The following is a 57671-nucleotide window of genomic DNA, read 5'->3' on the forward strand; positions in this document are numbered from 1 at the left end:
CAATGGATGACCGGACTCACCGTGGATATCCCACAACGTCACCGGATACGCCTGCGGCGCGTAATTGAGCCACGGCATCCCGGCAATACGCTCCGCCACTTTGCCCTGCGGGTTGCCGGCGGCACCGAGACCACACAGATCGCCCTTGATGTCGGCAGCGAAAACCGCAACGCCCGCATCACTGAAGGCTTCGGCCAGGCGCTGCAAAGTGACGGTCTTGCCGGTGCCGGTGGCGCCGGCGACCAGCCCGTGGCGGTTCGCCAGGCGCATGGCCTGAGCGACCTGTTGCCCCGCGAGATCGGCGCCGATTACGAGTTGCGATGAGTCAGGCATTTTGTCACCCAATGGTTAATCTTTGATTACACATGGCCGATACACATTGATGTAGGACCCGACCAAAAGTCAGGACGGACATTTCCCTAAGGAGAGACGGAAATATCAGCTTACTTTCACCGTTGCCCATTTTGCGCGCTTCTATAAAAGCACGCCCTGGACATTAAGACCTTAGCGGAACCCCAAGCCATGAACAAAAATCTGCGCTTCAGCCATAAAATCTTGCTTGCCGCCGCTCTCATCGTCATCGCCGCTTTCGCCTCGTTTACGCTGTACAACGACTGGTTGCAGCGCAACGCGATCCGCGATGACCTGAACAACTATCTCAACGAGATGGGTGAGGTCACTGCCGGCAATATCCAGACCTGGCTCACCGGTCGCATCCTGCTGATCGAAAACGCCGCCCAGAACATCGCCATCAATCCGGAGCCAACCACCGTCGCCAGCCTGCTGGAACAGAAGGCCCTGACCTCGACGTTTATGGCCACCTATCTGGGCGATGCCACCGGCCATTTCACCATCCGCCCGGACACCAAGATGCCGGACGGTTTCGATCCGCGCGTGCGCCCTTGGTATAAAGGTGCCGAAGGCAGCAGCGCGTCGACCCTGACCGAACCCTACATCGACGCGGCCACCGGTCAGTTGATCATCTCGATTGCCACAGCCTCGAAAAAGGCCGGCCAGAGCGTCGGTGTGGTTGGCGGCGACCTGAGCCTGCAATCGCTGGTCGACACCCTTGCTGCGCGGGATTTCGACGGCATGGGTTATGTGTTCCTGGTCAGCGCCGACGGCAAGATCCTCGTGCACCCGGACAAAGCGCTGTTGATGAAGTCGCTCAAAGAGGCTTATCCACAGGACACCCCACGCATCAGCGGCGATTTCAGCGAAGTCACCGTCGATGGCAAGACCCGCATTGTGACCTTCGCGCCGATCAAAGGCCTGCCGTCAGTGAACTGGTACATCGGTTTGTCGGTGGACAAGGATCAGGCGTTCGCGATGCTCAGCGAATTCCGCACCTCAGCGGTGATTGCCACAGTGATTGCCGTAGCGATCATCATTGCCCTGCTCGGCATGCTGATACGCCTGCTGATCCAACCGTTGCACGTCATGACCCGCGCCATGGAAGACATTGCCGACGGCGAAGGTGACCTGACCAAACGCCTGACCATCGTCAACAACGATGAGTTCGGCGTGCTGGGCACCGCGTTCAACCGCTTCGTCGAACGTATTCACGGTTCGATCCGTGAAGTCTCGTCGGCCACCGGCCAGGTCAATGAAGTGGCGCTGCGCGTGGTCGCTGCGTCGAACTCGTCGATGTACAACTCCGATCAGCAAGCCTCGCGCACCAGCAGCGTCGCTGCGGCGATCAACCAGCTCGGCGCCGCCGCACAGGAAATCGCCCGCAACGCCGCGCAAGCATCGAATCAGGCCAGTGACGCGCGCGGCCTCGCCGAAGACGGCCAGCAAGTGGTCGATCGCAGCATCAAGGCGATGAATCAACTGTCGAGCATGCTCAGCGCCTCGAGCAGCAATATCGAATCGCTGAACAGCAAAACCGTGAACATCGGCCAGATTCTCGAAGTGATCACCAGCATTTCCCAGCAGACCAACCTGTTGGCGCTCAACGCCGCGATCGAAGCGGCGCGCGCCGGTGAAGCTGGCCGTGGTTTTGCCGTGGTGGCGGACGAAGTGCGCAATCTGGCGCACCGCACGCAAGAATCGGCGCAACAGGTGCAGACCATGATCGAGGAGCTGCAAGTCGGCGCCCGGGAGTCGGTGAGCACCATGAGCGACAGCCAGCGTCACAGTCAGGACAGCGTCGAAATCGCCAATCTCGCCGGTGAGCGCTTGAACAGCGTGACCCAGCGCATCGGCGAAATCGATGGGATGAACCAGTCGGTGGCCACCGCGACCGAGGAGCAGACCGCTGTGGTCGAGTCGATCAACGTCGACATCACCGAGATCAACACGCTGAACCAGGAAGGCGTGGAAAACCTGCAGGCGACATTGCGGGCTTGCTCGGATCTGGAGCAGCAGGCTTCGCGTCTGAAGCAACTGGTGGGCAGTTTCCGCATCTAGTGTCTGATCTATCGCCAGCAGGGCTGGCTCCCACATTGGATCTGTGTCCTATGCAAATCCCCTGTGGGAGCTAGCCCTGCTAGCGATAGCGGACTATAAAAACCACGAAAACCCTCACTGACACCCCACCGCGCAATCCCGACCGAACATCCATTCTGGATAAAGGTCAACCAAGGGAGAACACAGCAGCGGAGGGTTGATCACCGTGCACATCGCCGACATCACCATGTTCTACGCCCCGGCCAGCGGTGGCGTGCGCACTTATCTGGATGCCAAGCACCGCCGGTTGGGCGTCAGACCCGGTATTCGCCACAGCCTGCTGATCCCCGGCGCCGACTTCGGCGAACACGACGGCCTCTACACGGTGCCTGCCCCGGCCCTGCCCTTCGGCAAGGGTTACCGTTTTCCGCTGCGTCTGGCTCCCTGGCGAAATGTCCTGGAGGATTTGCAGCCGGATCTGATCGAGGTCGGCGATCCCTACCTCACCGCTTGGGCGGCGCTGGACGCTCGGCGGACGCTGGACGTGCCGGTCATCGGCTTCTACCACTCGGACCTGCCGTTGCTGGTCAGCAATCGCATGGGCCATTGGGTCACGCCGAATGTCGAGGCTTATGTCACCAGGCTTTACGGCAACTTCGACCGCGTGCTCGCGCCAAGCCAGGTCATGGCTGACAAACTGATTGGCTTGGGCGTGCGCAATGTTTACGTGCAACCACTGGGTGTGGATCTGCAAACCTTCCACCCCGAGGCTCGTGACCCGAGTCTGCGCGCAGAACTGGGTCTGGCCGAAGACACGCGCCTGCTGATTTTCGCCGGGCGTGGTTCGAAGGAGAAAAACCTGCCGGTGCTGCTCAAGTGCATGCAGCGCCTCGGCCCGCGCTATCACCTGCTGCTGGTCGGTTCATCGATGCCGGCGCTGGTGCCGGACAACGTGACGGTGATCGACGAATTCTGCCCGGCGCCGAAGGTTGCGCGATTGATGGCCAGTGCCGATGCGCTGCTGCATGCCGGTGATCAGGAAACCTTTGGTCTGGTGATCCTCGAAGCCATGGCGTGCGGCATTCCGGTGGTTGCCGTCGCTGCCGGCGCGTTCGAAGAGATTGTCGACGAATCCTGCGGTCTGCTGTGCGCGCCAAACAATCCGCAGGCGATGGCCAATGCCGTGCGCGAGTTGTACAGCCGCGGCTGCGCGAAACTCGGTCAACAAGCACGGCAGCACGTCGAGCGCCATTACGCTTGGGACACCGTGGTCGACAGCCTGCTCAGTCATTATCACGCCGTCCTCGGCCACACCTTGCCACGGGTGGCCAATGCTTGAGTCATCGCGTGCGCCCGCCGTATTGCTGGTGCTGCATGACGTGGCGCCGTCGACGTGGGCGGATTATCAGCCCTTCGTCGAGGCGGCCGATGCATTGGGCAAGGTGCCGATGACTTGGCTGGTGGTGCCGGATTTTCACCGCCGTGATGCGCTCGACGGTCATCCGGCGTTCTGTCGAATGCTCGATGAGCGCGTCGCCCGTGGCGATGAGTTGGCGTTGCACGGGTATTTCCACGACGACCAGGAGCCCGCCCCATCCACGCCGCGCGATTGGTTTATGCGCCGCGTTTACACCCATGAAGGCGAGTTCTATGGTTTGTCCCGTGAAGCCGCCCTCGCCCGTTTGCGCGCCGGCATCGACGTGTTCCAGCGCCATGAGTGGCCGCTGCACGGTTTTGTCGCCCCGGCGTGGTTGATGAGCGATGGCACCCGTCAGGCTCTGCGCGAATTGCCGCTGAGCTACACCAGTGATCCGCAGCATCTGTATCGTTTACCGGATTTTACCGCCATCGATGCGCCGGGGCTGGTCTGGAGCGCCCGCAGCGCCTGGCGTCGGGGTTTGTCGAAACTGGTCAGCGAGCAGCGTGAGCAGCGCTGGCGTCAGGCGCCGGTGATTCGGCTAGGCTTGCACCCCGTGGACATGCGCCACGGTTTTTCCCGTGATTACTGGCTACACACCCTTGAACGTTTGCTCGCCGAAGGACGCGAACCGATGACCAAAATCAACTGGCTCGCCCGACAGCGCGGTCAACTGGAACGCGCCGCATGAGCCGCAGTATTTTGTTGCTGATCGGCCTGCTCGCGGCCGTGCTGATCCCGGTCGTGCTCGGCGGTGGTGACACCTGGACGCGTCTGCAAAGTTTTCCGCTGCAGTGGTTGCTGATCATGTTCGGCATGATTGTGCTCTGCTGGGGCATCAACACCCTGCGCTTGCGTCTGTTGCTCGGCGATCAGCGCGACCGGGTCACGCCGCTGAAAAGTCTCGGCGTGGTCATGGCCGCCGAATTCGCCTACTGCGCCACACCCGGCGGCAGTGGCGGGCCGTTGACGATCATGGCCCTGCTTGCCCGCAACGGCGTGCGCCCGGCGCGGGGCAGCGCAGTGTTCGCCATGGATCAACTGAGCGATCTGCTGTTCTTTCTTTGTGCGCTGAGCGGGATTCTGATTTACGCGCTGTTTCAGCACCTCAGCGATCGCCTGGAATGGTTGCTGATGGTCAGTGCGGTGTCGTTGTTTGGCGGGTTGTTCAGTTGCGTATTGGTGGCGCGTTATCACCGCGCCTTGATTCGCCTGAGCGGGCGCTTGTTGGCCAGGATGAACGTCAGCGCCATTACTCGACGGCGCTGGGCGCGCAAGTTGCTGCACTTTCTCGCGGCATTTACCGACACCTTGAAGTTGCCTTGGCAAACACTGGTCAAGGTCTTTGCCCTGACGTGCGTGCATTGGTTGCTGCGCTACAGCGTGTTGTATCTGGCGTTGCGCGGGCTTGGCGCAGACTTGCAATGGGCCTGGAGTTTCCTGGTACAGATGCTGTCGCTGGGGGCCGGGCAGTTCAGTCTGTTGCCGGGCGGTGCCGGAGCGGCGGAATTGACTTCGGCGGCACTGCTGGCGCCGATGGTGGGTAAATCCACCGCAGCGGCGGCGATCCTGATCTGGCGAGTGGTGACGTATTACTTCTATCTGTTAGTCGGTGGCCCGGTGTTTCTGCTGATGCTCGGGCGGCCGTTGTTGAAGAAGTTGATGAACGTCAGACAGACTTCTTAGTCTCGTCCTGTTGTTCCTTGAGTTGTTCCCACAATTGCGCGGCGTCCGGAAACTCGGTGCCGTCTTCAGGACTCAGGTCATCCGGGTCATAACGACTCAGACATCCCTCGCCCAACGTCGCGGGCGCTTTGGAAGTGGCTTTGACCAGTGGATCACTCATGAGCATGTCCTCGGATATCAAAAAACAAAGGGCTTGAGCGATTGAACGCCCAAGCCCTTGGTTTATCAAGTCTGCGTGAGTCCGATCAGAACACTACAGTCTTGTTGCCGTGCACCAGCACGCGATCTTCGAGGTGATAACGCAGGCCACGGGCCAACACCATCTTCTCGACGTCACGGCCGAAACGCACCATGTCTTCGATGCTGTCGCTGTGGCTGACACGCACCACGTCCTGCTCGATGATCGGGCCGGCGTCCAGCTCTTCGGTCACGTAGTGGCAGGTCGCGCCGATCAGTTTCACGCCACGCAGGGAAGCCTGGTGGTACGGCTTGGCGCCGACGAACGATGGCAGGAAGCTGTGGTGGATGTTGATCACCTTGTGCGCGTATTCACGGCACATGTCCGGCGGCAGGATCTGCATGTAGCGCGCCAGCACGACCACTTCGGCGTCGTGCTGTTTGACCAGACGCGACACTTCGTCGAAGGCCGGTTGCTTGTCCTGCGGATTGACCGGGACATGGTAATAAGGAATGCCGTGCCACTCGACCATGCTGCGCAGGTCATCATGGTTGGAAATCACGCAGGAAATTTCGCAGTCCAGTTCATCGCTGTGCCAGCGGTGCAGCAAGTCCGCGAGGCAATGCGATTCGCGGCTGGCCATCAACACCACACGTTTTTTCTGCTCGGTGTCGGTGATACGCCAGTCCATCGAGAACTCTTCGGCGATTGGCGCGAACTTCTCGCGCAACACTTCGATTCCAAACGGCAACGAATCGGCACGAATTTCGTGACGCATGAAGAACCAGCCGACCTGATTATCCGAGTGGTGGCTCGCTTCGGTGATCCAGCCATTGTGGGCTGCCAGAAAGTTACTGACTTTGGCAACGATGCCAACGCGGTCCGGGCAAGAAATCACCAGGCGATAGGTGCGCATGAGGGGGAAACTCCAGAACTTCGCAAAGGCCGCCATTCTAGCGACTGCGCAGGAAAACTGCAGTATTGATGACCATTGACGCCGGCAGAAGCCCTTCCTACGGCTTTTTGACGGAAGCAATCGTCAGGATGATGGCGCTGTAATGGCATTGTTTGATCCGGCAACTGTGAATATCTGTGATGACTGGATCACACTATTTAACTGAATATTCAAAGGGCGGCTGTTTCTCGTAACTAATTTAAATAAAAAGCCCGGTTAAATGTTTACTTGATGAAACAGCCTGACTATTATTGCGGCACTGTCCCCCTGCCATTCAGCATTCTACATAAGGTAGTAATCATGTCCTTGATCAACGAATATCGCGCCACCGAAGAAGCTATCAAAGAGCTGCAGGCCCGTTTGAAGAACCTGTCGCAAGACGACAAACTGCAAGCCGAGCTGGAATTCGAAGGCAAACTGCGCACCCTGATGGGCGAATACTCCAAGTCCCTGCGTGACATCATCGCGCTGCTGGACCCGGAAGCAAAAACCAAAGCAGTACGTGGCGGCGCAGTAAAAACTACCGGCACCAAGCGTGCTCGCAAAGTTAAACAATACAAAAACCCGCACAACGGCGAAGTCATCGAAACCAAAGGTGGCAACCACAAAACTCTGAAAGAGTGGAAAGCCAAGTGGGGCGGTGACGTGGTTGAAGGCTGGGCTACCCTGCTGGGTTAAGCCGCAACCGCATCGCAGACCGGTCTGCGATAAAAAAGAAACGCCAGCGAATGCTGGCGTTTTTTTATGCGCGGAAATTAACCCCGGCCATGTTCGATTTCAAAGATTCAAACGCTTGCGTAATGCCTCGACATATTTCTGCCATTCGTTGAGCACCTCTCTCTGCATCGGCGTTGCACTTATCAGCCATTGCTCCGCTGCCTCTGCAAATGATTTCAAGGTATTCGGTGCGCCCCATTGTGGGTCGGACAAACGCTGCTGACAAAATATCCGCCAGCGTTCTTGCTCTTCAGAATTCAACGTATCGGCAAAGTTGCGCGCTCGATATCGAAAGAGTAATTCGGGTAAACGTTCATCATCGAAAGGCCATTGCTCTTGCGCTAATTGCGCAGGGTCAGCCGTTCTCACTTGCTCGCATAGACGCCGATCGCGATCACCGATAAATCCGTCGTACAACTGTTGTTCCGGATCCTCGCTCGGGGTGAAGTCTTCGCTGGCATAAATGGCCGCTATTTTATCTTTCCAAAGTTGTTGTGCGTCAGTTAGTCGCAGCGCGCGCTGCTGATACAGCGCCATGTCCAGACCCAGCCGTTGCTGATCCTGCGTACGCAATACCGAGAGTGGCGCCACGACCGGACAGCGGTTGATATGAATCAGCTTGAGCGGCACCGGCAATTCGCCTTCGAGCAAATCATCGCGGCGGGTGTACAGACGCTGACGCAGGGTCTGGGCATCAAGGTCGAGCAAACCCTGAGGGTCCAGATGCAGATCGCAGACGATCAGGGCATTGCGGTTTTTTGGGTGCCAGGCCAATGGCAGCACGACGCCGACATAACTGCGCGCCGCCGAAAAGCGCCCCGAGATGTGCACCAGTGGCTGCAACAGACGGATCTGATCCATGACTTTCTGTTTGCTGCGCAACTGAAACAGCCAGTCATAGAGTTTCGGCTGTTTCTCGCGAATCAATTTAGCCAGCGCGATGGTGGCGCGCACGTCCGACAAGGCTTCGTGAGCGTGCCCGTGATCGATGTTGTTGGCCGCGGTCAGGCGCTCGAGCTTGAGGCTTACCCGGCCCTCGTCATCGGTCGGCCAGACCAGGCCATCGGGGCGCAACGCGTAGGCGGCGCGCACCACATCGATCAAATCCCAGCGACTGTTGCCGCCCTGCCACTCACGCGCGTAGGGATCGAAGAAATTGCGATACAGGCTGTAACGGGTCATCTCGTCGTCGAAACGCAAGGTGTTGTAACCCGCGCCGCAGGTGCCCGGTGCGGCCAGTTGCGCGTGCACCCGGGTCATGAAATCGGCTTCGCTCAGGCCCTTTTCGGCGAGCTGGCCGGGGGTGATACCGGTGATGGCGCACGCGGCCGGGTGCGGCAGGATGTCTTCGCTGGGCTGGCAATAGAGATTGACCGGCTCGTCGATTTCGTTGAGCGCGTGGTCGGTGCGAATCCCGGCCACCTGCAGGGGGCGGTCGCTACGGGGGATGATGCCGGTGGTCTCGTAGTCGTACCAGAAGATGGAAGTCACGGGCGGTTCCTGAACTGAAGATCGGCGAAGTCTAGGCGCTCAACCGCTGTCGCGGCCAGCCTCGCGTCATTCAAGCAGCTTGCCTCACATGATGTGCAATACATAGTTATGTCGTTTTCCCCCGAGAGGCTGCTAGCATCGGACTCACTTGCATCCCGAACAGGCCAACATCAGGAAGCCCATGCTCGAGCCGACAGCACTGCCAAGGAAAGCACCGCTGGCCCCGCCGCTGGACACGCGGCATCAGGTCGAAACGCCGGAAGGCATCGACCTGCCATTGCGTCCGGCCGGGTTGATGGTCCGGGCCGTGGCGTTCACCATCGATCTCGGCCTGCGCGGGCTGATTCTCGGCGCCCTGTTCATTGCCCTCGCCTTCCTCGGCAAACTCGGCATGGGGCTGGGCTCGCTGCTGCTGTTTGCGGTGAGCTGGTGGTACATGGTGCTGTTCGAAGTGCTGCGCCAGGGCCGCTCACCGGGCAAACAATGGATGGGTCTGCGGGTGGTGCACGATGACGGCACGCCGGTCGGCTGGTCCGCTTCACTGCTGCGCAATCTGCTGCGCTTTGTCGATCTGCTGCCCTTCGGCTATTTCTTCGGCGCCATCAGTTGCCTGCAACATCCGACCTTTAAACGTCTCGGCGACATCGCCGCCGGCACCCTGGTGGTCTACAGCGAAAAGCCTCTGCAGCGCCCGCAATTGCCTGATGCCGAATCCCGTCGATCTCCGGTTGCCCTCACCCTCAGCGAACAACGCGCCGTGCTCGGTTTCGCCGAGCGCCAGAACGAGTTGTCAGCGGAGCGGGTCAACGAGCTGGCAGCGCTGCTGGCCCAGCCGCTGCATATCGCCGCACCCAAAGCGGTCACGGAACTCAACGGCATCGCCCGCGGCTTGCTGGGGCCGACATGAAGCAGAGTCTTTTCGAAAGTCGCCACAAGGCCGAATGGGAGCGTTTCAGCCTGGCTCTGGAACGTCTCGAACATGGCAAAGACACCTCACAAGTTTCCGGCTTCCCCAAGGCCTATCGGCGCCTTTGCCAGCAACTGGCACTGGCACAGGAACGTGGTTACAGCAGTTTTCTGATCGACTCGCTGCAACAGCAAGTCTTGCGCGGCCATCAACAGCTTTATCGTCATCGCAGTCGACTCGCCGCCAACTTCCTTGGCTTCATCCTGGCCGACTTCCCGCGACTGGTGCGGGCCGAATGGAGGTTTGTACTCAGCGCCGGTCTGCTGTTTTTCGGCAGCCTGATCGGCGTCGGAGTGCTGGTCTATCTGTTTCCCGAGCTGATCTTCAACCTGATTCCCGCTGATCAGGTACGCGAGATGCAAGGCATGTATGACCCCGTTGCCGGGCATCTTGGCAGACCCGTCGAACGTGCGGCCAGTGAAGACTGGGTGATGTTCGGCTACTACGTGATGCACAACATCGGCATTGCCTTCCAGACCTTTGCCAGTGGTTTGCTGCTGGGCGTGGGCAGCGCGTTCTTTCTGTTCTACAACGGCATGGTCATTGGTGCGGTGGCCGGGTATCTGAGCGAAATCGGTTTCGGCCAGACCTTCTGGTCGTTCGTCATCGGTCACGGGGCTTTCGAGCTGACGGCAATTGCCCTGGCCGGCGCGGCGGGGTTGAAACTCGGCTGGGCATTGATTGCGCCGGGACGCCTGACTCGCGGTGAATCATTGCGCGGGGCGGCACGCAAAAGCGTGCTGTTGGTCTGCGGGGTGATGTTGTTCCTGTTGATTGCCGCGTTTATCGAAGCCTACTGGTCATCGAAAACCAGCGTCACACCGCAGATCAAATACGCAGTCGGCGTCGCCCTGTGGCTGATCGTCGCCATTTATCTGCTGTTCGCCGGAAGGACCCGCCATGCGCCTGAGTGACGCCACCGTGGTGATCCGCCCGCGCACGACCTGGGAAGCCATGGACCTGGGTGTACTGATGAGCCAGCAACATCGGCGTCTGCTGATGATCAGTTGGGCCATCGTCACCCTGCCGCTGTTCGCCTTGCTCAGCCTGCTGTTGTGGGATTCGCCGTCGCTGGCAATATTCATTTTCTGGTGGCTGAAACCCGCCTACGAACGCCTGCCGCTGTACATTCTGTCCAAGGCACTGTTCGGTGAAACGCCAACACTGAAACAGGCTCTGCGGCATTTCCCCAGACTGCTCAAACCGCAATTGCTCGCCAGCCTGACGTGGCGTCGCCTAAGTTTGAGTCGCAGCTTTCTGTTGCCAGTGATGCAACTCGAAGGCCTTGACGGCAGCGCTCGACAACAACGCCTGCAAGTGTTGCTGCAACGCAATGCCGGCGCCGCGCAATGGCTGACCATCATCGGCGTGCACCTGGAAACGGCGCTGTGGATCGGCTTGATGGTGTTGTTCTACATGCTCCTGCCCCAACAGATCGAGACCGATTGGGACTGGCAGTCGCTGGTCTTCGGCCCGGAGCATCAGTGGCGTTGGCTGGAACATCTGACCAACGCTTTTTATGCCTTGATCCTGGTGGTGTGGGAGCCGATCTATGTCGCCTGCGGGTTCAGCCTGTACCTGAATCGCCGCACGCAACTGGAAGCCTGGGACATTGAACTGGTGTTCCGACGCCTGCGCCAACGCCTGAACAACGGGGTAATCGGTTTGTTGCTGGCAGTGTGTCTGTTGTTGCCGACCCTGCAACCCGTGTGGGCTGCCGAAGCGGACACCGCCGCCGATGCACCGAACGCCCCTCGGCTGTTGAATCAGCCGCTGACCAGCCAGGCCTCGCGCAACAGCATCAAGGGCCTGCTGGAACAGGCACCGTTCAAGAACAAGGAATCCGTCACGCGTTACCGCTTTGGTGACGACCCGGCCACGCCGCCGGCCAAGGACAAGCCATCGAGCGAAGCCCCACAGTGGTTGAAAACCCTGTTGGGCTGGCTCGATGGTCAGCACCTCAATGCCTTGGCCAAAGTCATTGAGGTGCTGTTGTGGGGCGCACTGATTGCGGCGATCGGCTGGCTGATCTGGCGCTATCGTGAGTTCTTCCGAACCTTCGTCAGTCGCCGGCCGACATTACCCAAGCCAAACAAACGTCCGCTGCCGCAACAAGCCTTTGGCCTGGACCTGAGCCGCGAAACCCTGCCCGACGATATCGCCGGCAGCGCCGAACAACTCTGGCTGTCAGAGCCCCGCGCCGCACTGGGGCTGCTTTATCGAGGGCTGCTCAGCCATCTGCTGCAAGAGTTCGACCTGACGCTCAAACCCGCTGATACCGAAAATCAGGTGCTGACCCGCATCGAACAATTGCAGCGTCCGCAACTGCTCGCCTACAGCCGCCACTTGACCACTCACTGGCAAAACATGGCCTACGGGCACCGGATTCCGGCGGCGCATCTGCAACAGGAACTGTGCGATGGCTGGCGTGCGCTGTTCGACAGAGGCGTCGCCCGTTGAACCGGCGCACGCTATGGCTGCTCGGCGCCTTGCTGATCGCCTTGCTCGGCGCGTTGAGCGTTTATCTGTACCTCAAGGCCACGCCGTATCAGGAAGTGGTCGATCACGGCCCGTCTCCCGCTGCACAGGCCAACCCGTATCTGGCCGCAGAAATGTTCCTGCGTGAACGCGGCCTCACCGTCAATCATGCCGAGACGCTGGCCGGGCTGGCGGATATAGATCCACACGGGCACACCTTGCTGTTGTTCGGCGAGCGCGCACGGATGACCCCACGACAGGTCGATCAGGTCCTGAACTGGGCCCGCGCCGGTGGGCGGTTGGTGTTTGTCGCCGAATCCCTGTGGGATGAAAAGGCCCAACAAAGCAATGACCTGTTGCTCGACCGGGTGCAATTGCATCAATCCCTGAGTAATGACCTGAAAGACCCGCCAAAGGATCTGGAAAAAGACCGCTACCCGAATCTGACCAAGCTCTATCTGGAAGACGAAGACGCACCGGCCTATGCCGGTTTCGACACCGACTTTCATCTCGATGACCCGAAAAATCTTGCTCAGGCCTGGGCCAACAGCGCGAAGGCCACGCACATGATGCAAATGGCCTACGGCCTCGGCACGGTCACTGTCGTCACCGATGCCGAGCTGTGGAAAACCCCCGACATCGGTCAACACGACAACGCCTGGCTGCTCTGGTATTTGACGGCAGACACTGACATCACCCTGATCTTCAACACCGAACATGACGGGTTATGGACGTTGCTCTGGCGCTACTTCCCCCAGGCCATCGTTGCCCTGTTCGCCCTGATCGGCCTGTGGCTGTGGCGAGTCGCCGTGCGTCATGGGCCGTTGCAGGCACCGGCGCCCAGCGGCCGCCGGCAATTGCAGGAACACCTGCGGGCCAGCGCTGATTTCCTGCTGCGCCACAATGGTCAACACGCGCTGTTGCAGGCCTTGCAACAGGACGTGTTGCGCCGCGCCCGCCGCCGTCATCCCGGTTTCGACCAATTGAACGTTGCCGAACAATGGCTGGTGCTATCGCGCCTGAGTCGGCAACCCACCCGCGCCATCAGCCAGGCCCTGAGCCCGCGAGCGAATCAGCGTCTGTCCAGCGCTGAATTCACCCGTCAGGTTGCCCACCTGCAAACCTTGAGGAATGCGTTATGAGTGAACAGATCGAGCCCGGCAGCGCCAGTCATGCTGCCCAGCAACGCCAGCGCGCCAGCCAGTTGGCGCAAGCGCTGCGCAGCGAATTGCACAAGGCGCTGATCGGCCAGGACGCGGTGATCGATGACGTGTTGACCGCGCTGATTGCTGGCGGTCACGTTCTGCTCGAAGGCGTGCCGGGGTTGGGCAAGACCTTGCTGGTGCGGGCATTGGCTCGTTGCTTCGGCGGCGAGTTTGCGCGCATTCAATTCACCCCGGATTTGATGCCCAGCGACGTCACCGGCCACGCCGTGTACGACCTGCAGACTGAGCAGTTCAAACTGCGCAAAGGCCCGCTGTTCACCAACCTGCTGCTGGCCGACGAGATCAACCGCGCGCCGGCGAAAACCCAGGCCGCGCTGCTCGAAGCGATGCAGGAACGTCAGGTCACACTCGAGGGTCGCGCGCTGCCGATTCAACAGCCGTTCATGGTGTTGGCCACGCAGAATCCGATCGAACAGGAAGGCACTTATCCATTACCGGAAGCCGAGCTCGACCGGTTCATGCTCAAGGTGCGCATGGATTATCCCGAGGCCGATCAGGAGCTGGACATGGTGCGTCAGGTCAGCCGTTCGACCCGTGCTGACATGCTCGACGTACAACCCTTGCGCACGCTCTTGCAGGCCAAGGATGTACAGGCGCTGCAGCGCATCGCCAGTGATTTGCCGCTGGACGATCAGGTGCTTGACTACGCCGTCAGACTGGCGCGCAGCACTCGCACGTGGCCGGGGCTGACGCTGGGTGCCGGGCCTCGCGCTTCCATCGCACTGGTGCGTTGCGCCCGCGCCCGCGCCTTGCTGCGCGGTGGCGAATTCGTGATTCCGGATGACATCAAGGGTTGCGCGCTCGCGGTGCTGCGCCATCGTGTACGCATTGCCCCAGAGCTGGATATCGAAGGCCTGCAAGTCGATCAGGTGCTCCAGCAATTGCTCGATCAAGTGCCGGCGCCGCGCCTGTGAAACCTGCGCGTTTGCTGTTGATCTGGCTGGCGATTCTGCTCGCTGTCAGCGTGGTGCTGGGCATCTTGCAGGCGCTGCGAATCGACGTGCCTGCCAGTCTGCTGCCGATCAACTGGGGCTTGCTGCTGGCCTTGCTCGCCCTGGCGATTATCGATGGCCTGCGCCTCAGGCGCCTGCCTTCGCCCGAGGTCAAACGACAACTGCCCGGCAGTCTGCCGCTGGGACGTTGGGGCGACGTGCGGCTGGACGTTCAACACGGCTTTGTCGAACCGGTGCACGTACAGATTTTCGATCATGTGCCGGACGGTCTGAGTTTTGAAAACCTGCCGTTGACCGTCGAATTGCAACCCGGACACATCAGCCAGATCGGCTATCGACTGCGGCCATTACGGCGCGGTCATTTCAGCTTCGAACAGTGCGAAATCAACCTGCCGAGCCCGCTGGGATTGTGGTCAGGCAAGCGCCTGCTCAATGTCGTGGACAGCACGCGGGTCTATCCCGATTTTGCTCGTGTGTATGGCGGCGAATTGCTTGCGGTAGACAACTGGCTCAGCCAGCTCGGTGTGCGTCAGCGCCAACGTCGCGGTCAGGGGCTGGAGTTTCATCAACTGCGCGAATTTCGCGAAGGCGACAGCCTGCGCCAGATCGACTGGAAAGCCACTGCCCGCCAGCGCACGCCCATTGCCCGCGAGTATCAGGATGATCGCGACCAGCAGATTCTGTTCATGCTTGATTGTGGCCGGCGCATGCGTAGCCAGGACGGCGAGCTGTCGCACTTCGATCACGCGCTCAATGCCTGTTTGCTGCTGAGTTACGTGGCCCTGCGCCAGGGCGATGCGGTGGGCATCAGCACCTTCGCCAGCGATCAGCCGCGCTACCTCGCACCGGTCAAAGGCAGCGGACAGTTGAACGTGCTGCTCAACAGCGTCTACGACCTCGACAGCAGCAAGCACAGCGCCGATTACCAGGGTGCTGTCACCCAACTGCTCGCCCGCCAGAAGCGCCGGGCGCTGGTGCTGCTGATCACCAATCTGCGCGATGAAGACGATGACGAGCTGTTGAGCGCGGTCAAGCGACTGAGCCAGCAGCACCGAGTGCTACTGGTCAGTCTTCGCGAAGACCTGCTCGATGCACAGCGACAGGCAACGGTGCAGACCTTGCCGGAGGCGTTGACCTATTGCGGCACGCTCGCTTATTTGAATGACCGCGCCGAACTCCATGAGCGTTTGAGTGCCCATGGCGTGCCTGTGGCGGAGGCACGCCCGGAGGAACTGGGCGCAGAACTGGTGACGCGCTATCTGGCATTGAAAAAGGCCGGTGCCGCCTGATGCTCACGTGACTTCAACCGAGGCCGAGTTCGTTGACGTGGTTCCGCCAGGGTTAGTGACCAGGAACTTGAAGTGAAGTGTCCCTGTTTCCATCGGTCGCCAGACTATTTCGACTTTACCTTCCTCGTCTGTTTTTACCGTTACAGCACTCATGAAACTGGTGGTCACCTGAACATCCCGACCCTCCATGGGAAGACCCGAGAGGGTGTGCACAACGAAGGCTTTCACATTCGCATAGTCGTCCGGTCCGATGGGGCTTCTCTCCACAACCACACGGTTGATCAGGGCATACTCCGGAGAACTCAACGGATCAAGCACGGTAATCGTCTGTTCTTTAAAGGTCTCGCTGCTCTCCACCCGCGCCCTCAGGTCAAATTTTCCGATCTGGCCAGGTATGAACTTGATGTGCGCCTGCCCGGTTTCATCCGTGACTGAAGGCAAGAGACTCATCTGTGGAAAGTGCCAGCTCACCTGCAAGCCCTTTGCGGCATAAGCATTTCGGCTGTACACCACCTTCGCCATCGCCGAGACGCCTTCGCCTTGATAAAGGGTGGTTTTATCGGTGATAAGCGCTTCCAGCAGGACGTCATCTTCCAGTACCAGGACAGGAGCTGAAAACGCATCCCAGCCTGCCAGGCCGCCCGTCACAATAGCGGTCAAAACCCCTTCGCCCGGCACGCCAACTGTGAACTCCACCGTGGTGTTGCCATTGATGTCGGTCAGGGTCGGATCCAGACGAATACCGTCGAAATCCCACATGACCTCCGTCTGCGGCAAAGGCAGCCCACTGATTGCCGAGACGACGGTGGCCTGCGCCGAATGTTGCTGGCCCGGGTACGCTGGGGCTTGCGAAATGTTCAGCGCCAGTATTTGGCGCGGCTCGTTCAGGGTGAATTCCAACCCCACCGATTCCGAATACGCATTGTCCCCCACGCTCGCTCTCAGCACCGAAGTGCCCGGCGTACGAGGCGTGAAGCGAAGCTTCGCGACGCCATAAAAATCCGTCAACGTGGTCTGTGTACCGAAATCCGCGTGAGTCCACGTCACTTCGATGCCGACCATCGGCTTGCCGGAAATGGACGAAACCAAGGTCACCTGTTCGACCAGTTGCTGATTCCAGTCCAGCACCTGGTGAATTCGTGCGCCATTGGCAAATTTCAACACCTGAGTGCCAGGCCCCACCGACATTGCATTGGCCGGCGACAGGCTGACAAGGCGCTCGGCCGCCAGTTGCAGATTGAAGCTGCCATCGCGCACGTCGCCCACTGCAAACGCCAGGGCCAACCCATCGCTACTGAAAGTCTGCGGCGTGCCCAGCCCTTTTCCGGATTCGAAACGGATATCCAGTTCGGCCGGGCCGGTGCCTGTCATGCCCAGCGTCAGGTGACGACCGATCAAGGCATTACCGTCCGGTGCCAGCAGTTCAATACGGTGCTGGCCCTTGCGCCGTGGAAAGGCGACCTTCTGGCCCCATGGATAGGTCGTTCCCCCGTCAAATCTGACGTTCAAACCTGCCCATGGGTCTTCGGCCAGCGCCATGACCTGCATCGACAGGTGTTCTTCATAGCCGTTGTAAGGGCTGACGACAGACGCGTTCACCGTTTGGCCGCCGGCCTCCTGCGGTGCAAAGGCAAAACCGCTCCAGCCGTGCACATCGGTGCTGCTGGACTGCGTCGCGTGCCAATGCACCGGCACACCTTCAACCGGCGCGGCGGTGTAGTGCGATACCACCCGAGCCCACAACCACGCAGGCGCCTGGCCGACGACAGGGTCTACGGGCAACTCGCGTGACGATTCGAGCTTGAGTCGATGATGCCCCAGACTCATGTGGTTGCTTGCGATGGGTGCAAAGCCATATACACCAAACGCCACAAAGAATTGCCCAGGATTCTCGCTGCCGGAAAAATTAAACGTCCAGGTTACTCCACTGTCGGTAATGATTTGATGGCCCGACCGATCAGGCTCGACCGCCCCACCCAAATCCTCCGGGCTTGTCCCTCCCCATCCTATCAACGCATCGAGCCCAACCAAGGGGCTTAGCGCCGGGACTCTCAAGTTGTAACGATGCACCGCGCCGAGGCAGGGGAAAAGTGTCTGATTTTTCAACGCCGGCATCTGGTCCAATACGACGAACATTTCCTCGGTCAGGTCCAGGGAAACCAGCCGCCCGAACAGCTCTCGCTCGGGAACGCCTGGCGACACCAGCTTCAGCTCGAACAGGCGGCTGAGACTGTCATCAACCCCTGCGCTGAACGTCCAGGTCAGCCCGATTTCAGTCAACGGTCTGGCTACATCAAGATCACTGATGCGAAGCCCGATGGCGGGATCGTCATGCCGCCAGTGCAGCGAAACGTCTTTGTTTATCCAGGCGCTGCCAGGCACGGCGGCCACTTTCAAAGTGTGAAACTGCCCTCGCCGACACAACAGGCCTCGCACTTTGCGATCGACCAGGACATCGTCCAGCCACATGACCACCTGATCGCGCCACGGGCTGGAGGCCAAGGCCTTCACTGAAAATTGCCGTTGCACCGAGACTGCATCCGCATGCGCCTTGACTCTGGCAACGATCACCATGTCACCGGCTACTGTCGGGGTATAAAGCAAACTCGCCCAGCCCCCCGAGCCGGTGCTTGCCTGACGAGACTCACCGTCGGGGAGCAGCCATTCAACCAGTGCATTGATAACCGGATCGCCATCGCCCGACGCGACGTCATGCAGTACCTGCACCCGCAGCAGAACACTTTCCTCTTCATCGATAACCGGGAATTTGTTGGCCTCGCGCACCTCGCCGATCTTCACCACATTGCGTGCCAGTGACATGCGCTTGAATGGCGAAGGCAGTTTCAGTTTCGAGCAGGACAACTGCAAACTGAAAAGGCCGTCGAGGCGATCTTCGCTGGTCAATGTCCAATGCAAATCGCCGCCATCGACGGGGATCGCCTCGCCCAGCGCCGGACTGACCGTCACGCCCAGCTGCTCCGGCGAATCACCGCTCCAGCCCAGCGACAACGATGTTCCCCGCAAAACGACAGGCACCTTGATTTGCAGCGGGTAGCTGGCGCCGCGATTGGGGTAGCCGGTCTTTTCCTGCCACGGCGCTTCGCCCGTTTCTGACACCGCCAGCACGTCGTTCCATGGATCCGTGGCCAGCACCTTCACCGCAAATGTCGCGGATACGCTACCCGACTGGTAATACGGGCTGTCCACCGACGCTTCGAGGGTGAAATCGCCGTCACTCGCAGGCAAGTAGTCGAAATAGGCCCAACCGTTGTCATCGGTGTTGCTGGCCGCTTTGAGTCCCTGGCCCTGCACCGTCCAGTTCACCGTACGCCCTCCGAGTGCCTGCGAGGTGTACCAGGAAGTCACCTTGACCCCAACGCGCACGGATTGCTCATGCTCCAGCACCGGGTAATACGCGGCCTCCAGTACTTCGGCAACAGCCACGCGGTGATGCCCCAATGACACTGCCTGCGTATAGGGCTGGGCGGTGTATTGGTTGAGCAGTTGCAAGGTGAACAGGTAAGGCTCGTCGCTATCGATCATCGGGCAACTGAGCCGCCACTCGTTTTCCAGCGGCTGATCGATCTCCCAATCAGGTCGGACAAGGATGGCACCCTGCGGATTGTTCTGGATCGTCAGTGCCGCATGCGTGCCCAGCCAATCGCTGTCCTCCTGTGGAACAAAGCGCAACAGGTGTCCATCGCTGCGCGAGTCGAATTCCGCTCCCAGGCACAAGTACAGGGGCGCATTCGCCGGTAACGATTGGTCATCCAATTGCAGCGCTTGTAGCTGCAATGGCTGATCCAGGTGCAAAAGCAGCTCGATTCGGGCCACGCGAATGTGTTCAGCTATCTGATCCGCGTCATTCTGCGGACCAATGATCTCGACGCGCAGGACACTGCCGGACACCAGTTCAAGATCCAGCACTTCGGTCAAAGGACTCAGGTCCAAATCGAGTGGCTGCCTTTGGGCAAGCAGGCGCCGGTCTCGCTCTTGGGCTTGCACTGGTTTCACCGGGAGCAGAATGTTCTGCTGCTGCCCGGTTTCTTCGACTGTGACCCGCAACGTACCGGCGCGGGTATGCACGTTTTCGTAGAGGAAACTCAAGGAGTAGCGCACGCGAGCGCTGATCGCCTTGGGAACCGGGAACTTTTGATAAAGCGAAGCACCTCTGGCAGTCCGCAAGTAGTTGATGAACTCACCGTCGTAAAAGTCCTGCATGACCGCAGTCGAGGCGGGACTGACCGGGCCTTTCGTCCAGCCTTGCAGCGCTTTGTTGAAGTCGCCGTTGACCACCAGATTCTGGTCAGCCTGAATAATCGGTTCACGCATGATCGCCCGCCCCTTTGAGTTTGCCCCGTTGACCAGCCTCGGCTGCGGCCACCCGGTCCTGCACAATCCGCAAGAATGTCGGATCGCCTACTTTGGCTGTGTATCGAATGCGCACGACGATGTCAGTCAGCGACTCCAGCATGGCTTTTTGCAGTTCTTTCTCTGGCCACGGAAAGTTCAGCATCCAGCGCGAAACCGCCCCGGTGCATTCAAAGGGATTGAGCAGACCTTCGTCAGGCTTGAAGGTGGTCATGCCGTTGTCGGCGAAGCCACTCGACAGCGCAATCTGCTGACCGCTGCGCAGATTGATCTGCACATCCGCCGGCCCCACAGCCCCTTGCGGCGCGTACAGATACTCGATGGATTGAAGCGTGGCCTTGGTCGCGGTCATGCTGCCGACCTGCCGTAACGTAGCGCGCACATCTTCATAGGGGCCGGTCAGCACGGGCAGATCGACTTCCACCGTACTGATCTGCCGGCAGTAATGGCCCGGGTGATCACGGTCGAACAACAGTTGCGAAAGGTTGAATTCCAGGGTGCCGCTGGCCAGCAATCGGCTCAGCGCCTCCGCCCAATCCCGGGCGCCTGTCTGCGGATCCATCAGGTCTTCGAACAAGCGACGCAACGACACGGTTTTCACTAGTTCGAGCCGGCGTTCGAAGCGTTGCAGATATTCGCGTTCCATGCGCAACAGATACTCGCGCAGGTGCTCGCCGGCAGTCAGGCCATGACGGCTGTCGAGCCAGATTTGCGGCAACGGAATCTGCGCGTCGTAATCCGCAGTTTCCGCACTCAGCGAGGCCTGGGCGCTGATGCACAAACTGACCACGGCGTCGTAGGCTTGATAGTGCAAGGCCTTGAGCTGGCCCAACAGCCATCCCAGCAGCTCGGCGTTGCAGGCGCGTTTTTTCAGAAAATTGTAAAACGTCAACGCTTGCGCATTGGCACGCAAGGTTTGTTCGAGGCCGGCGCGGGCCGAGGCCACCGCATGCCCCTGCGCGGTAATCTGCTCATCCAGTGCGCGGATCTCCGCCAGCGCCTGATTGCGTTGCAGGTTCCATTCGTTGCGGCGACGCCGATAGGCCTCGGTGGTTGCCTGCTTGTCGGCATCCAGTTGCAACGCTTGCGCAGCGACCCCCAGACCGAAGCTGACCGCTTTGAGCGCATCATCTATTCGAAAGCCGCCGCTGGCCAGACCGAAAACATTCGGCAAGGACGCCAGTGCCGCCGCCGCTGGCTGGATCGACGAAGAGGTCAGGGCCAGTTTTTTCGAGCGCTGAATGTTTTCCATCACCTCGTATTCAACCGTCGAGATATTTTCGTCGTACACCCGCGCATAGGCCTCGGCGCGTTCCTGGGCCATCGCTTTGCTCATCTGCAACGCCGTCACGCTCGCTTGCAGCTGCGCAATGACTTGCTCCTGAACGGTCTGCGCGTAGGCGCCCAGTTCCACCAGATAGTTCTGCTGCAGTTCTTCCTGTTCGGCGCGATCGCGCTGTTCCAGCAGACGCAGCACCTGATTGCCGTAGTCCTGCAAGGTTTGCACGGCACGCAGGGCGGCTTCGTAGGAAACCCGCCAGCGGAACGCGCCGACTTCCAGGCGTCCGCCCATGGCCCGCGGCGAACCGACATTGCCCGCCGCCAGATCCCGTAGCAATTGATTGGGATCCGTCGGCGGACTGAACAGCGGAATCAGCATCGGCCGACCATCGAGCGTGAGGTTATTGCGCAGGTTGTGCAGTCGTTGAGAGGGCAAGGCGTACAGGTCGAGCAATTGCTGATTGAGCGGTAGCTTGAACGGCGCGACCGCCAGTAGTCCCATCGGCGGCGCGCGATCGGCGGCCATGGGGAATTGCGTCAGGTTGAAATCCAGCGTTTGTTCAAACTGTTCCAGCCTGGAGCGCGAGCTGCCCATTTCCAGCAACTGTGCAACGGTTTTGGTTTCCCACTGATTGACCGTTTGCGCCGACGGCGCCCTGCCCATGAAAAATTCGGCCTGGATGTAGCAGAGCTTGGCGGCCACCAGACTGTCGCGGGTCAGTTGCCGGTAATACCAATCGCCCCAGGTCAGGAGGTTTTGCACGTACTCGGTAAACATCAGAATGCGCAGGTGTTTGGGGGCCGCATAACCGATCGCGTCGGGATCGGTCGGCGCCCAGGCTTCGCAGCCCGGATTGCCCTTCCCCACTAACGGTCGGCAGCGCCAGTATTGGGGGCGTGGATCGTTCTGCGAGACCGGATCTGCAGCCCCTCGGGGATCAAACACATAGTGCAGCCAGTCTTGCGCCTCCTGGAACCGGTCCTCTTCGCGCAGACGGGTCGCAATCAAGTGCGGCAGGTGGAAAAACAGCTCCCAGAAAAACAGGCCGTTGGCACCATCGAATGCACCGTTCGGCTCCTTGAAATCCGCAATCCCCTCTGGATCGGGCTCCGGGAGAAATTGCGTTTGCCAGTCCAGCACCGCGCCGACGGAAATACTGGCGCGCTGCACCAGTTCCGGACCGAATGCTGAACTCAGACGGACACATTTGAGGGCGGGGTCTTCGGGGTCAGGGTTTTGCTTCCTGAAGTGCAGAAACTGCGCGGCGTCTGCGGTGTTTTTAAGCAGCGCCGAAGGAATCCACTCGGCGAGGTTGACGGCGGTCAACGTAAACCTGTTGACCCCCTCGGTCGCCGAACCCAACGTGAAGACAGGGCTACCCACAGCGCCGCTGTCGCGCTCAAACCGGTACCAGTCAGTGAGTCCGCCCTGCTTCAGGTTCAGGATTTTTGTGCTCGGACCAGGGTCACCACCGGCGGGTGTGTCGAGGGCCAGAGTGACAGGGACGTCCCCCTCCAGTGGCGTCGGCAGCAAAACGCCCTGAACCAGCACTACATCTTTGCTGCCCACGCGAAAAGCCATGGCCCGCAGCTTCAGATAAGGATTCAAAAGACCTGACGACATCTCCTGCTGGGTCATGGTCAATTGACTCAGCAACGGATGCTGAACAATGTCCGGGGAGGTGAAACGCTCCTTGACCATTTGATCGAGCCAACCGCCATCGTCTTCCACCGGACGAAGCAGCACGTCCCTGAAAATACTGACCTTGAGTTTGACTTCGGTCGGCGTTGCGTTGAGGAACTGGACGCCCAATTTACCTTTGGGACTCAACTGATCGGCCCACAGGGTCGCAATCAATCGCCCCCCTGCGGAGTAATCGATGTCATAGGTTTCTTCGAACAGCCGCAACGGCGCCAGCCACTGACCGCTCTGAGTCATGAACGCGAGGTTGATCGTGAGTTTGTGCGCAAGGTATTCCACCTCCCCTTTGCGCCCCATGCTGTCCCGCCACTCGGCCCATACCAGAAAAAAGCGTCCATTCCAGAGCACGGGGCGCATGTCGACAATGCGCCCTTCGACAGCAATGTCCACCGCTTGCCATTCACTCCAGGCAGCGGGGTTGATCGCGGTGCAAGTCGGTGAGAGTTCGACCTGCGCCTTGCGCCAGAAATACTGAAAGGGCTGCTCGCGCTGCCGACCGACAAAGTAATAATCAGCCTTTGTCGGCGACTCGCCGTCCATGTACGCACTGATCACGTCCAGGTTGCAGGTCTGCTCGAAGGTCTGCAGGTAATCACGCAACGCCAACTGCACGGAATCGCTGTTCAGGCGTGTCTGGTTCAGGCTGTTTTCAAGGCTTTTGAACAGGCTGCTCTTGCGCTGGCGCACAAACGGATTGATGAAGTTTTCCGGGTAGACCGCGATCATCTGCAGGGCGGCCCAGTCCGGATAATTGTTGTACAGCGCCCAATCGGCCAAATCCTGTTTAACGAAATCAGTGTCGACAAATCCCGGTTCCATCTTGCGATACACCGCGTGAATGTATTGCTGGGCACTGCTGACCGCCTCTGCAACCCAGGAGCTCTGCACCTGATAATTGTCCAGCGGATCCAGGCGTAGCAGCTCGGCCAGGTCGCTCGGTGTCTTGACGAAGCTGTAATCCTTGCCGGGACTTTTCCGGGTGCCACCGATGCAATACTCGACCAGCGCCGAGCGACGTTTTTCCAGCAGTTCGCCGAGAATGTTCAATGCCATGGTGCTTGCTCCTGAAGCCGTGCCACGCGGGGACTCTGACGCCAGAACAGGGTTCAGGCGTCAGGCTCATCAGACTGAAAAGTGATCGGGACGAACTTGATCGAGTTCGCGCTGGCCTCGCTGCGAGCGATGAGCGTGAAGCTCCCGGCCCCTGTGCTGGAAACAAAAACCCGCGCGAGTCCGTCCTGGTTGGTGTAGGACTGCTGAGGGCGGATGTTCAGGGCCGCCGTTGCGTTTGACTCTTCATTCTCGTACTCCCATCTCACCAGACTGTTCGGCCCAAGATTTGAGTATTGGTCGAACAACGTGGCATACACCTCGACTTCCTGACCAAGCCCGACGGGGCCCGCTGGCAACGGCGAGCGAAAATCCGGTATGAAAGCCAATGACAAGGCGTCGTAGGAAACGCTGACGGCCGGGGCAAACTGCGGATCCATCAGATTCAGCCAGAACATCGGCGTTTCCGTACCCTGAATTCTGCCGGGGGTGTATTGCGCGTTGAGGACACCGTTGGTGTCGGTCGTACCGCTAATGATCGTTCCCAGCGTGGATTGCCAGTAAACGGGGATACCGCTCAAAGGTTGGTTCGAGGCGTCCCGCAGGGTCACGGTGAAGATGGCTTTCTCGCCAGGTTTGCGTGCCACCACAACCTGCGGTTCAACTACGCAGTGGACGGTGACCAGTTTCTTCAGGTCGTTATCGAGCTGGGCTGGCGGGATCGCTGTCTCGGTCACGCTCAACAACGCATGCTCGGCAGCAGCGGCGTAGTCAGCCCGATTGATCCCTTCCGGCAATTTGCCAATCAGAAACAGTGTCAGTGCATCCATGTTGGTACGGGTCGAGAGCACCCGAATGCGCGTCAGCAGATCCAGTTGCTTCAAGTCTGTGAGGATCATGTGTTCAGGCGGACTCACCTCTGGTTTCATCCGCTCGATGCACTCGCGTACTTCCTGAACGCTCCAGCCGAAGAAATCGGCCAGCCGGATCGCTGCAGCTTTCTGCACCAATGCCTTTGCATTGCTGCCAAGATCGTCTGGCAGGTGATTGACCTGACGCAGGTAGTCCAGCAACTTCTGTTGCGGCAGCTCGCTGAGACCAAAGGCGCGAACCAGCACGCTCAAGTAGTACAGCGTGCTCATCGAAAAGGCGTGTTTGTCCGCTTGGCCCAACCAGGCTTTATGGCCGTAATCGAGATAGTCCTGCAGCAGTGCCGCACTCAGATCCAGCTTCGCCACCACTGCACTGCGCCGACGAACATCAGCGAGCAGGATGAGCAGCGGGTCTTGCTTCAGAATGGGCCCGACGACCGTACCGTCGTCGAGGTCATCGGCTTCCAGCACCTGCCTCAACAGTTGATAAACGTCCGAGTTGGCCCAGTGCAACACCGCGAGTGCCGGCTCGGCAGCCACCCCGGCATACACCGCCAGGGACTCCTTGACGACCGAGGTCTGTGCCTGACGGACCTGCAACAGCACGCGGAGCATTTTTTCGACGACGGTGGCGCGCAACTCGGGATCAATGTCGCCCAAGCCTTCATTGACGGCTTTCTCAAGCCGATTGATCGCGAACGCCCGGTACTGCTCCTCAGATCCGTTGAACGCCAGCACCAGGCCGAGAGAATCGACCAGCGGAGCCTCCGCGCCGTATTGCCCGCTCAACAAATCCAGCCAACTGGCGGAAGGCAACATGGGTACGCCCGCCATCTGCAAGCGGGCGTCACTGAACAACGCGGCCTCGATCAGGTTGCCGATTTTCTCGAGCAACTGTTGATCCTGCTCCGACAGTACATTGGCAGCCTCGGGTGTCGCGACGTGCTGCAAGACCCAAAGCACCGGCAGATCACGTTCGCGACACCACTCGATGCAGGTTTCCAAAGCATCCATCAGGCACAACACGTCCAGTGCCTGACTGGACTCATCAATCACGGGGTCACCGGCCAGGCCCTTGAGCCAGTCTTCCCCGCCCAGCAACGTCAACATCAACACACCTTCCACCGGCGTGATGCCCAACAGTCGAGGCAGTTTCACCAAGCGGTAAAAGCTGGAAATCACCGACGCGTTGCGCGGCAGTTGATCGATAACGGCGTCGCCAACGCGTCGCGCCTCGGCAATTGCCACCGCCAGGTACTGATAAGTCTGCAGGTCAATGCCCAGACCGCTGCACAGTTGATTGACGGTCAGGTCGGTGACACCCGCCTGCGGCAATACGGGAAACAAGCCGTTGTCGAGTTTCAGCGGTTCGCTGTAATTGCCCTGGTTGTTGAAGACCCTGTCGAAATGCGATGCCCTGTCGCCACGTCCATACACCGAGACCGTATCGATAAACGCCGCGAAATCTTCCGCCGTGCACTGATGATGCTCGCGCAGTGCCTGAAACAATCCCAGCGCGTGGATCACGTTGTTGCTGATCTGCCAGTCAGCGGTTTTGGTGGTGCCCCGCGCCTCGGCATTGATCGCGGCGACCAGCAAGGCGTCGGTCTGCTCGCTGGGCAACTGCAGCCAGTTGTCCAGACGGATCTTGCGGTTGATGCGGTCGAAACGGGGAACGTCTTTTACTGCATTGGAGTCCAGGCTCAAACGATTGACCAGCCTTGTGAAGGTGATACTCACTCCCGGGCTTTCATTGGCATTCAGGTAGACCGAGCCGGAGCGCCAGTTTTCGGGCAGCTCAGGCGCAATTGCCGGATCGAAGTCGACATTGGGCGAGCGTACGGGGGCGTAACCGCGTACCGAAAACAGCGCTTCGATCTGTTCACTGTCGAGCTTTGTTCGTTCACCGAAAAACGGCACCTGGTTGAGGTTCACAGATTGCGTGTTTTCGGTGCCAAAGTTCTTCTCATAAAATTCGATCCTTGCCGCATGCTCAACCAGCGCCTCGCTCAACATGGTGCGCTGATAAGGTCCTAGCCGCGACGCATGCGCCAGGGCCCGTGCAAGGTCCGCGTCCCATGCCTGGGTTTGCAGAAAATAGGGAAACTGCAGATCGGTTCTCTGCACCAGATGCCCCACCGACAGGCTGTTGTGGCGGGTAATGCCGTCGAGCGTCACCCAATGCTGGTAGTACGGCAGACCGTTGGGGTAGCGTGCCTCCAGCAACTTGTCGTCCAGCACAATGCCCGGATCGCCGTCGCGGATGAACGCCTCCAGCACCGGAACAATGATGTCCACCGCTGACACCGAACTGTGCACCGCGCTGTCATCGACGGACAGTTGTTTGATGTCTGTGCGACGCTCGTGATAGGGGTACTTTTCCTCGGCCACCCCTTCAGGATCGATGCGCTGCTCGATCCAGCGCAACAGCTCCATCAGATAGGCCACCGGCGACGTAATGGCCTCCAGCGACTGAGGCGGTGTCAGCTGTTCAAACGATGGATCGAACAACCCTTGATAACTTGGCCCCGGGACGATGGATAACAGCCCGCTGAATGGCTGTCGGGCAACGTCATCCTCATCCTCGTTTGCGCGCTCACCGGCCAACGTATGCTCAATGAATTGCCGGCGCAGATAAGTCGCCATGCTGTTGGCCCGCCGCAGCAATTGCCTGGCTTGCACAGGGTCGAGGTTGTATTCCCGGACCAGCCCCGAGACGCCCTTTTCAATCAAGGGAAAGATGGAGCCTCCCTCCTCGAAATACGTCGCCAGGGCAGCGTGTTTTTTCAGCTCTTCTGGAGCAAACGCCTGATTGAGCATCTGTACCGCGGGGCGATCGTGTGCGTCGGCCATCGTCGGAATCCTTGCGTCGGAGACCCACCTGAGCAGCCGCGGAAGCGACCTTCGGGTCTGTTTGAGTCCATGCTATTGGGCGCGGGATACAGGCCTGCGTCTACTGTCAGAACTGACAGTAGACGCGACCGTTCATCGGAATGACCTAGCGCGATGGTGGTAAAGGAAGCACGTCGAAGCGTTCGCTCGCAGCCCAGTCGGAAGCGCTGGCCGGGTCGGCGCCCGCCGCAAAACTCTGACGAAAGCGACACCAGTTGCCCCCCGGCGCCAGCGCTTGCGTTGCTTCGCCCTGCCACTGGCCGTTGCTCACCGTCAGATTCGCGGCCCAGACCACGTCCGGGTTGAACCAGCTCACCACCTGACCGACGCCGGCCTTGCCAGTGCCGGCGAACGTGACCGGCGCCGCGACCCAGCGGCCATCCGCCGGCTCGTTGATGGAAGGTAACCACGTGTTGATTTGCACGGGATGGGGCGCGGAAGGTGCAGAGACGAAATCCGCCCACGAAGCCTTGGCGATAAGGCTCCCCGGGCCGCCATCATGATCAAGGGTTGCCAGCAACGACCATGTCCGATCTTCAAGCACTGGGGCCACGCCCAATAGCAAACCGTCCGACAGGTTCACGGTGATCGTGTCCCCTGGATATCCAAACCCGGACACCACCACTGCCGAACCGATGGCTGCGTCTCTGACCGGCGATTCGATGAGCGGCGCCGACGGCACCACCCGCACCTCACTCAGTAAATCCTGCGAGACCTGGGTGCCGAAGACTTGCCGTGTGCGCAAGACAGCGTTACCGACCTGATCCAGCGCAACCTGCCCGCTCCATTCACCGTTGGTGCTGACCGGTACATCAAGCAGCAGTGGTTCGTCACGTCCCTCGAGCCACACCGTCACTTTCGCGCCCGGCCAACCGCTGCCGGACACGGTCGATTGCCGAGGTAGATCGCCGCCCTCGACGGGCACGCGCACAACCGGTGGCAGCAGCACCACACTGCATGTTCGAATGTCGCTGCGCTCGGAGTACTCAGGAACGATGAATTGCTGGGCGGTCAGCGAGTACTGGCGATAATTCAGGCCTGTCAGCTCAATCGACCAGTCGCCATCGCTGGTCAGCAAACGGTAGTTCAGCACGTCTCCCATTTGCTGATCCCAGATCCGCATCGTGGCGCCGCTCATGCCGTTCTTGCCGCTGACCGTCATGTTGCTGCTGACTTCCGCGCCTTCGGTGGGCACGCTGATCTCAGGTTTGAACATGGCCTGGCGAACGGTAAAGCTGCCGGTGGCAGGTTCAGAAGTCTGCGAGGCGAAGGTCTGGGTCACGCTGAAGGTGTGTGTCACGCCCGCTGCAAACGGCGCTTCACGGCGAAACGTCCAGGTGCCACCGGTGACGGCGGGTCGGTGTTTGACGCCGTCGTTGTTGTACTCGAGGATGACCACCGCGCCCGGCCAACAGTTGCCGCTGAGACGCGGTGATTGGCCGTCCTCGACCGGCGTTTGCAGAGCGGGTGCCAGTGGAGGGATTGTTACTTGAAACTGGACCCATTCCGACGTCTGACTTCCGACGGACTGATTGACGTAGATTATCCGTTCGTATGTCGGCCCCCATTCAGCGAGTGCCCGGCTGGACCATGCCTCAGCGCTTAGCAGCACATCCGCAGCGATGCGCGTTTGTTTATCGGCGTCGTAAAGCCGCACCGTGGCGCCGATCAAACCCGTTCCATTGAACATGGGCCGGTATTCTTTGCTCGCCGCCAATACAGTCGGCTTTGGAAACGTATGTTCGAAGGAAAAAACGTACGGCAGCGAATCGATCCAGCCGTTCGCGTTGTCGGCCACACGCTGCTTGGCCGTCATCGAAAAACGGCCGAAGGGCACGCGCCCGGTGGTTTCCCACGTACCGTCGGGGCTGACAACAGCGTGGGGAGGCGGCTCAACACCACCGTCCACGTCAATGATCTGGACTCTGGTTTCAAGCTTCGGGTCATAGTGACCGATGCCCGAAAAATTGACAGTCGTGGAACTGATACGCGTGACCACTATCTGCGACAGACGGTCAGCGCGGATCTTGAATCCCCGCGCGGGGCCGCGCCCTGAGCTTTCGTCATTGCGTATCTGCTCGGCCACGACGGAAATCGGGCCTGGGGGGAGCTCAGAGACATTCACTGTCCAGCGCTCCCCTGGGGCTGTTGCAGTCCCCAAGTGTGTGTCGTCGCCCAGGTCTTTGAGAATCACCACCGTAGAGTTGGCAAGGGTACCTGAGCCAGCCAGCATGAAGGAGCGGTCTTGCACGCTGCCGGCGTCTGGAACGTCAATGATCGGAGCTACAAAAGGTGGCGATACCACAAAGTCCACGGCGTCAGACTTCGCTTCCTCAGTACCGACAACCGCTATCGCCATCACCTTGAGCGGACCCGGCAACAGAGGGAAGTTCGGTTTAATCTGCCAGTTTTCAATGCTCACTGTGGCGGTTCCGAGCGCTGGCATCTGCGGCGAGCCATCGGCAGCCACCGAATAAAGGCTCACCGTTGAATCGTTCAACCCTCGGCCCGAGAACGTGTGCGTACTCTCAATGGGGGGATTGCCGTCCTGTGCCTCGACTGTGGGGGTTAGAAATCGCAATGTGATGATGTTGGATGGCCCACTCTCCTCTGCATGGGTCTGCCATTTTGCATAGAGACGAACTGTGTATGTTCCGGGAAATACATAAAATCGGACACTGAACGGATTATTGAACATTGCGCCCTTGCCCAAAAAATCGTTGCTACCCGCCTCATACAGATAAATAAACGAATTTTGCGCTCCACCATCTCCTCGCACGTCGAAGTAACGCGTACTGACGATTTTTTGGTCTTGATCAATAAAAAGGTTGGGGGCTGCCGTGCTGTCTTCCTTGCTCATGGCGATCCTTCCAGAAAGGGAGAGATGGGACGAGCAGCTTTAGTACTTCTTTTGGCTTGGGCGGCACACCTGTAAAACCTGACAGTCCCGACGAATGGTAATCGCTGGGCCTTACGCGGGATTTCTACGGCTTAGCGGTTGTAGAGGGCGTCAGACATGACACTTTCGCGGGCAAACCCGCGATGGCTCTGGAGGGAACAGCGTCAGGTCAGGCCGAGGCAGGCAGCGGCTGAAAGCTGAAATACCGCTTCAACGCTTGCACCAGTTGCGCGAACTCAGGCGGCGGTCGACGCAGGATGAACCCGGCGTCGAAGTGCTGTGGCGTGGCGTCTTCGTGACACCACAGGCAACACGCGGTCAGGTCGATGACTTGCTGACAGCCATCGCCCATGGGGATTTTCACACGCAGATTGAAATCGACGCCGACCATCATCGGCAACTGGCTGATGAGCATCAGCCCGTCTTCGGAGACGTTACCCAGAAAGCCGATAGGTTTGTCGGTGATGCTGTTGAACACTCTGAGAAAGTACGGCAGCTGATGCCGTTCGATCCGCCGGTCGGTAAACATGCGCAATTCGCCATGCAGGGCTCCATCACAGAGCCGCACCTTTGCTTCGGAACAGGCCCGTGCCGCCGGCCTGCTCTCCCCGCTTCCGGTGTGACGGTCGCTAATTCGCCGTCACGTAACCACTTGCCAGTCGCAGGTGTTGCGTCGGTGCTGGGCCTTCACGTCCAGCAACCGAGTCATTCGACTATAGCTCAGCTTGTACACCCGGCCAGAATTTGTATGACAACTGTCATCAGAAGCGGGTCGGGCGCACCACGGCAGCGGCGCTGCGCGTCGGGTAATGGCCCAGGCTTTCCAGGGTTTCCAGACGGGCGCGGGCGCGGTAGGCGTATTCGCTGTTCGGATAGGAGGCCATGATGAACTGGTAGGTCTGCGCGGCATCGACGAACATTTTCTGCCGTTCGAGGCACTGGCCGCGCATCATCGACACTTCCGGCCACACGTACGGGCGGGCACGGCTGGCGCGTTCGACCTTGGACAGTTCGAGCATGACCTGCTCGCAATTGCCGCGATCGTAGGCGCTGTAGGCGTTGTTCAAATGGTGGTTCATCGACCAACGGGTGCAGCCCGTGACGGCGAGGACGCTGAGGGCAAGGGCGGCAATGGGTACGAATCGCATGAGGGTTCTCCTGTCTTGAGCAATGTATCGACCCAGGGTCGGAAATCTTCAGGCGCGTTTGTCCCAAAGTTGTCGTGTTCAATAAAGAAAGTATTAAGTAGTGCATTCGAACAATGACTACACCCCAAGAGCATAGTAGCCTTCGCTAGCGCTTGAACTCAGGAGTCTTTGCATGTCCGTCCGTCGTACCAAAATCGTCGCTACCCTTGGCCCGGCCAGTAACTCGCCGGAAGTTCTCGAACAGCTGATTCTGGCTGGCCTGGACGTTGCCCGTCTGAACTTCTCCCACGGCACCCCCGACGAGCACAAGGCTCGCGCGAAGCTGGTGCGTGACCTGGCAGCCAAGCACGGCCGCTTCGTCGCCCTGCTGGGTGACCTGCAAGGCCCGAAAATCCGTATCGCCAAATTCGCCAACAAGAAGATCGAGCTGAAGATCGGTGACAAGTTCACCTTCTCCACCAGCCATCCGTTGACCGAAGGCAACCAGCAAGTGGTCGGCATCGACTACCCGGATCTGGTTAAAGACTGCGGCGTGGGCGACGAGCTGCTGCTCGACGACGGTCGTGTGGTGATGCGCGTTGATACCCAAACTGACGATGCGTTGCATTGCACCGTGACCATCGGCGGCCCGCTGTCCGACCACAAAGGCATCAACCGTCGCGGTGGCGGCCTGACTGCTCCGGCCCTGACTGAAAAAGACAAGGCCGACATCAAGCTCGCCGCTGAAATGGAAGTCGACTACCTCGCGGTATCCTTCCCTCGTGACGCAGCCGACATGGAATACGCCCGTCAACTGCGCGACGAAGCCGGCGGCACCGCTTGGCTGGTGGCGAAGATCGAACGTGCTGAAGCCGTAGCGGACGACGAAACCCTCGACGGCCTGATCAAGGCTTCCGACGCGGTAATGGTTGCCCGTGGTGACTTGGGTGTGGAAATCGGCGACGCCGAGCTGGTGGGCATTCAGAAGAAAATCATTCTGCACGCACGCCGCCACAACAAGGCTGTGATCGTTGCGACCCAGATGATGGAGTCGATGATCCAGAATCCGATGCCGACTCGCGCCGAAGTGTCCGACGTGGCCAACGCCGTGCTCGACTACACCGACGCCGTGATGTTGTCTGCCGAATCCGCTGCCGGTCTATACCCGCTGGAAGCCGTGCAAGCGATGGCGCGCATCTGCGTCGGCGCTGAGAAGCACCCAACGGGCAAGACTTCCAGCCACCGTATCGGCAAGGAATTCACCCGCTGCGACGAAAGCATCGCGCTGGCGACCATGTACACCGCCAACCACTTCCCGGGCGTCAAAGCGATCATCGCCCTGACCGAAAGTGGTTACACCCCGCTGATCATGTCGCGCATCCGTTCCTCGGTGCCGATCTATGCGTTCTCGCCGCACCGTGAAACTCAGGCGCGTGCAGCAATGTTCCGTGGCGTGTACACCGTACCGTTCGATCCGGCTTCGCTGGAACCGCACGAAGTCAGCCAGAAGGCGATCGACGAACTGGTCAAGCGCGGCGTTGTGGAAAAAGGCGACTGGGTCATCCTGACCAAGGGCGACAGCTACCACACCACCGGCGGCACCAACGGCATGAAGATCCTGCACGTGGGCGACCCGCAGGTCTGAGTGACGCGCTGAAAAACAAAAGCCCCGCCATGTGAATGGCGGGGCTTTTTTATTCGTGTAATCCGCGCAATGCCCACTTGGAAATATCCTGCACTAGCAAACGACCAGACGTCATGTTGATGTGGCGATTTAAAGTTATTTAAAACCTTCACTTCATTACAAACAACTCTAACAAACCTGTCAGAACTATCAGTTGGCGGAGTGAGTACTTCTGCATTCTTATGGGGATGCGCTTACTTTGAAAAAACCTTCATGCGCACGCGTCCTTCGCTTTCAATCGAGGCATGACAGATGATTTCTGAATATCAGCAGGGAAGCACCGATACTGGACTCGATCCGAGCTTCGCCGATCAGGGAATTGCCAGCCTTCAATCACCGGCCCCTCTCTACCCTGAATATTCGACCCAGGTCGTGGCCGTCGGGCCTGACCATAAGGTATATATCGCGGGAAAAGCCTCCGCAGGCTTGAATAACTCAGTTCACACGTTGACGCGTCTTACAGATGCCGGTCTCCTTGACACGACTTTTGGTGACAACGGTCACTTTAGCGGCTATTTCTACAAATCAGACCGTTCAACCTTCTTCGCTGAGCAGATAGCGTTTACCGGCGCAAAGATTCTCGTAACCGGCCAACTTGCCCATGCTGAAAATGGTGCATTCCGGCGGGACCCTGCCGCTGTTCGCTTTCTTGAAAACGGAACAATCGATGAAACTTTCGGGGAGCAGGGAAAGTTCGTTTTTTATACTCCTGATCTGGATGAGGACACGTCGCTGACCACGGGCTACCATGAGAAGCTTTTGGATGACGCTTCATTGCGAAGTGGATCTCGACACCCAAGAACTATCGACGCTGGTAATGCTTATCAAAATACCCCGGTGACAGAGGAACACATTTTTCTTCTCCATCACTCGGGAAATTTCGTCAATCAACACAGTTGGATTATTCGTATCACCCAGCATGGGCTATTGGATACCACGTTTAATGAAAGTGGATTTGTACGTGTAAGACACCCCATCTATCCTCGTCTGCGTCTTTCCAGTCTGACAATTGATGATGATGGGAACTACATCTGTAGCGGTGAGGTTCGTGTTAATCACTCTAGCCTCCCTGATGCAATCGTAATGGTGAAGCATGATAAAAACGGGAGCCTGGATACTTCCTTCCAACAAAACGGTTTTCTGCTGATAACGCACGAAACCCCCGGTCATTTTTTCTTGCTCGAAAAAACTGTAAAGCAACCCAACAATCGATTGCTCTGCCTGGGTCTGACAGTCAACAACGACGAGAGCGAGATATCCGCTGTATTAATCAGCCGTGAGGCTGATGGTTCCAGCAACATACAATTCAATAGCGGAAAACCCGTATTTACCACCATCAATTCATCCAGTGCTGCATGGACCAACGCTCAATTCCAGCCCAATGGCAGTCTCCTGACTGCGGGACTTGTCAATATCGAGGGTTCATCAAAAACTCATTACGTGGTGTCACGTTTTTTGTATAACGGCACGCTTGATAAAGATTTCGGCAATGGTACTGGCTCTCTAAGCTTTGAGCAGGCAACGAATTTTCTTTATCACTCGTCAGCCTTTACCGAGAGCAAAGTGCTGTTCGACATTCAGAGTTACGAACCGGGCGCGCCGTTTTACGACTATGCCGTTGGTCGAGCGCTGATTCCTTAGGCAATCAGAAGCCCCGCCAAGTGAGTGGCGGGGCTTTTGGTTTTCTGCTCTGGAAGATGTTTTGACTGATCCAATGTCATCGCGAGGAGGCTCACTCCTACAGGGGTACGCATTTCAAATGCAGGAGTGAGCCTGCTCGCGATGGCGTCAATCCATACAACAAAGATCTCAATGCCGTTTGATAAACCCGGTCAACGCCGCCAGTGCTTCCGGCGAACGCAGCCGCTGGGTAAACAGCGCGCCCTCCTCCTCGATGACCTGGCGAATCAACGCGCGATCCGGCGCGCGCATCAACTGCTTGCTGATGCGCACCGCTTCCACCGGCAGTTCGTCAAACCGCAGGGCCATTTCCCTCGCCTTGCTAAGCGCCGCATCGCCGCTGCCCAATGCCTCGGTGGCAACCCCCCACGCGGCGGCCTGTTCGCCGCTGAAGCCTTCGCCGAGCAGCAACAATTCGGCCGCTTTGGCCTGCCCGAGCAGGCGCGGCAGGATCAGGCTGGAGCCGAATTCCGGGCACAAGCCGAGGTTGACGAACGGCATGCGCAAGCGCGCGTCACGGGCGACGTAAACCAGATCGCAGTGCAGCAACAACGTGGTGCCAATGCCCACCGCTGCGCCCGCCACGGCGGCAATCACCGGTTTGCGGCAGTCGAGCAAACCGAGCATGAAGTGAAATACCGGGCTGTCGAGGTCGCTGGGCGGCTGCTGGACGAAGTCGGCGATGTCGTTGCCAGCGGTGAAGCACTCGGCGCTGCCAGTGATCAGGATGGCGTTGATCTCAGGATCGCTGTCGGCCTGTTGCAGCGCTTCGGCGAGACGGCTGTACATCGCCCGAGTCAGGGCGTTTTTCTTGTCCGGGCGGTTGAGGCGCAGGGTCAGCAGACCGCGTTCGCGTTCGAGCAGGATGGCGTCAGTCATGGTGTGTCTCGCGTCTGAATGTTCAGCGCTCAACCACGGCTGAGGAAGACGTCGGCCAGCAGTTGATTACGCGGTAATCCGGCCAGGTACAAACGCCGGGCGAAGGCATCGACGCTGGCTGTCGAGCCGCAGACTAAGGCCAGGGTCTGCCGGGAAACAAGGCGCAGTTGCGCCAAAGCGGCGGCTGACTCTGCCGTTGTCCACCGCTCGACGCTGAGGTTTTCGCGCTGCGCGGCCAGCGCGGCAAGGGGTTTGGCCAGATAGTGCTCGCGCTCGTCATGGGCCAGGTGAATGACGCGGATCGCGCCTTGGTGATCTTGCCGCAATGCCTCGCGCAGCACGCCGAACAATGGGCCGAGCCCGGTGCCGGCGGCCAGCAGCCACAGCGGTCGCGTGTGCCAGTCGGGGTCGTAATGCAGCGCACCGCCACGCAGTTCGCCGAGGCGGATCGAGTCGCCAATCTGCAAGCGCCGCGCGGCATCGCTGAATTGGCCGGGCAGTCGGCAATCGAGGTGGAACTCGAGAAAGCGGTCTTCTTCCGGCAGGCTCGCCAGCGAATACGGCCGGGCGATGTGATCGATCCACAGCACCAGATGTTGCCCGGCGCTGTAGCGCAATGGCCGTTGCGGGGTCAGGCGCAAGCGCAGAACGTTGTCGCTGAGCCAGTCCAGCGCTTCGACGGTTGCCGGGCGACCATCGGTGAGCGGGTCGAAGGTGTGCACCTGCAGGTCTTCGATGACCTGACACTGGCACGCCAGGCGCCAACCGTCCTGACGCTGCTCGGCGCTCAGCGCATCCGGGCGACTGTCGGCAGGCGAACCTTGCACGCATTGCACCAGGCAGGCATGGCAACTGCCGGCGCGGCAACTGTAGGGGACGGCGACACCGTTCTGATTCAGCGTATCGAGCAGATTGCTGCCCGATACCACCGACCAGTGCCGTTCACCGACACGAACTTCAGGCATCGATGTTCTCCCACGCCGCCGCACAGCGATTGCGCCCATCACGCTTGGCCCGGTACAACGCCTGATCGGCGCGCTGCAAGGCGTCGTCGAGGTCATCGCCCAGTTCCAACAGGGTCATGCCGGCGGACAGACTGAGGTTGCGCACATCCAGACCCACCAGTTCGACATCGGTGAAGGCGATGCGCAGACGCTCGCAACACGCGGTCAAGCGGTCGGCATCGCAATCGGGCAGCAGCACCACGAATTCCTCGCCCCCATAACGCGCCAGCACATCGCCGTCGCGCAGGCAGGCACCGGCGACACCGGCGAAGGCCTGCAACACTTGGTCGCCAGCGGCATGCCCGTGCAAATCGTTGATGCGTTTGAAGTGGTCGAGGTCGATCAGCGCCAGACCATGGGCCACACCGGTGTCCATCGCGTTCAGTTCGCGCGAGGCCAGACGCAGGAAATGCCGACGGTTGAACAGCCCGGTCAGCTCGTCGGTGGCCACCAGGTCTTCGAGCTGGCGCATCATCCCGCGCAGGGTGTCCTGATGCGCCTGCAAGGCAAACCGCCGCTGGCGCATGCGCTGTCGCGAAACCTGGACGAAGCGCGCGTACAAAACCAGCCACGCCAGCACCATCGCCAGCACACAGACCTGCAACGCCGCGAGCGCGGGCTCCGGCAACAGGAAGTGGTAGCCGTCCCACAAGGTGATCGCGCAGAAGCTGAAGAACACCAGCAACGCACAGCGAATGAATGCACGCCGCGTGAGATGGAACAGGCCGAACAGCAAAATCATCACATAGAAGACCAGAAACGCCCCGCGCGCCTCATCCAGATGGGCGATCAGCCAGGTCTGCCAGCCGAGCCCGAGGAGAACTTGCACTTCGGTCAGGCTGGGGTCGGCGAAGCGCTGGTTGCGCCCGCTCCAGAACAGCACGAACAGGGTCGCCTGGCTGATCACCACGAGGGCGCTGCCAATGGCCACCGAGCCGAGGGTCTGGTCGTAATGCCCGGTAAAAAACGCCAGCCACAGCAGCAGCAAAGCCAATCCATAAGTGGCGGTGGCCAGGGCGAAGCGTTTGAGCAAAAGACGTTGAATGGCGTTATGGGTCAATCGTTGACTCACCGTGCGATAGGAGGCTGACCGAGTGTCCTACTCTACAGACCGGCTGCCACTTTAGAGGCCCGGTCGATAAATGACCACCGATTTTCGGGCCCGAAATTTGACGTCAAAAACACGCATATTCTCGGCAGGAGCTGCCGCAGGCTGCGATCTTTTGGTCTTGCTGTTAAAACAGAATCAAAAGATCGCAGCCTGCGGCAGCTCCTACCGGGTTATGCAAAAGACATGCGACCAACGAATGACTGCCGGCGCGTGTACGGCCCACCGAGGCGCGGTATACTGCCGCGCCTTTTTAGCGTCGCGCCAGCAGCCCCGGCGTGCCCGGCCCAAAGGGTCAGCTTCAAGTTGCAGGCTTCAAGCCGCAAGCTCAGACAGTCCGCGTACTGCTCCAACTTGCCGCTCGAAGCTGGAAGCTCAAAGCTGCCCTATTAAAATGTTCCCGTCTTTTAGAGGAGCGCGACTCATGACCGTGATCAAGCAAGACGACCTGATTCAGAGCGTTGCCGACGCCCTGCAGTTCATTTCCTATTACCACCCCGTGGATTTCATCCAGGCGATGCACGAAGCCTACCTGCGCGAAGAATCGCCAGCGGCCCGTGACTCGATGGCGCAGATCCTGATCAACTCGCGCATGTGCGCCACCGGCCACCGCCCGATCTGCCAGGACACCGGTATCGTCACCGTGTTCGTGCGCGTCGGCATGGACGTGCGTTGGGATGGCGCCACCATGGGCCTGGACGACATGATCAACGAAGGCGTGCGCCGCGCCTACAACCTGCCGGAAAACGTCCTGCGTGCCTCGATCCTCGCCGACCCGGCGGGCGCTCGCAAGAACACCAAGGACAACACCCCGGCCGTGATTCACTACTCCATCGTCCCGGGCAACACCGTGGAAGTGGACGTGGCGGCCAAGGGCGGCGGTTCCGAGAACAAGTCGAAAATGGCCATGCTCAACCCGTCCGACTCGATCGTTGACTGGGTGCTCAAGACCGTTCCGACCATGGGCGCCGGCTGGTGCCCACCGGGCATGCTGGGTATCGGCATCGGCGGCACCGCCGAGAAAGCCGCGGTCATGGCCAAGGAAGTGTTGATGGAATCCATCGACATCCACGAACTGAAGGCCCGTGGCCCACAGAACCGCATCGAAGAAATGCGTCTGGAGCTGTTCGAGAAGGTCAACCAGTTGGGCATCGGCGCCCAGGGCCTCGGTGGCCTGACCACCGTGCTCGACGTGAAGATCATGGACTATCCGACCCACGCAGCCTCGCTGCCGGTGTGCATGATTCCGAACTGCGCCGCCACTCGTCACGCACACTTCGTGCTCGACGGTTCCGGCCCGGCCTCGCTGGAAGCGCCACCGCTGGACGCCTACCCGGAAATCGTCTGGGAAGCCGGCCCTTCGGCTCGTCGCGTCAACCTCGACACCCTGACCCCGGAAGACGTGCAGAGCTGGAAGCCGGGCGAAACCGTCCTGCTCAACGGCAAAATGCTCACCGGTCGCGACGCGGCGCACAAGCGCATGGTCGAGATGCTCAACAAGGGTGAAACGCTGCCGGTCGATCTCAAAGGTCGCTTCATCTACTACGTTGGCCCGGTTGATCCGGTCGGTGACGAAGTGGTTGGCCCGGCTGGCCCGACCACCGCGACGCGGATGGACAAGTTCACCCGTCAGATCCTCGAGCAAACCGGCCTGTTGGGCATGATCGGTAAATCCGAGCGCGGCCCGACCGCAATCGAAGCGATCAAGGACAACAAAGCCGTGTACCTGATGGCTGTCGGCGGCGCGGCTTACCTGGTTGCTCAGGCGATCAAGAAGTCGAAAGTGCTGGCGTTTGCCGAACTGGGCATGGAAGCGATCTACGAGTTCGAGGTCAAGGACATGCCGGTCACCGTAGCGGTGGACAGCAAAGGTGAATCGGTACACATCACCGGTCCTGCGATCTGGCAACAGAAGATCAGCGAAAGCCTGGCGGTCGAAGTGCAATAAGCGCTTCGCCCCATTGAAACGGCCGGCTCATCCGCAAAGGTGAGCCGGCCGTTTTGTTTTGGCGATAAAAAAGCTGTTCGTCCGAACTATTCGATCTTGCTGCCCTGTCAGATCTGACAGGTTACGCCCCGCTCCAGTCTTGTTAGCGTCAATCCACGTTCGCCCTCCCCGTGCAATGGACGCAATCATGGCCGAGCAAGACCTGAGCATCGTTACTCCATCCATCGCCAAAAGCTCGACCATCGCCACCATCGGCAAAAGCTGGGGCGCGGTCGGCCCGACTGGCGCGGCGTCGTTTCAACTGCCGCTGCCGCTGTCCGCCGGACGAGGCTGGGACCCGCAACTGTCGCTCGGTTACAGCAACCAGGCCGGCAATGGCCCGTTCGGCATCGGCTGGAGCCTGGGCATCAGCCAGATCAGCCGTCGTACCCACAAAGGCGTGCCGCGTTACACGGATAACGACGAGATCGTCGGCCATGACGGCGAAGTTTGGCTGCCGGAACGCGATGACGACGGCGAACTCAAATCACGCCTCGAAAGTACTTACAACGGCATCGCCATCGGCCAGCATCGGGTGGTGCGTTATTGGCCACGGGTCGAAAGCGATTTCGCCCTGCGCGAACGCTGGCAGAGCACCGAGCCGGCATCGACGGCGTTCTGGCTGGTGCATGGCAGCGATGGCTCGTTGCACATTTACGGCAAAACCGCCGACTCACGCCGAGCCGATCCCGACGATGCGCAACGAACCGGCGCGTGGTTGCTGTGCGAGAGCCTGAACGCCCACGGTGAGCACATTTGTTTCGAGTACAAGGCCGACGACCAGGATCTCGACGACATACGCGATTACCGCGCCCAACGCTATCTGTGGCGAGTGCTCTACGGCAATGCCCAGGCGCAGGCCACGCCTTACGCCTTCGGTACGGAAAACCCGGCGGATCTGGAATGGCATTTCCACCTGCTGTTCGATTACGGCGAACGCAGCCGCTCGCTGACTGAAGTCCCGGTGTACGACGGCGACACCCTGCAACCCTGGCTGACGCGCGAGGATCCGTTCTCGACGTATGGCCAAGGCTTCGAGATCGGCACGCGACGGCTGTGTCAGCAAGTGCTGATGTTCCACCACTTTGCCGTCAAGCTGCGCGGCAAACCGGTGCTGGTGCGGCGTCTATTGCTGGAATATGCCAACAGCGCTCCCGCTAGCACTGCGCAATGGTCGTTCAGCCAGATCAGCGCTGCGCACTATCAGGCTTACGATGCCAGCGGCTTTGTCGAAAACAGTCCGCCCGTCGAGTTCGACTATGGCGCCTTCACGATCAACACGATCCCGACCCGACTGTTCGAAACGGAGCACATGCCGGGCATCGACGACGGCCGGTTCTATCAGTGCGTCGATCTGTATGGCGAAGGCGTGCCGGGGTTTCTCTGTCGTTATGCCCAGGCATGGTATTACCGCGAGCCATTGCGCGGCAGCAGCGGGGCGGATGCTATCGGCTATGGCCCATGGACCGCACTGAGCAGCATTCCCGTCGCCCGGCAAGATCCTTCCGTGCAACAACTGCTCACCGACCTGACCGGCGATGGACGTCTGGACTGGGTCACCGCGCAACCGGGCATGAGCGGTTTTCGCACGCTCAACGCCGACCACAGTTGGGCGCCGTACACTGCGTTCAAGCAGTTTCCCGTCGAATACTTCAATACCCTGACACAACTGGGCGACCTGTCGGGTGACGGCCTCGGTTCGCTGGCGCTGATCGGTCCGCGCTCGGTGCGCCTGTACGCCAACCGCCGCGAAGAGGGTTTTGCTCCGGCGCAAACCGTTGAGCACGCCGCCGAGGACGATCGTCTGCCGCTGTTCAGCAACAGTCAGAACGAGCTGGTGCTATTGGGCAATCTGCTCGGCGGTGACCTGCCTGAACTGACGCGCATTCGCCACAACGAAATCAAATGCTGGCCGAACCTGGGCCATGGCAAATTCGCTGCAGGCCGGGTCATCAGCGCCCTGCCCTTCACCTATTCCGAGTTCAACGCCGAACGGGTGCGCCTTGCCGACCTCGATGGCTCCGGCGCTCCGGCGCTGATCTACCTGAAGTCCGCCGGTTTCGAGATTTATCGCAACCTCGGCGGCAACGGTCTGGAGCAAACGCCCGTCCACGTTGCGTGGCCAGAAGGCGTGCGCTATGAACGCCTGTGTCAGGTCAGTTTCGCCGACCTGCAAGGCCTGGGCTGTGCCAGCCTGATCCTGACGGTGCCGCACGTGCAGCCGCAGCACTGGCGCTACGATTTCGTCGCTGCCAAGCCCTATCTGCTCACGGCAAGCAATAACAACATGGGCTGCAGCGCCACGGTCGAGTACCGCAGTTCGGCGCAGGAATGGCTGGATGAAAAGCAGCGCGCACTCGACCTCGAACGCCTGCCCGTCTGCCACTTGCCGTTCCCGGTGTCGGTGGTCAAACAGCAGTGCCAACGCGACGAAATCACCGGCAACGCCCTGCGCCAATCGTTCGTCTATGGCGAGGGGGTCTACGATGGCCGCGAGCGCGAGTTTCGCGGTTTCGGCTACATCCAGCAGCACGACAGCGAAAGCGCCAGTGGCGATGACGACGTCGGGTTTTCTGCACCGGCGCGGGTGTGCAGTTGGTTTCATACCGGGCAAGCGATGAACCGACGGCGCGACGGCTATTTCGATCGCGATGAGGCGGCGGTCGCTTTGGGCGAAACCCTGTTCAGCCGTTATCACCCCAGTGATGAATGCGACGAAACGCTCGTGCCAGCGGACGATACCAGCCGCTATGAAATCGCCCGGGCGCTGGTCGGGTCGATCGTACGCGTGGAAACCTGGGCAAGCGAAGATGACCCGGCCACCGCAACCCCTTACGCTGTGGAAGAACATCGCTACCGCGTGCGCGAAGTCCGCCCTCGCGGGTCCCACGACAGTGCCATCGTGCTGCTGCCCATGGCCCTGGAAAAGATCACCTGGCAGTACGAGCGCTTTGTCGACGACCCGTTGTGCAGCCATGAGATTGCCCTGTGCCAGGACGAATACGGCCAGCCCAAACACAGCCTGACCGTGCACTACGCCCGTCGTCTGACTGACAGTGCCGAACCGCCCTTCACCGACCCGGATGAGCAACAGTGGTGGCGTGACGCCCACGATGAGGCACAGCAACAGTTCTACCTGAATGAAAGCTGCGCGCGGTTCATCCACCTCGATCAGGATCCGCAGCACTGGCGGCTGGGGTTGCCCTGGCAGCAACGCGGCAATGCTCTGGTGTTGCCCAAAGGCTCGTTGCCCGCCGGCCTCAATCCGCAGCAGGTGTCGTTTGAACATCTGAGCCAGCATCAAGACTCCGCCGAATGGCAAGCCTTGCGGGTGCTGACCCGGCAATCCGTGCAGCGTTATCTCAACACCGCCGATCAAGCGCCGTTGCCGGACGGCGAGGCCCGCTTCGAAGCGTTGGTCGCTCCGCTGGAAGTGGCCATGATGGACAAGACCGCACTGCAGGCCTACGACATTCTGCCGCCGCCCTTCGATATCCGCGTAGCACTGGCCGAGATCGGTTACACGCCGATGCCGCCGCTGTTCGAGGCTGCGTCAGCCACCCCTCGCGCAGACGACCTGTGGTCATCGCGCTATAGCTTCGCTCAATACAAGAACGCCGAAGGCTTCTACAAAGTGTGCGCCTTCAACGAGACGCCGAGCCACGGCGTGACCACCGCCGAGTACGACGATTTTCATGTGGCGATCACTCGAGTGACGTTGCCGGACGGTTGCACAACCCAGGTCGAATACGACTATCACGCGCTGCAAGCGCTGCGCATCATCGATGCCAACGACAACATTCAGGAAGCGCTTTACGAGCCGTCCGGGCAACCGCTGGCGATCAGTTTCCACGGCACCGAAAACGCGGTGGCCGCCGGTTTCCATGCGCTGACCGACTACGTGCGGCCGGAAGATCATCGGCCCGACACCGCCATCGACGATCCGCACGGCGCGGTGCAAAAAGCCGCCAGCACCTTGCGCAAGGACTTGTTCAGCTGGATGGGCGAGCTGCCCGCGGGCGATCTCGACTCGCCGTTGTGCGCCGACTGGATCGCCGCCCGGCTGATCCTGCCCTGCGGTCATGTCCGCGCCAGCGCACGCCAACGCCTGTTGCAAAACACCGCGCTGGCGCCAGCAGAACAGTCCCTGCGTGAAATCATCGCCAGCCTGCCCCGCGAACCGGTGCACACCGTCGTGCTCAGCGCCGACCGCTACCCGGATGACCCGGTGCCGGCGCAAGTGCAGATCATCAAGGCGTGTGTCGACGGCTTTGGCCGCGCGCTGCAAACGCAGCAATTGGTCGATCCCGGCATGGCCTACGCGGTGGGGGATGACGGCGCGCTGCTGGTCGTAGACGGCAAGCTTCGCGAGGTGCAGGCCGAGCCGCGCTGGCGTATCAGCGAGCGCGTCGAATACAACAACAAAGGGCTGCCGGTGCGACAGTTCCGGCCGTTCTTCGCCGACCGCCATGGCTATGTCGATGACCAGTGCCTGCGCGAACTCGGGTATTACGATCAACTGTTCTACGACCCGCTCGGGCGCCCCATCAAACTGATCAATGCGAAAAAGGATTTCTCCCGCGAGACCTATCATCCCTGGTATCACATCAGCGAAGACTTCAACGACACCGCTGAACCGGCACCGGAGAAGGTGCGCCGATGAACGTCAACCTGCATCGCCGTACACCAGCGCTCTCGGTGATCGACGGACGCGGTTTGCCGGTACGTCAGGTCGCTTATCTGCGCAGCCTGGCCGATGCACCTGCCACCACGCTGACTTCGCGACAACAACACGATGCCGCCGGGCGGCTGATCGCGCAGTGGGATCCGCGCCTGACAGCGCCCAATGCAACAACGCTCTACACCCTTGCCGGTGCGCCGCTGAAAATCGACAGCGTCGACGCCGGGTGGCGTCTGAACCTGCCGGGGCTCGCCGGGCAGGCACTGCAACACTGGGATGCACGCGGCAACCATTGGCGCACGACCTACGATGATTATCTGCGCATCATCGCCATTGCAGAAAACGCCGTCGCCGACTACGAAGTCTTCACCTACGCCACCGCTGCGGCGGATGCCGGTCACAACCTGCGCGGCCAACTGATTACCTTGAGCGACGCTACGGGCCGCGTGGACTTTCATGGCTACGGCCTGCTCGGTGCGGCGCTGAAAGAAACCCGAACCTTTCTCGACACCCAGGCCTATACCAGCCAGCGTACCCACAGTCCGTTAGGTGCCCTGCTGGAGCAAACCGACGCCGGCGGACACCGCCAGCAATCAAGTTTCGACGTCGCCGGCCAGCTCACTCACCTGGCACTGCGCCTCAATGGCCAGCCGACGTGGCAAGCGATTCTGCAGGCAGCGTTGTACAACGCTGGCGGACAAATCATCGAACAACACGCGGGCAATGGCGTGATCAGCCGCTGGTCCTACGACGCGGCCAACAGCCTGCTGCATCGGCAAACCTCGCAGAAACCTGGGGAGCCGCTGCTGCAGGATTTCGAATACGCCTACGACCCGGTCGGCAACACCACGCGCATTCTCGACCACGCGTTTAGCCCCAGCCATTTTGCCAATCAACGCATCGATGGCCATCGCGAATTCAGCTATGACTCGTTGTACCGACTGGTCCAGGCCAGCGGTTACGACGACGCTCTCCCCTCGGACATTCCCGGTCTGCCGCAGCCGAACGACCCTGCTGACCGGCGCAATTACACCAGGACCTACGCCTACGATGCCGGAGGCAACCTCATCGAAACGGTGCACGTGCGCGACGGCGCCAGCCAGACCCTGCGCATGTTCATCGACCCGTCCAGCAACAAGGGTGTGCGCTGGAAGACCGGCGATCCACAACCTGACTTCGCGCAACTGTTCGACCGCAACGGCAATCTGCGGGCCTTGCAACCGGGCCAGGACGTGCAATGGAGCGCCACTGATGACGTGGAAACGGTCACCCTGGTCAAGCGCGACGGTGCTGTCGACGATGCCGAGCACTATTACTACAGCCAGGGCGCACGCGTGCATAAACGCCTGGAAACCGCGAGCGGGCACTTTCATGACGTGCGCTATCTGCCGGGGCTGGAAATCCGTCGCAAGGACAATGGCGAAGAGCTGCACGTCATCAGCCTGGCCGCCGGTTCAGGCAATGTCCGTTGCCTGCATTGGCTGACAGGAAAACCGACCGGCATCGATGCCGATCAGTTGCGCTACAGCCTGGAGGATCACTTGGGTTCCAGCCTGATGGAACTCGATCAACAGGCACGCATGATCAGCCACGAAGGCTTCTACCCGTTCGGCGCCACCGCATGGATGGCGGCACGCTCGACCATCGAAGCGGGCTACAAAACCGTGCGCTATTCGGGCAAGGAAATGGACGTCAGTGGTCTGTATTACTACGGCGCACGCTATTACGCGCCGTGGCTGCAACGCTGGATCAGCGCCGATCCGGGGGGAGATGTCGACGGGCTGAACCTGTATGGGTTCGTCGGCAACAACCCGATTCGTTATATAGACCCGTCGGGCGGATCGAGAGCCGAGGGAGTAATTCTGCTCTACTCGGCGTTTATTTCCGCACTCAATGAGCACGCCGAACGCACGCTGGTGCAGATTCATAATGTCATTCATCAGGAAAACATTACGCAGAATCTGATGATGAATCTGGCTGGCGAAACGGCGCTGGGCTTCCTCGGTTATGAGGGCGGCGCGCTTGGGGCGCAACAGGTTGGGCAGGTGCTGCCGAGCGCTCCGCACATGCTGCAATTCAGCGATTCCAATGCGTTGATTGGCGGCAATTTCGGCGGTGATCTGGCCGGCGCCATGGCGGCTCCGGTGAGCGGCAGTTCGGGGATGATGGGCTCGCTCATCCCACAGACATCGACGATGTCCATCGCCGCCATTGACAGCCAATTGGGTCTACCGACGGGCGCCGGCAAAGCCATCGCAAGCTGGAGCGATCTCAAGGATGAAGTGATCCATCCAGCACTCAACAGTGTGCTGAACCCTGAGTTCGTCATGAATCGCGTCATGAGTTCCTGGCTGGCGATCATCCCCGGCGCGCTCAATATGTTCCAAAGGGCAATCGAGGCCGAGGACATCAAGAACCGACTCGACCCGGTGAAGATCGAAAAAATCGACATGATGCTCGCTGAATGGAAAAGCGCTGTTGAAGACCGCTGGGCGAACGCCGAAAAGGCGTTCGCGGCCTTGGGGGCGGACGTGGTCAACCCGGCCGACTTCATGCCCAACGTCAATGGTATGACGCCGAAGGAAGCGATCGCGCCGGTTAATCGTTCTGCATTGGCAGAACAAACCCGCCGCACACTGGATCTCATCGGACGCATGCAACAGGGAATCAGCGTCTACAAGGAGATGGGCACGACCGATAATCAGCACGCGTTGAAGAAGGGCGAGACCAAGACAAACCGCTTTCCGCGCATCAGTGCCGCGGCTGCCTGGTGGGGTAAATCCGTTGAATCTCCCCGCCCACGCCGACCCTGAGTCGATCCATTGGCACACCCCTTCACTGCGGGTACGGGACGGTCGTGAGCTGACGGTGCGCCAGGTGGATTATCTGCGCAGTACAACAGGGGCAAATGCTCGCTCACGGGTGACACGCCAGCGCTACACGCCGGCGGGCCTGCTGATGGAGCAACGCGATCCCCGCTTCACAGACGCAGCAAAAGCCAATCTGACCCAGGTCTACACCTTGACCGGCGCGCCGTTGAAGATCGACAGCGTCGATGCCGGATGGCGTCTGACATTGCCGGGGCCGGCTGGCGAGTCACTGCAACTTTGGGATGGCCGGGGTCAGCACTGGCTCAGCACTTACGATGAGCAGCTTCGGGCTCTGACGGTTGGCGTGGACGGCGAGCCCCCGCTGGAAACCTACACCTACGCCGACGTTTCTGCCGACGCCGGGCATAATCTGTGCGGGCAGCTGACGGCGCTGCACGATCCTTCCGGCACCCTGGCTTATCACGGTTACGGTTTGCTCGGTGACGTGCAGAACCAGACCCGCACCTTCGATGACGCCCGCCCCCATCGCAGCCATCAGACCTTCGGCCCGCTGAACCAGTTGCTGATGCAAATTGATGCCGGTGATCATCGTCAGACCCTGCATTACGATCTCGCCGGGCAACTGAAACAGGTATGGCTGCTGCGCGCGAGCAGCGAACCGGCGCAGGCGGTTGTGCAGGATGCAACGTACAACGCCGCCGGTCAGTTGACCGAACGGCTCACCGGCAACAACGTCCGCAGCCGTTGGCTGTATGACCCGGCGAACGGACGGCTGGCATCGTTGCAGGCAGCGGTCGCCGGGCAGCCGCCCTTGCAGCATTTCGACTATGTCTACGATCCCGTCGGCAACGTGCTGCGCATCGAGGATCAGACCTTCCAGCCGGTGTACTTCGCCAACCAGTTCATCGACGGTCATCGCGATTTCGACTATGACTCGCTGTATCGACTGACCCGCGCCAGCGGCCACGATGCCCTGCCCACTGCCGACCTGCCGGGTCGGCCGCATCCCAGCGACCCGGCCAACCTGCGCAATTACACCCAGCATTACGACTACGACAGCGGCGGCAACCTGATCAAACTGGTGCATGGTCGCGAGGTCGGGGGCTACACCCGGCAGATGCTCGTTGATCCGGCGAGCAACCGAGCTCTGCGCTGGCAGACCGGCGATCCGGCGCCGGACTTCGCCATGTATTTCGATCCCCACGGCAATCAACGCCAACTCCAGCACGGGCCGCAGTTACTGTGGAACGTGCAGGATCAACTGCAACAAGTGACGCTGCTCAAACACGACAACGGTCTGCCCGATGACCGCGAGGTCTACCTTTACAGTCAGGGCGAACGCGTGAGCAAACGCCACGAAAGCCACACCGCCAGCACCACGCATTTTCTCCAGGTGCGATACCTGCCGGGCCTGGAAATCCGCACCCGCGACAATGGCGAAGAGCTGCACGTCATCACCCTGCCCGGCAACGTGCGCTGCCTGCACTGGCAGGCAAAACCACCCGCCGATATCGACAACAATCAACTGCGCTACAGCCTCGACGATCATTTGGGTTCGAGCCTGCTCGAACTGGATCAGCAAGCCCGAGTGATCAGCCGCGAAACGTACTATCCGTTCGGTGGCACGGCGCTGTGGCTGCCGAGCTCCCGTGTGGCGGTGGACTACAAAACAGTGCGTTATTCAGGCAAGGAAATGGATGTCAGCGGTTTGTATTACTACGGCTCGCGTTACTACGCGCCGTGGTTGCAGCGCTGGGTCAGTGCTGACCCGGCGGGAGATGTTGATGGCTTGAATCTGTATGCAATGGTGGGCAACAACCCCATGGTGTTTGTCGATCAAACAGGGGAGTTCAAGGGAATTCCTCAATTACTGATGGGACTTGTCGGCATCATCGGCAAGGCCAAGACGGCGGCAGATCAGTTGGCCAAGCTGGCCGATGAGTTCGACGGGCTGGTTGCTCCCGATGCTGACATCAATGAACTTCAAAACAGCGTGACTCTTTTCGGTTTCCTTAAATCAAGGCACGGGCTCAAGTCAGCTGTTTATGGCGCCGGTAAAGGCGCCTTGATAGGAGGGGCCATCGGCACCGCTGTTCCCGGTGTCGGCAATGGCATTGGTATGGCCGCAGGTGCTGTCGTCGGGGCAATTCTGTTTCCGTTGCTGCGCTACTACTTCTTCAAGAACGCTCTGAAAGCGGCGCAGGTGCTGCACACCAAAGAACTTCAGAAAGGTTTGGGCACCCTTGAGACGGTGACCAATGCCGTTGCTGAAGGCGCTCAGGACCTGCTCAACGGTGGCACCGAGCTGATAAAGAAAATCAGGGATTTCACTGACACACTCCATACCTACCCGGAGCGGCTTCAGGAAATGTTTTACGCACAGCTCAGTGAGCTGGCGGCAGACAAACAACGAGATGTCATGAAATTGCTCCGTGATGGTATCGACCCCTTCGAGGCGATCAGCCAGATACTGGCAACCGCACAAGAGATTACCGACACGCCCAGCGAAGCCGACGGTCTCACCGCGCGTCTGGCAGAACTGGCCGGCGCTAGCCTTGATGGCTCCCGCAGACCGATAGCCAAACCCAGGCAACATCTGCCAGGACGAACGCTAGTCAGAGAAACCTCCGTATAGGAGGCTGGCCCGGGGCAACGCACCGGGCTTTTTGCCGTGGGTCAAAAACCACGCATCCGCCGCGCGAACAGGGCGCAGGACGCCACCCTGCATGCTATCTTGCCCGCCCGTCCTGCCGACCATTCGCCCAGCATGCTGCCGACCTCCCGTACTTTGCGCCTGTCGTTGTACACCCTGCTGATTGTCGCCGGTGCGGCGCTTGCCGCCACGCTTGCTATTCGCCACGCCGAACGTCAGGCACTGGAAGAAGATGCCGCCCGCGCCAATCAGCAGCTGGCGCTGTACGCCAATTCCCTGCACACCCTGATTGATCGCTATCGCGCCCTGCCCGCCGTGCTTGCGCTGGATCCGCAATTGCGCACGGCACTCGCAGGTCCCGTGAGTGCCGAACAGCAGGCGGCGCTGAATCTGAAACTGGAAAAGATCAACGGCGCGGCGCAGTCCTCGACCCTTGAACTGCTCGACCAAACCGGCCTCGCCGTGGCCGCCAGCAACTGGCGTCTGCCGAGCAGTTATGTCGGCCACAACTACGGTTTCCGCCCCTACTTCAGCCAGACCCGTACCCAAGGCTCCGGGCGTTTTTACGCGGTCGGTGTGACCAGCGGCATTCCCGGTTATTTCCTCTCCAGCGCAGTGCTCGGCGATAACAACGAGTTCCTCGGGGCGATGGTGGTCAAGCTGGAATTCCCCGAACTGGAGCGGGAATGGAGCCAGGGCAGCGACACCTTGCTGGTCAGTGATGCGCGCGGGATCATCTTCATCGCCAACCAGCCCGGCTGGCGCTATCGCGCGTTGCGGCCACTGAGCGCCAGCGACATGGCCGAGATGAAAGCGACGCGTCAGTACGACAAACAATCGCTGGTGCCGCTGACGCATCTGGCCCTGCGCAGCTTTGACGACAACAGCGAACTGCGCCGGGTCGAAGGCCCGGAAGGCACGGCGGACTATTTGTGGGAATCGCTGCCGCTGACCGCCGAAGGCTGGACCCTGCATCTGCTACGGCATCCACAAGTGGCGTTCGAAGACCTGCGCAATGCCGGCCTCGCCGCTGCCGGTGTGTGGCTGGCGCTGGTGTTCCTGTTGCTGTTCCTCAACCAGCGCTGGCGTCTGGCGAAGATGCGCCAGCGCAGCCGTGAAGAACTGGAGCAACTGGTCGAAGAACGCACCCGCGACTTGCGCACGGCGCAGGACGGTCTGGTGCAGTCAGCCAAACTCGCCGCACTCGGCCAGATGTCCGCCGCCCTGGCCCATGAAATCAATCAACCGCTGACCGCTCAGCGCATGCAGCTGGCCACTCTGCGCCTGCTGCTCGACCATGGCCGTGTCGATGATGCGTACAAAGCGCTGAAACCGGTGGATGAAATGCTCACACGCATGGCCGCCCTCACCGGCCACCTCAAGACCTTCGCGCGCAAGAGCCCCAGCGGTCTGCGCGAACGGCTGGACCTGGCCACGGTGGTCGATCAGTCATTGCAGTTGCTTGATGCGCGACTGCGTGACGAACAGGTCAGTCTGGTGCTGCACCTGACGCGTCCGGCGTGGGTGCGCGGTGATGCGATCCGCCTCGAACAGGTGTTGATCAATCTGCTGCGCAACGCGCTCGATGCGATGCACGGCAAACCGTGCAAACGTCTGGAGATTCGTCTGGAGGCTGACGAGCAATTGTGGCGCCTGAGCGTGATCGACAATGGCGGCGGGATTGCCGAAGAGCATCTCGGCCAGGTATTCGACCCGTTCTTCACCACCAAACCGGTGGGTGACGGTCTGGGCCTGGGGCTGGCCGTCTCGTTTGCCATCGTGCATGAATCCGGCGGTCGTCTGAGCGCCGAAAATGGCGACAGCGGCGCGGTGTTCAGTCTGACCTTGCCGATCGATCTGGAGGCGCATATCTGATGCTCAATGCGGTGATGGTGGTTGATGACGAAAGCAGCATTCGCAGCGCCGTCGAACAGTGGCTGAGCCTGTCAGGTTTCGAGGTGCAGCTGTTCAGCCGCGCCGAAGACTGCCTCGCCACCCTGCCCGCGCACTTTGCCGGGGTGATCCTCAGCGACGTGCGCATGCCCGGTATCGGTGGCTTGGCGTTGTTGGCTGAAGTACAGAAGCGTGATGCCGACCTGCCGGTGATTCTGCTGACCGGCCACGGCGATGTGCCGATGGCGGTCGAAGCGATGCGCGATGGCGCGTATGACTTTCTGGAAAAGCCTTTCAGCCCGGAAACCTTGCTCGGCAGCCTGCGCCGGGCGCTGGACAAACGTCGACTGGTGCTGGAAAACCGTGCCCTGCATGAGCGGGCCGACAACCGCGCCAAGCTCGATGCGACGCTGCTTGGCGTGTCCCGTGGCTTGCAAACCCTGCGCCGGCAAGTGCTCGATCTGGCCGCGCTGCCGGTCAATGTGCTGATCCGCGGCGAGACTGGTAGCGGCAAGGAATTGGTCGCCCGTTGCCTGCACGATTTCGGCCCGCGTGCAGACAAACCGTTTGTGGCGCTCAATTGCGCGGCGATCCCGGAGCAACTGTTCGAAGCCGAGCTGTTCGGCCATGAAAGCGGCGCGTTCACCGGCGCCTCGGGCAAGCGCATCGGCAAGCTTGAATACGCCGATGGCGGCACGCTGTTCCTCGACGAAATCGAAAGCATGCCGTTGGCTCAGCAAGTGAAATTGCTGCGCGTGCTGCAGGAACAGAAACTTGAACGGTTGGGCTCGAACCAGAGTATTCGCGTCGACTTGCGGATTGTCGCGGCGACCAAACCCGATCTACTGGACGAAGCCCGAGCCGGACGTTTTCGCGAAGACCTCGCGTATCGCCTGAACGTCGCCGAGCTGCGATTGCCACCGCTGCGCGATCGTCGTGAAGACATTCCGCTGCTGTTCGAAACCTTCGCCCAGAGTGCCGCGCAACGCCTCGGCCGGACCTTTCCACCGTTAACGGGTGCACAGCTGAGTCATCTGCTCAGCCATGACTGGCCGGGCAACGTGCGCGAACTGGCGAACGTGGCCGAGCGGCAAGTGCTGGGGCTGGATGAGCCGGCACCGGGGATTGATCCGGGGCAGTCGCTGGCGGCGCAGCAGGAAGCGTTCGAAGCGCAGTGTTTGCGCGCGGCGCTGACGCGGCACAAAGGCGATGTAAAAGCCGTGCTCGAAGAACTGCAACTGCCGCGCCGCACGTTCAATGAAAAGATGCAGCGGCATGGGTTGAGTCGGGAGATGTTTGTTTCAGGCAGCTGATTTTTGCAGTGTTTGATCGGGCCTCATCGCGGGCAAGCCCGCTCCCACAGTGGTCAGTGGTGTCCACAAGTTCTGTGCTCAGCACAAACCCTGTGGGAGCGGGCTTGCCCGCGATGAGGCCGGTCCAGGCACAAATGATCCACCGGCCAAAATGAGCAACTTTCCGCTCATCACAACTCAACCCTAAGCGGATTTCCGCTCACTCCACACTGCTCGCCCCTCTAAACCGGCCCTCTCCCCGTTGGCACAGCTCCTGCTATAGCCCCCGCAGGCTGCGTTTCAACGCGCTCCACAAAAACAATTAAACGAAGGATCCTTCAATGGATAACTCCAACGCCCTGCCTCTTGGGTCGGCTGCCGTGCCCGCCAAAGAAAGAACCACCGCCAGCCGGATCAAGTCGATCTTCAGCGGTTCCGTCGGCAACATGGTCGAGTGGTACGACTGGTATGTGTATGCCGCCTTCTCGCTGTACTTCGCCAAGACCTTCTTCCCCGCCGGCTCCTCCACCGCACAATTGATGAACACCGCTGCGATCTTCGCCGTCGGCTTCCTGATGCGCCCGATCGGTGGCTGGCTGATGGGCTTGTACGCCGACAAGGTCGGACGCAAGAAAGCCCTGATGGCCTCGGTTTACCTGATGTGCTTCGGCTCGTTGCTGATCGCCCTCAGCCCGAACTACGAAACCATCGGCATCGGCGCACCGATCCTGCTGGTGTTTGCGCGACTGCTGCAAGGCCTGTCGGTCGGTGGCGAGTACGGCACCTCGGCGACCTATCTCTCGGAGATGGCGACCAAGGAACGTCGCGGCTTCTTCTCCAGCTTCCAGTACGTGACGCTGATCTCCGGTCAGCTCATCGCCCTGGGCGTGCTGATCGTCCTGCAAAACGTGCTGACCACTGAACAGCTGTACGCGTGGGGCTGGCGTATTCCGTTCGCCATCGGCGCGCTGTGTGCAGTGGTTGCGCTGTACCTGCGTCGCGGCATGGAAGAAACCGAGTCGTTCACCAAGAAAGAGAAGTCCAAGGAAAGCGCCATGCGCACCTTGATGCGCCACCCGAAAGAGCTGTTGACCGTGGTCGGCCTGACCATGGGCGGCACCTTGGCGTTCTACACCTACACCACCTACATGCAGAAGTATCTGGTGAACACCGTCGGCATGAGCATCTCCGACTCGACCACCATTTCCGCCGCCACGCTGTTCCTGTTCATGTGCCTGCAGCCGATCATCGGCGGCCTCTCGGACAAGATCGGTCGTCGTCCGATCCTGATCGCCTTCGGTGTACTGGGGACGATCTTCACCGTGCCGATCCTGATGACCCTGCACACCATTCAAACCTGGTGGGGTGCGTTCTTCCTGATCATGGCGGCACTGATCATCGTCAGCGGCTACACCTCGATCAACGCCGTGGTGAAAGCTGAATTGTTCCCGACAGAAATTCGCGCACTGGGCGTCGGCCTGCCGTACGCACTGACCGTGTCGATCTTCGGCGGCACTGCCGAATACATCGCGCTGTGGTTCAAGAGCATCGGCATGGAAACCGGTTACTACTGGTATGTGACCGCGTGCATCGCGGTGTCGCTGCTGGTGTACGTGACCATGAAGGACACCCAGAAGCATTCGCGCATTGTGACTGACTGATCGGGTTTCACAGCCACTGCAACGGTGGCTGTGAAGGCCTCATCGCTGGCAAGCCAGCTCCCACAGTGCTCGATGGTGTTCACAAATTCTGTATTCACCACCTGACCCTGTGGGAGCTGGCTTGCCAGCGATTGGGGTCAACGCGTTATCCAGACCTGCATGAAAAATATGTCACCCCCCGCCAATACGCGATTAATCGCTAATTAATGCTGCCCCCTCATTCTGCAATCACCTGATCGATGACCTGCGCGACGCTCGTTCCGACGACAAAAGCGAATTTAATGCGCCGCCCTTAATATCGATTTAATCGATTGTTTTTAGCATTAATTTGCGCTTTTTAATCAATTTAGTTGGCGTAGCATAAAACCCATGCAAGACACACCCGCCAACGAATCTGGAGTAACCGATATGAAAACCAAACTGATCCTCGCCCTGACTCTTTCCGTACTGGCTGCCAACACCTTCGCCGCCGACGGTTCAGACAGAACCAAATCCGCCGACTTCATCAACGGCGCCAGCGCTGCCATCGAAAGCAGCCACACCGGCACTTACGCGGCTGACGGTTTTGATAAAACCAATATTGGCAAAGCGGTGGCTGCGGATGGTTTCGACAAGACCAACCTGGGCAAAACCGTCGCTGCTGACGGTTTCGATAAAACCGGCACTGCTGCTGCCATCAGCTAACACAGCGCAGTTCCTCCACAGCCCGGCCCTGGCCGGGCTTAGTCATTTCTGGGGAATAGGAATTTTCTCAATCCCACACAAAACCTTGTGGGAGCGGGCTTGCCAGCGATGAAATTTTGTCATTCAAAGTCATTGTCGACTGACAGGCCGCCATCGCTGGCAAGCCAGCTCCCACAGGTTTTCCATTGGATGGAATATCAGTGACTGACTGGAAATTGTTTGACCGCCCTTGCACTATTGACCACCTGACTCAGCCCTCCCCAGGACCACCCACCATGCCCGATGACATCCACTTCTACGAACCCGCCAACGGCCACGGCCTGCCCCACGATCCGTTCAACGCCATCGTCGGCCCGCGTCCCATCGGCTGGATTTCCTCGCAGGATGCCAACGGCCAGCTCAACCTCGCTCCGTACAGCTTCTTCAATGCGTTCAACTACATTCCGCCGATCATCGGGTTCTCCAGCGTCGGGCGCAAAGACAGCCTGAACAACATCGAACAGACCGGCGAATTCGTCTGGAACCTCGCTACCCGCCCGCTGGCCGAGCAGATGAACCAGAGCTGCGCAATGGTCGCGCCTGAGGTCAACGAGTTTGAATTGGCAGGGTTGACGACGGTCGCGTCGAAGGTGATTTCGGTGCCACGGGTCGCCGAAAGCCCGGTGTCCTTCGAATGCAAGGTCACGCAGATCATTCAGTTGCAGCGCGCCGATGGCGAAACTGTGCCGAGCTGGCTGATCCTCGGCGAGGTGGTCGCCGTGCACATCGCCAAGTGGCTGTTGAAGGACGGCATCTACGACACCGCCGCGGCAGAACCGATCCTGCGCGGCGGCGGGCCAGCGGATTACTTCCAGCTGGGGCCTGAGGCCCTGTTCAAGATGTGGCGTCCGGGCGCCAACAAGTAACGCGTTACCAGATCAACTCGGCGTCGTCAGTGACGCCCTTGAGGTTATCCAGCTCGTTAATGGCGGCCTCGTCGGCGGCGATGGCGCCGGGGAAAACCTGATCATTCAGCAGTTTGTGAAAGCGTGGTGCGCCGCCATCGATCAGGGCCTTGACCGCGATTGCCGCGTGATAGCCCTTGTTGCCGCCCAACTCGACGGGGACGACTGCGGAAACTGCTTCGAAGTGTTCGAATTCTTTACGTGCCATGTCACACATCCCGGCTCAGACAAATTAAGCCGGACATTAAACCCTCAACCGACGAGTTTGTGTACCGGCGCCGGGCATTGACCGAGGGCTTGCGCGGCCGAAACATCCTTGAAGGTGTGGAAGTCGAGACTGTTGACCACCAGCTCCTGCACCAGCTCAGCGAAGATTTCCATCGACGGACTGTTGAAATAATTGGTCATCATTTGCTGACTGCTCCAGAACCCGGAGACCAGCCACAACTCGGGATCACACTGCGAATGCTGCAAGGCAAAGCTCAGGCAACCGGGGGCGGCGCGGGACGGATCGATCAACGCGCTCAGGCGTACACCGAGTTCCGCCGAGCGCCCGGCGCGCGCTCGAACGAAGGCCATATGACTGACGGGAATCTGCTTGGACATGTTCAACCCTCCCAGGGAGTCGCGTGGCAGCCGGGGGACGGGCTGCGACAGGATCAAAGGTTAAGGGCCACGCGCTACGCGCCGTTAGTCGATTCCTGCCGCCGCGTTGCACAATCCTGCGAGACTTGCCTGAACCGTTGTC

At 60.0% G+C, this 57671-nt stretch carries 37 protein-coding genes and 1 pseudogene (1 of these 38 cut by a window edge); 23 read left to right on the forward strand and 15 right to left on the reverse strand.

Translation table 11 applies throughout. The features are described 5' to 3' along the window. Positions 1-333, reverse strand: the start of a protein-coding gene (locus AC3Y64_RS21935) for a helicase HerA-like domain-containing protein (RefSeq protein WP_489985227.1). Its footprint begins 1155 nt before the window's first position; the window shows 333 of its 1488 coding nt (coding positions 1-333); it begins with the start codon at positions 331-333; the stop codon falls past the left edge of the window. A gap of 189 nt (positions 334-522) precedes the next feature. Here AC3Y64_RS21935 and AC3Y64_RS21940 point away from each other — a divergent pair. From AC3Y64_RS21940 to gpgF, 5 genes and pseudogenes are all read left to right on the forward strand, one after another. Continuing rightward, positions 523-1554: pseudogene (locus AC3Y64_RS21940) on the forward strand (HAMP domain-containing protein); the annotation flags it as partial. 93 nt (positions 1555-1647) lie between these two features. Continuing rightward, entirely contained in the window at positions 1648-2412 is a 765-nt protein-coding gene (locus AC3Y64_RS21945; protein ID WP_371043227.1) for a methyl-accepting chemotaxis protein, read from the forward strand. A 205-nt stretch (positions 2413-2617) separates the two neighbouring features. Continuing rightward, positions 2618-3730 (forward strand): N-acetylglucosaminyl phosphatidylglycerol synthase, encoded by a 1113-nt coding sequence (gene gpgS / locus AC3Y64_RS21950; protein WP_489985228.1) that lies wholly within the window; start codon positions 2618-2620, stop codon positions 3728-3730. Continuing rightward, positions 3723-4499, forward strand: coding sequence for an N-acetylglucosaminyl phosphatidylglycerol deacetylase (gene gpgD / locus AC3Y64_RS21955; RefSeq protein ID WP_489985229.1), 777 nt, complete (start codon positions 3723-3725; stop codon positions 4497-4499). Before gpgS ends, gpgD begins: the two co-directional genes overlap by 8 nt. After that, positions 4496-5494 carry a glucosaminyl phosphatidylglycerol flippase gene (gene gpgF / locus AC3Y64_RS21960; RefSeq protein WP_489985230.1) on the forward strand — a complete coding sequence of 333 codons (999 nt, stop codon included), beginning with the start codon at positions 4496-4498 and terminating at the stop codon, positions 5492-5494. Before gpgD ends, gpgF begins: the two co-directional genes overlap by 4 nt. Here the strand turns inward: gpgF and AC3Y64_RS21965 are convergent. Next, positions 5478-5654, reverse strand: coding sequence for a hypothetical protein (locus tag AC3Y64_RS21965; protein ID WP_489985231.1), 177 nt, complete (start codon positions 5652-5654; stop codon positions 5478-5480). The genes gpgF and AC3Y64_RS21965 overlap by 17 nt on opposite strands. Positions 5655-5739: 85 nt before the next feature. Further along, entirely contained in the window at positions 5740-6588 is an 849-nt protein-coding gene (purU, locus tag AC3Y64_RS21970; protein WP_158960421.1) for a formyltetrahydrofolate deformylase, read from the reverse strand. A gap of 339 nt (positions 6589-6927) precedes the next feature. On the opposite strand from purU, the gene mvaT reads away from it, so the two are divergent. After that, positions 6928-7305, forward strand: a complete 378-nt coding sequence (gene mvaT, locus AC3Y64_RS21975) for a histone-like nucleoid-structuring protein MvaT (RefSeq protein ID WP_007912775.1) — start codon at positions 6928-6930, stop codon at positions 7303-7305. Between the two features lie 99 nt (positions 7306-7404). On the opposite strand, the gene sbcB is transcribed toward mvaT, so the two are convergent. Continuing rightward, the gene (gene sbcB / locus AC3Y64_RS21980) at positions 7405-8835 is read right to left on the reverse strand and encodes an exodeoxyribonuclease I (protein WP_489985232.1); all 1431 of its coding nucleotides are present in this window, start codon (positions 8833-8835) and stop codon (positions 7405-7407) included. A gap of 181 nt (positions 8836-9016) precedes the next feature. On the opposite strand from sbcB, the gene AC3Y64_RS21985 reads away from it, so the two are divergent. The 6 genes from AC3Y64_RS21985 to AC3Y64_RS22010 are packed head-to-tail and all read left to right on the forward strand — an operon-like array spanning position 9017 to position 15748. Next, on the forward strand, positions 9017-9742 hold the full coding sequence (locus AC3Y64_RS21985) for an RDD family protein (RefSeq protein WP_489985233.1): 726 nt from the start codon (positions 9017-9019) through the stop codon (positions 9740-9742). Next, the gene (locus AC3Y64_RS21990; RefSeq protein WP_489985234.1) at positions 9739-10716 is read left to right on the forward strand and encodes a stage II sporulation protein M; all 978 of its coding nucleotides are present in this window, start codon (positions 9739-9741) and stop codon (positions 10714-10716) included. The genes AC3Y64_RS21985 and AC3Y64_RS21990 overlap by 4 nt, the downstream gene beginning before the upstream one ends. Continuing rightward, a complete protein-coding gene (locus AC3Y64_RS21995; protein ID WP_489985235.1) occupies positions 10703-12262 on the forward strand; it encodes a DUF4129 domain-containing protein in 1560 nt (519 codons plus the stop codon). The genes AC3Y64_RS21990 and AC3Y64_RS21995 overlap by 14 nt, the downstream gene beginning before the upstream one ends. After that, a complete protein-coding gene (locus tag AC3Y64_RS22000; RefSeq protein ID WP_489985236.1) occupies positions 12259-13422 on the forward strand; it encodes a DUF4350 domain-containing protein in 1164 nt (387 codons plus the stop codon). Before AC3Y64_RS21995 ends, AC3Y64_RS22000 begins: the two co-directional genes overlap by 4 nt. Beyond that, positions 13419-14420: an AAA family ATPase gene (locus tag AC3Y64_RS22005; RefSeq protein WP_489985237.1), complete on the forward strand. Its 1002-nt coding sequence runs from the start codon at positions 13419-13421 to the stop codon at positions 14418-14420. Before AC3Y64_RS22000 ends, AC3Y64_RS22005 begins: the two co-directional genes overlap by 4 nt. Beyond that, complete coding sequence (locus AC3Y64_RS22010; protein ID WP_489985238.1) at positions 14417-15748, forward strand: DUF58 domain-containing protein; 1332 nt, start codon at positions 14417-14419, stop codon at positions 15746-15748. The genes AC3Y64_RS22005 and AC3Y64_RS22010 overlap by 4 nt, the downstream gene beginning before the upstream one ends. Positions 15749-15751: 3 nt before the next feature. On the opposite strand, the gene AC3Y64_RS22015 is transcribed toward AC3Y64_RS22010, so the two are convergent. The 6 genes from AC3Y64_RS22015 to AC3Y64_RS22040 all read right to left on the reverse strand — a co-directional run bounded on the left by AC3Y64_RS22015 (position 15752) and on the right by AC3Y64_RS22040 (position 31963). After that, complete coding sequence (locus tag AC3Y64_RS22015) at positions 15752-20080, reverse strand: Ig-like domain-containing protein (protein WP_489985239.1); 4329 nt, start codon at positions 20078-20080, stop codon at positions 15752-15754. Continuing rightward, a complete protein-coding gene (locus tag AC3Y64_RS22020; protein WP_489985240.1) occupies positions 20073-24155 on the reverse strand; it encodes a Tc toxin subunit A-related protein in 4083 nt (1360 codons plus the stop codon). The genes AC3Y64_RS22015 and AC3Y64_RS22020 overlap by 8 nt, the downstream gene beginning before the upstream one ends. 53 nt (positions 24156-24208) lie before the next feature. Continuing rightward, positions 24209-27877, reverse strand: coding sequence for a Tc toxin subunit A (locus AC3Y64_RS22025; RefSeq protein ID WP_489985241.1), 3669 nt, complete (start codon positions 27875-27877; stop codon positions 24209-24211). 145 nt (positions 27878-28022) lie between these two features. Beyond that, positions 28023-30776, reverse strand: coding sequence for an Ig-like domain-containing protein (locus AC3Y64_RS22030; protein ID WP_489985242.1), 2754 nt, complete (start codon positions 30774-30776; stop codon positions 28023-28025). Positions 30777-30984: 208 nt separating this feature from the next. Further along, positions 30985-31344 (reverse strand): PilZ domain-containing protein, encoded by a 360-nt coding sequence (locus tag AC3Y64_RS22035; protein WP_489985243.1) that lies wholly within the window; start codon positions 31342-31344, stop codon positions 30985-30987. 232 nt (positions 31345-31576) lie between these two features. Beyond that, positions 31577-31963: a tetratricopeptide repeat protein gene (locus AC3Y64_RS22040; RefSeq protein ID WP_064391841.1), complete on the reverse strand. Its 387-nt coding sequence runs from the start codon at positions 31961-31963 to the stop codon at positions 31577-31579. Positions 31964-32135: 172 nt separating this feature from the next. Between AC3Y64_RS22040 and pyk the strand changes: the two genes are divergently transcribed. Together pyk and AC3Y64_RS22050 are read left to right on the forward strand one after the other, a co-directional pair. After that, positions 32136-33587: a pyruvate kinase gene (pyk, locus tag AC3Y64_RS22045; RefSeq protein ID WP_122589649.1), complete on the forward strand. Its 1452-nt coding sequence runs from the start codon at positions 32136-32138 to the stop codon at positions 33585-33587. Positions 33588-33878: 291 nt separating this feature from the next. Continuing rightward, positions 33879-35267: an NHL repeat-containing protein gene (locus tag AC3Y64_RS22050; RefSeq protein ID WP_489985244.1), complete on the forward strand. Its 1389-nt coding sequence runs from the start codon at positions 33879-33881 to the stop codon at positions 35265-35267. A 168-nt stretch (positions 35268-35435) separates the two neighbouring features. Here AC3Y64_RS22050 and AC3Y64_RS22055 read toward each other — a convergent pair whose 3' ends face one another. From AC3Y64_RS22055 to AC3Y64_RS22065, 3 genes are read right to left on the reverse strand one after another with little or no spacing between them, the layout of a single operon-like run. Next, positions 35436-36185, reverse strand: a complete 750-nt coding sequence (locus AC3Y64_RS22055; RefSeq protein ID WP_489985245.1) for an enoyl-CoA hydratase-related protein — start codon at positions 36183-36185, stop codon at positions 35436-35438. Between the two features lie 29 nt (positions 36186-36214). Then, complete coding sequence (locus AC3Y64_RS22060) at positions 36215-37150, reverse strand: iron-sulfur-binding ferredoxin reductase (RefSeq protein WP_489985246.1); 936 nt, start codon at positions 37148-37150, stop codon at positions 36215-36217. Continuing rightward, positions 37143-38249, reverse strand: a complete 1107-nt coding sequence (locus tag AC3Y64_RS22065; RefSeq protein ID WP_489985247.1) for a GGDEF domain-containing protein — start codon at positions 38247-38249, stop codon at positions 37143-37145. Before AC3Y64_RS22065 ends, AC3Y64_RS22060 begins: the two co-directional genes overlap by 8 nt. Positions 38250-38721: 472 nt before the next feature. Between AC3Y64_RS22065 and AC3Y64_RS22070 the strand changes: the two genes are divergently transcribed. The 9 genes from AC3Y64_RS22070 to AC3Y64_RS22110 all read left to right on the forward strand — a co-directional run bounded on the left by AC3Y64_RS22070 (position 38722) and on the right by AC3Y64_RS22110 (position 56884). Continuing rightward, positions 38722-40245: a fumarate hydratase gene (locus AC3Y64_RS22070; protein ID WP_007916251.1), complete on the forward strand. Its 1524-nt coding sequence runs from the start codon at positions 38722-38724 to the stop codon at positions 40243-40245. A gap of 187 nt (positions 40246-40432) precedes the next feature. Next, the gene (locus AC3Y64_RS22075; RefSeq protein WP_489985248.1) at positions 40433-44947 is read left to right on the forward strand and encodes a SpvB/TcaC N-terminal domain-containing protein; all 4515 of its coding nucleotides are present in this window, start codon (positions 40433-40435) and stop codon (positions 44945-44947) included. After that, on the forward strand, positions 44944-47778 hold the full coding sequence (locus AC3Y64_RS22080) for an RHS repeat domain-containing protein (protein WP_489985249.1): 2835 nt from the start codon (positions 44944-44946) through the stop codon (positions 47776-47778). Before AC3Y64_RS22075 ends, AC3Y64_RS22080 begins: the two co-directional genes overlap by 4 nt. Then, entirely contained in the window at positions 47750-50431 is a 2682-nt protein-coding gene (locus AC3Y64_RS22085) for an RHS repeat-associated core domain-containing protein (RefSeq protein WP_489985250.1), read from the forward strand. The genes AC3Y64_RS22080 and AC3Y64_RS22085 overlap by 29 nt, the downstream gene beginning before the upstream one ends. Before the next feature lie 132 nt (positions 50432-50563). Next, positions 50564-52324: an ATP-binding protein gene (locus tag AC3Y64_RS22090; RefSeq protein ID WP_489988019.1), complete on the forward strand. Its 1761-nt coding sequence runs from the start codon at positions 50564-50566 to the stop codon at positions 52322-52324. Next, the gene (locus AC3Y64_RS22095) at positions 52324-53655 is read left to right on the forward strand and encodes a sigma-54-dependent transcriptional regulator (RefSeq protein WP_489985251.1); all 1332 of its coding nucleotides are present in this window, start codon (positions 52324-52326) and stop codon (positions 53653-53655) included. The genes AC3Y64_RS22090 and AC3Y64_RS22095 overlap by 1 nt, the downstream gene beginning before the upstream one ends. Positions 53656-53975: 320 nt before the next feature. Next, positions 53976-55295, forward strand: a complete 1320-nt coding sequence (locus AC3Y64_RS22100; protein WP_103306415.1) for an MFS transporter — start codon at positions 53976-53978, stop codon at positions 55293-55295. Between the two features lie 408 nt (positions 55296-55703). Beyond that, on the forward strand, positions 55704-55979 hold the full coding sequence (locus AC3Y64_RS22105) for a hypothetical protein (protein WP_489985252.1): 276 nt from the start codon (positions 55704-55706) through the stop codon (positions 55977-55979). A gap of 275 nt (positions 55980-56254) precedes the next feature. Continuing rightward, the gene (locus AC3Y64_RS22110) at positions 56255-56884 is read left to right on the forward strand and encodes a flavin reductase family protein (protein ID WP_212543918.1); all 630 of its coding nucleotides are present in this window, start codon (positions 56255-56257) and stop codon (positions 56882-56884) included. Positions 56885-56888: 4 nt separating this feature from the next. Here the strand turns inward: AC3Y64_RS22110 and AC3Y64_RS22115 are convergent, their stop codons facing one another. Then, positions 56889-57131 (reverse strand): hypothetical protein, encoded by a 243-nt coding sequence (locus AC3Y64_RS22115; protein ID WP_489985253.1) that lies wholly within the window; start codon positions 57129-57131, stop codon positions 56889-56891. Positions 57132-57175: 44 nt separating this feature from the next. Beyond that, on the reverse strand, positions 57176-57529 hold the full coding sequence (locus AC3Y64_RS22120) for a putative quinol monooxygenase (RefSeq protein ID WP_038366796.1): 354 nt from the start codon (positions 57527-57529) through the stop codon (positions 57176-57178). Between the last annotated feature and the right edge of the window lie 142 nt (positions 57530-57671).

It is taken from the genome of Pseudomonas sp. 4CAES_32.4, from assembly GCF_058136335.1.

Coding starts and splice junctions, on each gene's coding strand:
- AC3Y64_RS21945 (WP_371043227.1), top strand. CDS start 1,648: ATGTACAACTCCGATCAGCAAGCCTCGCGCACCAGCAGCGTCGCTGCG.
- gpgD (WP_489985229.1), top strand. CDS start 3,723: ATGCTTGAGTCATCGCGTGCGCCCGCCGTATTGCTGGTGCTGCATGAC.
- gpgF (WP_489985230.1), top strand. CDS start 4,496: ATGAGCCGCAGTATTTTGTTGCTGATCGGCCTGCTCGCGGCCGTGCTG.
- AC3Y64_RS21965 (WP_489985231.1), bottom strand. CDS start 5,654: ATGAGTGATCCACTGGTCAAAGCCACTTCCAAAGCGCCCGCGACGTTG.
- purU (WP_158960421.1), bottom strand. CDS start 6,588: ATGCGCACCTATCGCCTGGTGATTTCTTGCCCGGACCGCGTTGGCATC.
- mvaT (WP_007912775.1), top strand. CDS start 6,928: ATGTCCTTGATCAACGAATATCGCGCCACCGAAGAAGCTATCAAAGAG.
- AC3Y64_RS21985 (WP_489985233.1), top strand. CDS start 9,017: ATGCTCGAGCCGACAGCACTGCCAAGGAAAGCACCGCTGGCCCCGCCG.
- AC3Y64_RS21990 (WP_489985234.1), top strand. CDS start 9,739: ATGAAGCAGAGTCTTTTCGAAAGTCGCCACAAGGCCGAATGGGAGCGT.
- AC3Y64_RS21995 (WP_489985235.1), top strand. CDS start 10,703: ATGCGCCTGAGTGACGCCACCGTGGTGATCCGCCCGCGCACGACCTGG.
- AC3Y64_RS22005 (WP_489985237.1), top strand. CDS start 13,419: ATGAGTGAACAGATCGAGCCCGGCAGCGCCAGTCATGCTGCCCAGCAA.
- AC3Y64_RS22015 (WP_489985239.1), bottom strand. CDS start 20,080: ATGCGTGAACCGATTATTCAGGCTGACCAGAATCTGGTGGTCAACGGC.
- AC3Y64_RS22020 (WP_489985240.1), bottom strand. CDS start 24,155: ATGGCATTGAACATTCTCGGCGAACTGCTGGAAAAACGTCGCTCGGCG.
- AC3Y64_RS22025 (WP_489985241.1), bottom strand. CDS start 27,877: ATGGCCGACGCACACGATCGCCCCGCGGTACAGATGCTCAATCAGGCG.
- AC3Y64_RS22030 (WP_489985242.1), bottom strand. CDS start 30,776: ATGAGCAAGGAAGACAGCACGGCAGCCCCCAACCTTTTTATTGATCAA.
- AC3Y64_RS22035 (WP_489985243.1), bottom strand. CDS start 31,344: ATGTTTACCGACCGGCGGATCGAACGGCATCAGCTGCCGTACTTTCTC.
- AC3Y64_RS22040 (WP_064391841.1), bottom strand. CDS start 31,963: ATGCGATTCGTACCCATTGCCGCCCTTGCCCTCAGCGTCCTCGCCGTC.
- pyk (WP_122589649.1), top strand. CDS start 32,136: ATGTCCGTCCGTCGTACCAAAATCGTCGCTACCCTTGGCCCGGCCAGT.
- AC3Y64_RS22050 (WP_489985244.1), top strand. CDS start 33,879: ATGATTTCTGAATATCAGCAGGGAAGCACCGATACTGGACTCGATCCG.
- AC3Y64_RS22055 (WP_489985245.1), bottom strand. CDS start 36,185: ATGACTGACGCCATCCTGCTCGAACGCGAACGCGGTCTGCTGACCCTG.
- AC3Y64_RS22060 (WP_489985246.1), bottom strand. CDS start 37,150: ATGCCTGAAGTTCGTGTCGGTGAACGGCACTGGTCGGTGGTATCGGGC.
- AC3Y64_RS22070 (WP_007916251.1), top strand. CDS start 38,722: ATGACCGTGATCAAGCAAGACGACCTGATTCAGAGCGTTGCCGACGCC.
- AC3Y64_RS22075 (WP_489985248.1), top strand. CDS start 40,433: ATGGCCGAGCAAGACCTGAGCATCGTTACTCCATCCATCGCCAAAAGC.
- AC3Y64_RS22080 (WP_489985249.1), top strand. CDS start 44,944: ATGAACGTCAACCTGCATCGCCGTACACCAGCGCTCTCGGTGATCGAC.
- AC3Y64_RS22090 (WP_489988019.1), top strand. CDS start 50,564: ATGCTGCCGACCTCCCGTACTTTGCGCCTGTCGTTGTACACCCTGCTG.
- AC3Y64_RS22095 (WP_489985251.1), top strand. CDS start 52,324: ATGCTCAATGCGGTGATGGTGGTTGATGACGAAAGCAGCATTCGCAGC.
- AC3Y64_RS22100 (WP_103306415.1), top strand. CDS start 53,976: ATGGATAACTCCAACGCCCTGCCTCTTGGGTCGGCTGCCGTGCCCGCC.
- AC3Y64_RS22105 (WP_489985252.1), top strand. CDS start 55,704: ATGAAAACCAAACTGATCCTCGCCCTGACTCTTTCCGTACTGGCTGCC.
- AC3Y64_RS22110 (WP_212543918.1), top strand. CDS start 56,255: ATGCCCGATGACATCCACTTCTACGAACCCGCCAACGGCCACGGCCTG.
- AC3Y64_RS22115 (WP_489985253.1), bottom strand. CDS start 57,131: ATGGCACGTAAAGAATTCGAACACTTCGAAGCAGTTTCCGCAGTCGTC.
- AC3Y64_RS22120 (WP_038366796.1), bottom strand. CDS start 57,529: ATGTCCAAGCAGATTCCCGTCAGTCATATGGCCTTCGTTCGAGCGCGC.